The 47204-nt window shown below is 60.9% G+C and carries 50 protein-coding genes; 29 read left to right on the top strand and 21 right to left on the bottom strand.

The genetic code is table 11. The features are described from left to right. Positions 1-428: 428 nt before the first annotated feature. The 4 genes from G5V65_RS18195 (at position 429) to G5V65_RS18210 (ending at position 4326) form a co-directional block, all read left to right on the top strand. Positions 429-1430, top strand: coding sequence for a taurine ABC transporter substrate-binding protein (locus tag G5V65_RS18195; protein WP_165052992.1), 1002 nt, complete (start codon positions 429-431; stop codon positions 1428-1430). A 79-nt stretch (positions 1431-1509) separates the two neighbouring features. Next, positions 1510-2319, top strand: a complete 810-nt coding sequence (locus G5V65_RS18200; protein WP_165052995.1) for a taurine ABC transporter ATP-binding protein — start codon at positions 1510-1512, stop codon at positions 2317-2319. Further along, entirely contained in the window at positions 2316-3581 is a 1266-nt protein-coding gene (locus G5V65_RS18205) for an ABC transporter permease (protein ID WP_165052999.1), read from the top strand. Before G5V65_RS18200 ends, G5V65_RS18205 begins: the two co-directional genes overlap by 4 nt. Positions 3582-3879: 298 nt before the next feature. Further along, positions 3880-4326 (top strand): methyltransferase family protein, encoded by a 447-nt coding sequence (locus tag G5V65_RS18210; RefSeq protein ID WP_165053002.1) that lies wholly within the window; start codon positions 3880-3882, stop codon positions 4324-4326. 520 nt (positions 4327-4846) lie between these two features. Here G5V65_RS18210 and G5V65_RS18215 read toward each other — a convergent pair. Beyond that, positions 4847-5872, bottom strand: a complete 1026-nt coding sequence (locus G5V65_RS18215; RefSeq protein WP_165053005.1) for an FUSC family protein — start codon at positions 5870-5872, stop codon at positions 4847-4849. A 649-nt stretch (positions 5873-6521) separates the two neighbouring features. Here G5V65_RS18215 and G5V65_RS18220 point away from each other — a divergent pair. From G5V65_RS18220 to G5V65_RS18230, 3 genes are all read left to right on the top strand, one after another. Continuing rightward, the gene (locus G5V65_RS18220; RefSeq protein ID WP_165053008.1) at positions 6522-7445 is read left to right on the top strand and encodes an HNH endonuclease; all 924 of its coding nucleotides are present in this window, start codon (positions 6522-6524) and stop codon (positions 7443-7445) included. 10 nt (positions 7446-7455) lie between these two features. Further along, positions 7456-12708 carry a RecQ family ATP-dependent DNA helicase gene (locus G5V65_RS18225; protein WP_241250638.1) on the top strand — a complete coding sequence of 1751 codons (5253 nt, stop codon included), beginning with the start codon at positions 7456-7458 and terminating at the stop codon, positions 12706-12708. Between the two features lie 80 nt (positions 12709-12788). After that, the gene (locus G5V65_RS18230; RefSeq protein ID WP_165053011.1) at positions 12789-13076 is read left to right on the top strand and encodes a hypothetical protein; all 288 of its coding nucleotides are present in this window, start codon (positions 12789-12791) and stop codon (positions 13074-13076) included. On the opposite strand, the gene G5V65_RS18235 is transcribed toward G5V65_RS18230, so the two are convergent. Further along, on the bottom strand, positions 13060-13965 hold the full coding sequence (locus G5V65_RS18235; RefSeq protein WP_449301105.1) for a LysR family transcriptional regulator ArgP: 906 nt from the start codon (positions 13963-13965) through the stop codon (positions 13060-13062). The two genes, G5V65_RS18230 and G5V65_RS18235, sit on opposite strands and share 17 nt — an antisense overlap. A gap of 95 nt (positions 13966-14060) precedes the next feature. Between G5V65_RS18235 and G5V65_RS18240 the strand changes: the two genes are divergently transcribed. The 5 genes from G5V65_RS18240 to G5V65_RS18260 all read left to right on the top strand — a co-directional run bounded on the left by G5V65_RS18240 (position 14061) and on the right by G5V65_RS18260 (position 18587). After that, complete coding sequence (locus G5V65_RS18240; protein WP_165053017.1) at positions 14061-14672, top strand: LysE/ArgO family amino acid transporter; 612 nt, start codon at positions 14061-14063, stop codon at positions 14670-14672. Between the two features lie 11 nt (positions 14673-14683). After that, positions 14684-15319 (top strand): LysE family translocator, encoded by a 636-nt coding sequence (locus tag G5V65_RS18245; RefSeq protein ID WP_165053020.1) that lies wholly within the window; start codon positions 14684-14686, stop codon positions 15317-15319. Positions 15320-15332: 13 nt separating this feature from the next. After that, positions 15333-16232 (top strand): dihydrodipicolinate synthase family protein, encoded by a 900-nt coding sequence (locus tag G5V65_RS18250; protein ID WP_165053022.1) that lies wholly within the window; start codon positions 15333-15335, stop codon positions 16230-16232. Positions 16233-16352: 120 nt separating this feature from the next. Next, entirely contained in the window at positions 16353-17738 is a 1386-nt protein-coding gene (locus G5V65_RS18255; RefSeq protein ID WP_165053025.1) for an IS1182 family transposase, read from the top strand. A gap of 216 nt (positions 17739-17954) precedes the next feature. Next, on the top strand, positions 17955-18587 hold the full coding sequence (locus tag G5V65_RS18260; RefSeq protein WP_111772732.1) for a tyrosine-type recombinase/integrase: 633 nt from the start codon (positions 17955-17957) through the stop codon (positions 18585-18587). A gap of 148 nt (positions 18588-18735) precedes the next feature. Here G5V65_RS18260 and G5V65_RS18265 read toward each other — a convergent pair whose 3' ends face one another. Next, the gene (locus G5V65_RS18265; protein ID WP_007803328.1) at positions 18736-19587 is read right to left on the bottom strand and encodes a cation diffusion facilitator family transporter; all 852 of its coding nucleotides are present in this window, start codon (positions 19585-19587) and stop codon (positions 18736-18738) included. 63 nt (positions 19588-19650) lie between these two features. Between G5V65_RS18265 and G5V65_RS18270 the strand changes: the two genes are divergently transcribed. Next, positions 19651-20001: an ArsR/SmtB family transcription factor gene (locus tag G5V65_RS18270; protein ID WP_007803330.1), complete on the top strand. Its 351-nt coding sequence runs from the start codon at positions 19651-19653 to the stop codon at positions 19999-20001. Positions 20002-20217: 216 nt separating this feature from the next. Here the strand turns inward: G5V65_RS18270 and G5V65_RS18275 are convergent, their stop codons facing one another. Further along, positions 20218-20901: a UPF0149 family protein gene (locus G5V65_RS18275; RefSeq protein ID WP_165053028.1), complete on the bottom strand. Its 684-nt coding sequence runs from the start codon at positions 20899-20901 to the stop codon at positions 20218-20220. A gap of 304 nt (positions 20902-21205) precedes the next feature. On the opposite strand from G5V65_RS18275, the gene G5V65_RS18280 reads away from it, so the two are divergent. After that, entirely contained in the window at positions 21206-23383 is a 2178-nt protein-coding gene (locus G5V65_RS18280) for a DnaJ domain-containing protein (protein WP_343162862.1), read from the top strand. Positions 23384-23663: 280 nt separating this feature from the next. Here G5V65_RS18280 and G5V65_RS18285 read toward each other — a convergent pair whose 3' ends face one another. Continuing rightward, positions 23664-24398, bottom strand: a complete 735-nt coding sequence (locus G5V65_RS18285; protein ID WP_241250639.1) for a winged helix-turn-helix transcriptional regulator — start codon at positions 24396-24398, stop codon at positions 23664-23666. A 55-nt stretch (positions 24399-24453) separates the two neighbouring features. Between G5V65_RS18285 and G5V65_RS18290 the strand changes: the two genes are divergently transcribed. From G5V65_RS18290 to G5V65_RS18330, 9 genes are all read left to right on the top strand, one after another. After that, on the top strand, positions 24454-24879 hold the full coding sequence (locus G5V65_RS18290) for a VOC family protein (RefSeq protein WP_241250640.1): 426 nt from the start codon (positions 24454-24456) through the stop codon (positions 24877-24879). Then, positions 24869-25588, top strand: a complete 720-nt coding sequence (locus tag G5V65_RS18295; protein WP_164198103.1) for a glutathione S-transferase family protein — start codon at positions 24869-24871, stop codon at positions 25586-25588. The genes G5V65_RS18290 and G5V65_RS18295 overlap by 11 nt, the downstream gene beginning before the upstream one ends. Then, positions 25585-25938 (top strand): DUF1428 domain-containing protein, encoded by a 354-nt coding sequence (locus G5V65_RS18300; RefSeq protein WP_165053034.1) that lies wholly within the window; start codon positions 25585-25587, stop codon positions 25936-25938. The genes G5V65_RS18295 and G5V65_RS18300 overlap by 4 nt, the downstream gene beginning before the upstream one ends. Before the next feature lie 4 nt (positions 25939-25942). Beyond that, positions 25943-26596 (top strand): glutathione S-transferase family protein, encoded by a 654-nt coding sequence (locus tag G5V65_RS18305; RefSeq protein ID WP_165053037.1) that lies wholly within the window; start codon positions 25943-25945, stop codon positions 26594-26596. A gap of 53 nt (positions 26597-26649) precedes the next feature. Next, positions 26650-27570 (top strand): alpha/beta fold hydrolase, encoded by a 921-nt coding sequence (locus G5V65_RS18310; RefSeq protein ID WP_165053040.1) that lies wholly within the window; start codon positions 26650-26652, stop codon positions 27568-27570. Continuing rightward, a complete protein-coding gene (locus G5V65_RS18315) occupies positions 27567-28061 on the top strand; it encodes a VOC family protein (protein WP_165053043.1) in 495 nt (164 codons plus the stop codon). Before G5V65_RS18310 ends, G5V65_RS18315 begins: the two co-directional genes overlap by 4 nt. Next, a complete protein-coding gene (locus G5V65_RS18320; RefSeq protein WP_165053046.1) occupies positions 28058-28426 on the top strand; it encodes a nuclear transport factor 2 family protein in 369 nt (122 codons plus the stop codon). The genes G5V65_RS18315 and G5V65_RS18320 overlap by 4 nt, the downstream gene beginning before the upstream one ends. Positions 28427-28954: 528 nt before the next feature. After that, positions 28955-29497, top strand: coding sequence for a TetR/AcrR family transcriptional regulator (locus tag G5V65_RS18325; RefSeq protein WP_277602966.1), 543 nt, complete (start codon positions 28955-28957; stop codon positions 29495-29497). A gap of 1 nt (position 29498) precedes the next feature. Continuing rightward, a complete protein-coding gene (locus tag G5V65_RS18330) occupies positions 29499-30257 on the top strand; it encodes a DMT family transporter (protein ID WP_165053052.1) in 759 nt (252 codons plus the stop codon). Positions 30258-30427: 170 nt separating this feature from the next. Here the strand turns inward: G5V65_RS18330 and G5V65_RS18335 are convergent, their stop codons facing one another. The 15 genes from G5V65_RS18335 to G5V65_RS18405 are packed head-to-tail and all read right to left on the bottom strand — an operon-like array spanning position 30428 to position 41925. Beyond that, positions 30428-31504 (bottom strand): type IV secretion system protein, encoded by a 1077-nt coding sequence (locus G5V65_RS18335; RefSeq protein ID WP_165053055.1) that lies wholly within the window; start codon positions 31502-31504, stop codon positions 30428-30430. Between the two features lie 12 nt (positions 31505-31516). Next, complete coding sequence (locus G5V65_RS18340) at positions 31517-31927, bottom strand: hypothetical protein (RefSeq protein WP_165053058.1); 411 nt, start codon at positions 31925-31927, stop codon at positions 31517-31519. Further along, positions 31924-32118: a DUF4177 domain-containing protein gene (locus G5V65_RS18345; protein WP_165053061.1), complete on the bottom strand. Its 195-nt coding sequence runs from the start codon at positions 32116-32118 to the stop codon at positions 31924-31926. The genes G5V65_RS18340 and G5V65_RS18345 overlap by 4 nt, the downstream gene beginning before the upstream one ends. After that, positions 32115-33101 carry an ATPase, T2SS/T4P/T4SS family gene (locus G5V65_RS18350; protein WP_165053064.1) on the bottom strand — a complete coding sequence of 329 codons (987 nt, stop codon included), beginning with the start codon at positions 33099-33101 and terminating at the stop codon, positions 32115-32117. Before G5V65_RS18350 ends, G5V65_RS18345 begins: the two co-directional genes overlap by 4 nt. A gap of 4 nt (positions 33102-33105) precedes the next feature. After that, positions 33106-34485: a TrbI/VirB10 family protein gene (locus tag G5V65_RS18355; RefSeq protein WP_165053067.1), complete on the bottom strand. Its 1380-nt coding sequence runs from the start codon at positions 34483-34485 to the stop codon at positions 33106-33108. After that, positions 34482-35177, bottom strand: a complete 696-nt coding sequence (locus G5V65_RS18360) for a TrbG/VirB9 family P-type conjugative transfer protein (protein WP_165053070.1) — start codon at positions 35175-35177, stop codon at positions 34482-34484. The genes G5V65_RS18355 and G5V65_RS18360 overlap by 4 nt, the downstream gene beginning before the upstream one ends. 1 nt (position 35178) lies before the next feature. After that, the gene (locus G5V65_RS18365) at positions 35179-35832 is read right to left on the bottom strand and encodes a virB8 family protein (RefSeq protein ID WP_037275527.1); all 654 of its coding nucleotides are present in this window, start codon (positions 35830-35832) and stop codon (positions 35179-35181) included. Between the two features lie 17 nt (positions 35833-35849). Beyond that, positions 35850-36659: a type IV secretion system protein gene (locus G5V65_RS18370; RefSeq protein WP_165053105.1), complete on the bottom strand. Its 810-nt coding sequence runs from the start codon at positions 36657-36659 to the stop codon at positions 35850-35852. Continuing rightward, entirely contained in the window at positions 36659-37813 is a 1155-nt protein-coding gene (locus tag G5V65_RS18375; protein WP_206526869.1) for a lytic transglycosylase domain-containing protein, read from the bottom strand. The genes G5V65_RS18370 and G5V65_RS18375 overlap by 1 nt, the downstream gene beginning before the upstream one ends. Next, positions 37803-37970, bottom strand: coding sequence for a hypothetical protein (locus G5V65_RS18380; RefSeq protein WP_165053073.1), 168 nt, complete (start codon positions 37968-37970; stop codon positions 37803-37805). The genes G5V65_RS18375 and G5V65_RS18380 overlap by 11 nt, the downstream gene beginning before the upstream one ends. Beyond that, complete coding sequence (locus G5V65_RS18385; protein ID WP_165053075.1) at positions 37967-40342, bottom strand: VirB4 family type IV secretion/conjugal transfer ATPase; 2376 nt, start codon at positions 40340-40342, stop codon at positions 37967-37969. The genes G5V65_RS18380 and G5V65_RS18385 overlap by 4 nt, the downstream gene beginning before the upstream one ends. Next, complete coding sequence (locus tag G5V65_RS18390) at positions 40332-40610, bottom strand: VirB3 family type IV secretion system protein (RefSeq protein ID WP_165053078.1); 279 nt, start codon at positions 40608-40610, stop codon at positions 40332-40334. Before G5V65_RS18390 ends, G5V65_RS18385 begins: the two co-directional genes overlap by 11 nt. Next, positions 40603-40896 (bottom strand): TrbC/VirB2 family protein, encoded by a 294-nt coding sequence (locus G5V65_RS18395; protein WP_165053081.1) that lies wholly within the window; start codon positions 40894-40896, stop codon positions 40603-40605. The genes G5V65_RS18390 and G5V65_RS18395 overlap by 8 nt, the downstream gene beginning before the upstream one ends. Further along, a complete protein-coding gene (locus G5V65_RS18400) occupies positions 40893-41513 on the bottom strand; it encodes a lytic transglycosylase domain-containing protein (RefSeq protein WP_165053084.1) in 621 nt (206 codons plus the stop codon). Before G5V65_RS18400 ends, G5V65_RS18395 begins: the two co-directional genes overlap by 4 nt. A 43-nt stretch (positions 41514-41556) precedes the next feature. Next, on the bottom strand, positions 41557-41925 hold the full coding sequence (locus G5V65_RS18405) for a hypothetical protein (RefSeq protein WP_165053087.1): 369 nt from the start codon (positions 41923-41925) through the stop codon (positions 41557-41559). Positions 41926-42135: 210 nt separating this feature from the next. On the opposite strand from G5V65_RS18405, the gene G5V65_RS18410 reads away from it, so the two are divergent. The 3 genes from G5V65_RS18410 (at position 42136) to G5V65_RS18420 (ending at position 43164) form a co-directional block, all read left to right on the top strand. Beyond that, positions 42136-42387 (top strand): hypothetical protein, encoded by a 252-nt coding sequence (locus G5V65_RS18410; RefSeq protein ID WP_343162863.1) that lies wholly within the window; start codon positions 42136-42138, stop codon positions 42385-42387. A gap of 124 nt (positions 42388-42511) precedes the next feature. Next, complete coding sequence (locus tag G5V65_RS18415) at positions 42512-42769, top strand: helix-turn-helix domain-containing protein (protein WP_165053090.1); 258 nt, start codon at positions 42512-42514, stop codon at positions 42767-42769. A gap of 170 nt (positions 42770-42939) precedes the next feature. Continuing rightward, positions 42940-43164 (top strand): hypothetical protein, encoded by a 225-nt coding sequence (locus tag G5V65_RS18420; RefSeq protein ID WP_165053093.1) that lies wholly within the window; start codon positions 42940-42942, stop codon positions 43162-43164. A gap of 102 nt (positions 43165-43266) precedes the next feature. On the opposite strand, the gene G5V65_RS18425 is transcribed toward G5V65_RS18420, so the two are convergent. Further along, positions 43267-44022, bottom strand: coding sequence for a hypothetical protein (locus G5V65_RS18425; RefSeq protein WP_165053096.1), 756 nt, complete (start codon positions 44020-44022; stop codon positions 43267-43269). Between the two features lie 203 nt (positions 44023-44225). Between G5V65_RS18425 and G5V65_RS18430 the strand changes: the two genes are divergently transcribed. From G5V65_RS18430 to G5V65_RS18440, 3 genes are read left to right on the top strand one after another with little or no spacing between them, the layout of a single operon-like run. Then, positions 44226-44474, top strand: coding sequence for a FitA-like ribbon-helix-helix domain-containing protein (locus G5V65_RS18430; protein WP_073038005.1), 249 nt, complete (start codon positions 44226-44228; stop codon positions 44472-44474). Positions 44475-44477: 3 nt separating this feature from the next. Then, complete coding sequence (locus G5V65_RS18435; protein WP_073038006.1) at positions 44478-44900, top strand: type II toxin-antitoxin system VapC family toxin; 423 nt, start codon at positions 44478-44480, stop codon at positions 44898-44900. After that, positions 44897-47167, top strand: a complete 2271-nt coding sequence (locus tag G5V65_RS18440) for a DNA methyltransferase (protein ID WP_241250642.1) — start codon at positions 44897-44899, stop codon at positions 47165-47167. Before G5V65_RS18435 ends, G5V65_RS18440 begins: the two co-directional genes overlap by 4 nt. Positions 47168-47204 lie beyond the last annotated feature (37 nt).

Raw genomic sequence — 47204 nt, forward strand, 5'->3', positions numbered from 1 at the left:
GCCGTCAACGCCATGATTTATATGCGAAATATCACGATTACGACAGCGAAATCAGCGACTTACTTGGAGAATGTGGGGTTAAGATCCTTGGATGTAGCGCGGCGGGACATCGCAAGACCTCCTGAGGTGGGTGACGGTTTAGTTCTAAAATAGCCAAGTATAACTTTCAAATTATTTCATCTACCGGATTTTCGTCGATCGTCCCGGGTATTTCATGGAAGCCTTGGGCACGATACGCGGCGGCCGTTCAAATCATATCCGGTAGACGAGCAATGAAACAAATGACTGAGCCTTGTAGTCACGTTCCGCCAGTCTCGGGAAGGTCAGGCCGACCCAGGTCCTGACCGAACTCCAGTCAAGGCGCCAAGTGATACACTGCCTTGGCGATGACGCAACCTCAGCACCAGGATCAAACAAGGAGGATCACGATGAAAAACAGAACCAAACGGATGTCAATTCTGGCGAGCGTCGTCGCCGCGCTTGCCGCGCAGGGCGCGGCGGCCCAGCAGCAGATCACGGTAGGCTATTTTCAGGAATGGCCGATGCCGTTCCAATACGCCAAGGTCGAAGGCATGTATGACGAAGCCCTGGGCATGGAAGTTCAGTGGCGTGCATTCGATACCGGCACTGCAATGAGCGCAGCGATGGCATCGGGCGATGTGCAACTGTCCGTCAGCCAAGGCGTGCAGACTTTTGTGGTGGCGACAAGCGCGGGCCAGGACTTGCAGATCGTGGATGTCGCGTTGACCTACGCCGAAAACGAGAATTGCGTGGTGCGCGAAGCGCTCGAGATCGACAAGGACAATGCCGCTGAGCTTGCCGGCAAGAAGGTCGCCGTGCCTATGGGCACTCCTGCGCATTTCAGCTTCATCAAGCAGATGGAACATTTCGGCGTCGACATCGGCTCGATGCAGGTCATCAACATGTCCCCGCCGGAAGGTGCGGCTGCGCTGTCGCAGGGTTCGGTAGACATGGCCTGCGGCTGGGGCGGAAGCTTCCGGCGCATGTTGGAACACGGGAACACCCTGATGACCGGCGCGGAAAAAGAGGATATTGGTATCCTGATCTTTGACGTCACCACCGGACCCAGCGACTTTATCGCCAAAAACCCTGACGTCGTGGCGACCTTCCTCAGCGTGACAGCCGAGGCGAACAAGATGTGGAACAGCGGCGAGAACACCGACAAGATGCTGCCCGTCATCGCCAAGGATGCCGGGATGGACGAAGATGCCGCCGCTGCTTCGATGGAAACTTTCGAATTTCCTACGATTGAAGAACAACTTGGCGAGAAATGGCTTGGCGGCGGCGCACAATCCTTCATGAAGGACGTGGCCGATGTGTTCGTGGCGTCCGGGAGTATCGACGCCGCCAAGGATGATTACTCCGGCAACGTCAACACCGGCCCGCTGGAGCAGGCCGGAAACATGTGACGACCCGAATTGAGCGGGTGCGTATCAATGCGCACCGGTTCTTTCTGACATTGATGCAATCAAGGGTGCGTGGTGCCTTATGTCGACACTTTCAATCAATAACCTGTCCATGCGGTTCGATCTTCCCGGTGGCAGTTACGTGCAGGCGCTCAAGGACGTGTCGTTGGACATCAACAGCGGTGAGTTGATGAGCGTTCTGGGGCCGTCGGGCTGTGGCAAGACAACACTGCTCAATATCCTTGCCGGGTTCCTCGCCACGACCCAGGGCAGCGTGACGCTCGACGGCCATGCCGTGACCGGCCCAGGTGCCGAGCGCGGGATGGTTTTCCAGCAAGGCGCGCTGTTCGAATGGATGAGCGTGCGTGACAATGTCAGCTTTGGGCCGCGCATGGCGGGCCGCAAAAAGAAAGACTACACGGATAATGTGAACCACCTGCTCGACGTGGTTGGCCTCAGAGATTTCAAGGACAAGTCGGTATACGAGCTTTCGGGCGGCATGCAGCAGCGCGTCGCCCTCGCGCGGTGCCTGGCGAACGAGCCGGATGTGATCCTGATGGACGAGCCATTGGGAGCGCTGGACGCGCTGACCCGCGAGAAAATGCAGGGGCTGGTCCTGCGGCTGTGGAAAGAGACCGGCAAGACGATCATCCTGATCACCCATTCGGTCGAGGAGGCGCTGCTCTTGGGTGAGCGGCTCTTGGTGATGGCGCCGCGACCGGGACGCATCCACAAGGAATACCGCCTGCCATTCGCAGCAGAGGGCGTGGGCAAGGACCTGCGCACCGTCAAGCGCGATCCGGAATTCGGCCAAAAGCGCGAGGAGATTCTGTCTATGATCTGGGACATGGAAGAAGAGATCATGGGCCGCACCGAGGAGGCAACGGCATGATCGTTCTCATCATCTACATCGCCGCCTTCAGCGCGGCATTTGTCACGGTGCGTCTGGTCATGAGCAGGATCAATGTCCGAAGCGATTTCACCTCGCTCAAGACAGTGACCTTCGGTGACGAAAGCGCGGTGCGGCCTGACAGGTGGGCCAGTATCCTGTCAGTCCTGACGCTCTTTCTGCTCTGGGGGGCCTTTACCGGCTCGAATTGGGTGCCATTCCACGCGCCGGGACCGTTCACCGGCGACACGAAATTCACTTACACGGTGGAATCCGCGGATGGCACACGCGACGATGCCACAGTCTATGCCCGCGTCTTTCCTGCCGGGCAAAAGGGCGAACCGCAAGAAGTGGAGCCGGGCACTGGTTTCGCCAGGAATGATTCCATCGCGGTTGCTGCCTGGCGTTCGGGCCTGATCCTGGTCGACAAGAATGACGAGATCACCCGCAGCGACGGTGCCCGGGTCGTCGGGATCGACGGCCAGCCCGTATCGCCCGGAAGCCGGGTCGAGGTTGCGCACGGGACAGTGGCCGTCACGTCCAAGGGATCGCTGAACTTCGTTCCCTATGCCGGCATGCAGATGGAGCCGATCTGGTTGCCAGCACCCGAGGCCGTGGTGGCCCGGATCAAGGAGATCTTGACCCAAGGTTACCAGAACTTCACCCTGTGGGAGCATCTTTACTGGTCGCTGTTCCGCGTGATCGTCGGCTTCCTTTGCGGCACGCTCATCGGCATCCCGCTGGGCTATGCCATGGGACTCAGCGGCTGGTTCCGCGGCTGGTTCGATCCGATCGTGGAATTCATGCGCCCGGTGCCTCCATTGGCGCTGATCCCGCTGGTCATTATCTGGGCGGGTATCGGAGAAAGCGGCAAGATCATCCTGCTGTTTCTCGCGGCACTGTGGATCATGGCGATCTCGGCCCGTGCGGGCGTGTCTGGCGTGGCGATCGCCAAGGTACATGCTGCCTATTCTTTGGGTGCAAGCCGCTGGCAGGTTCTGCGACACGTGATCGTTCCGAACTCCCTGCCAGAGATATTCACCGGTGCGCGTGTCGCCATGGGTGTGTGCTGGGGAACGGTGGTCGCGGCAGAACTGGTCGCAGCCGAGAAGGGGGCGGGCATGATGATCATGGTCGCCAGTCGCTTCCAACTGACCGATATCGTCCTCATGGGGATCATCATGATCGGTGTGATCGGCTTCAGCATCGACATCCTGATGCGCAAGGCAGAGGATTGGCTGGTGCCATGGAAGGGCCGGACGTAGGCTGTATCAAGCGTCAGTAATTCAAGGCTCGGAGCCGAGCGACAGCCGCTCGACTGGCAGATGCTGCGCAAACCAATGTCTGTTCTCAGGCAGCTGCACTGCGACGCAGGCAACCCTGATGAGCGGCGGCTCCGCGCCGTTCGTGTTGAGTGACATCGCTCCTCTGGGTACAGTATTGCTGCACCGAGGCATGTCGGCTTAGTCCCTATCAGTCACGAATGTCTTTGACAGGCAAAGCTGTTATAGTTGATCTTTAGTTGGCTGTAGAGTGCCGAAGCGCTTCGGAGGGTCGTTGAACATGCTGAAGCTTCCGCCACCGATATGGGCCCTCCTTATCTTGATCCTCACGGCGGGCGCGAGCTACATGGCCCGGTGGCCCATCGTGCCTTGGGCTCATAGCCTCTCCGTTGGCATCGGGCTCATCGCGATCAGTTTCATTGCTCCGGTTTGGGCCTTGATATTGTTCCGTCGCGCAGGCACCCAGATCAATTCCACTTCGGCTACCAACAACAAGCTGGTCACCGACGGACCATTTCGGTTCACCCGCAATCCTATGTATCTGGGACTCGTTCTCCTCAGCCTCGGAGTAGCTGTGGCGACAGGCGCTATACTTATGTTCGTCGCCCCAATCTTGGTATTCGCTATTGCGAATTGGGTCCACGTCCCTTTCGAGGAAGCCAAGATGCGCCGCCAGTTTGGCCCGGCTTTCGACGCCTACGCGCGCAACGTGAGACGGTGGCTTTAGCACCTCGCTCCGTATAGCTGCATAGCTGCGCGGAAAAATCGGCTCCGCGATCCGGCGTCCGGACTGCCCGAGGGGCAGTCCTTCGCTTCTGGAAAATCCTGCGCAATCCATGAACGGCTGTTCTGGTGAAGCTGCAATCTGGCGTAGACAAGCCCGGTGAATGTCTCCTGTGGGCCGTTCAAGTCAATCAGAGGGGCGGGGCACTTAGGAAAGCATGCCGCACTGCCGCAAGGCGGCTCTAAGCCCCTTTTTACCGTTATTTGGCATTGCAGCGACTGATGATATCAAAAGTACGAAACCCACCTCGGATCAAAATGCGACCTGCACCTTGAAAGAGGGTGTAGTGTTGTCAGGCGCTTAGGTTTCTTGGTCAGGCCTGCTCTTTTGCGGCGGTCCTTTGGCTCGCAGATTGCTGCTCGGCAAGATCGCTCATCAGTCCGCCACTTGGTCTGGTGTCATCATAAGACAAAACGCCTCAATTATTGAGAATGGATGGTTTGGTTATCATGTGGTGGGCAACTTACGGCACCACACCGATGCGGCGGAACAACGCCGTGCACAAGACCGCGCTCAGAACCAGCGCGATGCCGCCTTGGAAATGCGCGCTGAACCCATGTCCCGCAGCGCCTGCCTCGGCGGCGAGTAGGAAACACATGTTTGCATCAAGTCCGATCGCGGCGGTGCGCGGATGGCTGCGCAGCGCGGCGCCAATAGCTATGAAGGGCACAGCCAGTAGTGCCGCCATACCGACCGGGTCGTGCAGGATCATGTCGAGCGCGCGATAAGCCAACGCGGCTGCAACCCCGATCGTGGCGCCCACTGGCATGTGCCGCAGGATCGGCGCCGGGTTGCGGCTACCCGCAATAAGCATGCTGAAGATGCACAGCGCCATCGCCGCCGAGATCCCTGCAGGCCCGCTGATCAGCTTCAACAGCCCCAATCCAAGCAGAGCGGCACCTGCGGCAATGGCGCCGTGCCTCAGGGTTACCCACGGCGGCGGGGCGACGCGCTTGGGCGGCGGCTCGGGACGACGCGGGGTGAAGGCAAAGGTAATCGCGGTGACCATGACAACGCCGATAAGCGTGCACCAGATCCGATCGGCGGCGAGCTGTGTGGTATCGACCGAATGATCCAGCGCCGGGATTAGCACCACCGCCACCGTGATCGCGGCCAGCAACACGCCATAGCTGTAGACCGTTCCGATCCAGAAAGTCGCGGCAGCACCGGCGCCGACCGAGACAACCAACACGAGGATGCTGACCGCCGAATCTCCGATCATGGTCAGGGTGAACCAACCGATGGCCGCGCCAAATATCGTTCCGGCAATTCGCAATGCTGCCCGCAGCATAAGGTCTTCACGATAAGGTTGCGCCACTACCCAGACTGGCATCGCTGCCCAGAACGGGTATTGCAAGCCAAGCTGCGCCGCAAGGATCAAGGCGATCGAGGCAGCTGTAAAAAGTTGAAGTGCTTGGTAAAACCAAGGCGCAGCACGTATCATGACGGGATAAACTGACCATTCCATGTGGATTGTCTTATCCAGCATCTTGTCGCTGTAATCTTCGCAAATCAAGCTGATCGGTCCCACTGTATCGTTATACAGGCATCAGATTTGCCTCCTGATCGCGTTTCTCGGCGCTTGAGGCATCATGGCGATATATTCAAATGCATATGGTGCAAGCGGTCACCAGATGGATTTCGACTCAATGATCGAATTTGGGCCGAAAGAGGGTCCGTGTATTCCAAGCGGAAAGGCAGAATTGTCCGCACACCGACGATCAAGCCGCCAAAATGCTGCGCGATGCACGAAGGGCTGCAATGACGGGCCGCATTGCGGCATTGTGACAGCGAGTGAGCGTCCGGTCTGGGCCGTTAGGACCAATGTCACGATTGCATCGGCAAGCATGGCACCGGTGGCATGCGCCGAACCTGCGGCGCTTGTGAGCGGGAGGCTGGTAGCATACGGTCGTTGGGGGGATGCGCCAAGCGTTACTCTTTTTTCGGCTGCTGCGAACGAATGTGTGTGAAAGTATTCATTCTGTATTCGGCTGAGTTTTGATAGGAGGTTTCTTCAAACTTGGTGTATTTAACAGCGCGAAACATTAATAGCTTGGCGGGTATGCGGTAAGCCGATTTGTGGTGGTTTACAGCGATTGGCCGCTTGTTTTCTGTCCAGGATAGTATTCCATAAGAGCATGACAAAGCTCGTGCTGCTACATAAAGCGGACTCTATTTACGATGACGAACCTGACGTCGTCTACGACTTTCCGCGCAGCTATCTCAGGGCTGTCCAAGAAGCCGTGGGCGACTGGGTCATTTACTATGAGCCAGTGAAAGCTGGGCCACGTGGGTATTTCGCGGTTGCGAAGATCGAGCATGTGATCCCGAAGCCCGGATTTGAGGGTCGGTTCCTCGCCATGATCGAACCGGGCAGCTTCCTGCCGCTTGATACTGAAGTTCCAAGGCTGATCAACGGCAGTCCATTGGAACAGGCTCTCACGGAGCCAGATGGAACGCCGAAGAAAGGTGGGGCCGTGCAGCTCGCGGTGCGGCGTCTCCCGGATGAGGATTTCGCTCGGATTGTGCGACTAGGGCTTCCTGAAGACCTCGAGAGGCAAGAGGCATCACGATACGATCCAAAGGGGGCGGAGGTGGCCGAGAAGGCGGCGATCTTCGAGCGCCCGGTCTTGGAACGCCTCACACGGCGCCCATACCGGGACGTCGCGTTCCGCCGGAAGGTGCGCGAGGCTTACGACTACCGCTGTGCCATGTCCGGGCTAATGCTCAGAAACGGCGGAGGGCGCCCGGAGGTGCAAGCAGCCCATATCCGCCCCGTCGAACATAACGGCAGCGACTCCGTAAGGAACGGGCTGGCTCTGTCAGGCACATTGCATTGGATGTTCGATCGTGGGCTGATCTCGGTCGCCGATGACGACGAGACAATCCTCGTTTCGCGCAACAAAGTTCCGGGCGACGTCGTTGACCGGCTTTTACGTCCGGATGGAAAAATCCGGATGCCCGAAGACGAGAGAAACTGGCCGCACCCTGCAAATCTGGCATGGCATCGAGAGAACATCTTTGGTCAAATGTCGTCTGAAGATCTCGTTCCTTGGGAATAAACCTGCCAGTATGAAAAAAATGATTTCCCGAGGCATATCGAAAGCCCTTGCCCGCGGTCGACCACAGCAGCCCGAAAAACCAAAGGCTGATGCGCCGATCAATAAGGGTATTCAAAGGACGCGGGACCAATATGAAATCCTTTCGCGCTGCCTGTCGGTTGATTTGGAGGTCAATCCCAAAGAAGCCCGGATATTCGCCTTCGCCGCCGTGCCCGAAGGTGAAGGAGAGGGGATCGTTCATCGGAAAGGGGATCCGAGGGCGTCGCTTGGAAAACTCGACCTGTTCTGCGCAGGCTTCGCGCATGTCATCGGGCACAATATCCTACGCCACGACTTGCCGCATCTCATGGCGGTGTCGCCGCGCTTCGCAAAGCTCGCGGATGGACCGATCGACACGCTGTGGCTTAACCCCTTGGCTTTTCCGCGCAATCCCTATCACCGTCTGGTCAAACACTACCACGATGGGCGGCTTCAAAGTGGTCACGTCAACGATCCCGAGTTCGACGCGCGTCTTGTGTTCGAGGTTCTTCGCAAACAGATCGACGCCTTGGTATCGCTGAACACGTTGTCGCCCGAGACGATGTTGGCCTATCACTGGCTCTGCTGCCGAGGGCCCAGTAGCGATGGATTTGATCGGTTGTTCAGCGACATGCGTGGGGCGTCCATTCCGACGGAAGAGGAAGCTCACAGGGCTATTCGGGCGCTGCTAAAAGAGGCAGCCTGCGGCGCCCAGGTGGAGGCTGTGCTCGAGCGGCTCTCGGACACTGGGCTGGGCTGGCCGATGGCATATGCTCTTGCCTGGATTTCGGTGGCTGGCGGGGATTCTGTCATGCCGCCCTGGGTGCGGGCGCAATTTCGGGACGCCGCACGGCTCGTCAAAGACTTGCGGGACACGAATTGCCGTGATCCGTACTGTGCTTATTGCGCAGAGCACAACGATCCCACCCGTGCCCTCAAACGCTGGTTCGGCTTCCCGAGTTTCCGCCCGGAACCGGTCGACGAGGACGGACGCCCGCTTCAGGAAAAGATAGTTGCGGCGGCCATGGACGGCGAGAACCTGCTGGGCATCCTGCCGACGGGCACGGGCAAATCCATCTGCTATCAAATCCCCGCGCTGTCTCGGTTCGACAAGACCGGGGCCTTGACCGTCGTTATATCGCCGCTCGTGGCGCTGATGGCAGACCAGGTTCAGGGCTTGGCGCGGGCCGGAATTTCCTCGGCGGTTACGATTAACGGGCTATTGTCCTTGCCCGAGCGTCAGGATGCGCTCGACAAGGTGCGGCTTGGGGATGCCGCGATCCTTTTGATCTCGCCCGAGCAACTGCGCAGCACAACAGTCCGGTCCGCTCTGGCACAGCGCGAGGTGGGGCTGTGGGTGCTGGACGAGGCGCACTGCGTGTCCAAATGGGGGCACGATTTCCGACCCGACTATCGCTACGTTTCGCGGTTTATCAAGGAAAGCTCAGACGACGAACCGGCTCCGGTGCTTTGCTTGACCGCAACGGCGAAACCGGACGTGGTGCAGGACATTCGCAGCCACTTCAGAGAGCGATTGGGGGCCGAGCTGGCCTTAATCGACGGTGGCGCATCGCGGTCGAACCTGAGCTTCCAAGTATTGCCAACGCAGCGGGCAACCAAGATGACGGATATCCTCGACACGATCGAAGCGCAGCTTCCGCGCGAGGGTGTCTCTGGGGCGGTCGTCTATTGCGCGACCCGAAACGCTACCGAGCGCGTGGCGGAGTTCTTGAAACAACAGGGCATCGCTGCCGAACGGTATCATGCCGGCCTCAGCGCCGATGACAAACGTGAGATCCAGGAGGATTTCCGTGTCGGCAATCTGCGCGTTATCGCGGCCACCAACGCTTTTGGTATGGGGGTCGACAAGCCGGACATCCGTCTGGTGGTTCACGGGGACGTGCCGGGGTCGCTGGAAAACTACCTGCAGGAGGCAGGGCGCGCCGGACGGGACCGCGATCCAGCAAATTGCGTCCTTCTCTATAACACTGAAGACGTCGATCGTCAGTTCAGCCTCAGCGCGCGGTCACGGCTTGCGCGGCACGAAATCGGTGCGATCCTGAAAGCGCTTCGGCGCCTTGATGCAAGGACCGGAAAAGGTGGTGAGATCGTTGCTACGCCGGGTGAGATTGTCCACGAGGAAAAAGACCGGGATTTCCAGCGAGACAGCAACACCGACGATACGCGGGTAAAAACGGCCGTTGCCTGGCTGGAAGAGGCGCATCTTCTCAATCGCGAGGAAAACCGGGTGCAGGTGTTTCCCGCCTCGCTTCGGATAAAGAGCATGCAGGAGGTCCGCGAAATCCTTGCCTCCGCCGAAATCACCGAGCGGCGCCGCCAGGATCTGGCCGCCATCGTGCAGCATATCATCAACGCGCCGCAGGAAGAGGGCATCACCACCGACGAGCTTTGCGGGGTCAGTGGGCTCGCGGTGTCGGGCGTGCGCAAGGCCCTGGCGGATCTCGAGGCACTGGGGATCGCAAAGGATGATACAAACATCACAATCTTCGTGCATGTGCGTATCAAGAATGCCTCCCCGAAACGGTTCGAGGCTGCATCCCGCCTTGAAGCCGACCTGATCGCGACCCTGAGAGAGCAAGCGCCAGACGCGGAGATCGGCGAGGCTTGGCCGTGTCATCTGGCCTCGGTGGCGCAGGCTCTGCGAGAGCAGGGACACGCCTCCGTGCGACCCGATATTGTCGAGGGGCTGCTCCGCGGAATTTCGCAGGATGGCCGGGACATGGATGGCGGCAAAGGCAATATCGGCCTGCGCAAGGCCTCCAAAGGCAGTCTCATGGTGCGACTGCAAAGATCTTGGGCGGTCATCGAGCAGACCGCTCAGCTGCGCCGCCAGGCGGCGGAACGTCTGGTGTCATACTTGATCGACAAGGTTCAGGCCGGCCTGCAGGGGAAAGACATTCCTGTCGAGACCACGCTTGGCGACCTTCTTGCTGCAATCAACAGCGACGCGCTCTTGCGGGCGTCCGTGAATGATCCGTCGAAGCTGATGGATCGCGCGCTTTTGTGGCTGCATGAACAGCAGGTCGTAACCCTGGGTAAGGGATTGTCCATATTCCGCTCGGCCATGACGTTGCACATCAATCCAAAAGGGGGCAACTTTACCGCCCAGCATTTTGCGCCGTTGGAAGACCACTACAGCGAACAGACCGTCCAGACCCACGTGATGGCTGCCTATGCGACCAAAGGCATCGACGATATCGATCAGGCGCAGCGGTTCGCATATGACTATTTCGTATTGGAACAGTCCGACTTCATGAAAGCCTGGATGTCGGGGAAGATGTCGGAGTTCAGACGGCAGGCGACGCCCCGGTCCTATGCCGAGATCGTCGACAATCTGGGGAATTCGACACAAGAGCAGATCGTGCGTGACGACCGCGAACAGACCAATGTGCTTGTGCTTGCGGGGCCGGGATCGGGCAAGACACGGGTGCTCGTCCATCGTGTCGCCTATCTGGTCAGGATCAAGCGCGAAGATCCAAACGGTATATTGGTGCTCGCCTACAATCGTCATGCGGCCGCCGAGATTCGGGAGCGCTTGCGTCTACTGATTGGCGAGGATGCTCGCTTCGTGACGGTCCTGACCATCCATGCCCTGGCCATGCGGCTGGTTGGCGCGAGCTTCGCCGGACAGGCAGGAGCGGATGAGCCTGATTTCAAGACGCTTCTGACCGATGCGGCACGTCTCTTGCGTGGCGACGGTCTGGACAAGGTCGAGGCCGAAGCCTTGCGAGAGACCTTGATTCAGGGGTTTCGCTGGATTCTCGTGGATGAATATCAGGACGTGGGGCCCGAGGAATACGCCTTGATCGCGGCTGTGGCGGGGCGCAGCATCGACGATCCGGATCAACGGATCAGCCTCTTCGCCGTCGGTGATGACGACCAGAACATCTATGCCTTTGCCGGTGCATCGGTGCGACACATCCGGCAATTTGAACAGGATTATTCAGCCAGGCCGATCTTTCTGACCGACAATTACCGCTCGTCGAAGCACATCATCAGCGCAGCGAACGCGGTGATCGAAGGATCTCGGGAACGTATGAAAACAGGGCATGGTATTACCGTCGATCAATCGCGGCAAAGGGGCCCGGCCGGGGGGCTCATGGAAAGCCTCGATCCGGTTGCGCAGGGGCGGGTCCAGATTTTGGGTTGCCCGGCAGGGAATGACGCTCAGGCGCTTGCGGCGGTTGGCGAGATGCTCCGCCTGTCCAAACTGATCCCGGATTGGAGCTGGAAGGGTGCGGCCATCATTTCTCGTGATTGGCGCAAGCTTTTGCCGGTCCGCGACTTTGCCGAGGCGCATGGAATTCCTGTCGAAATGGCGAACGAGAACTTGCCCAGCTTGTGGCGCACTCGTGAGATGCAGGGGTTTATCGGCGGCCTTCGCGAAATGCGCGGGGCCATGGTCAGCTTGGACGATCTGACCGAAATCCTGAACGCGATACCCGCCAGCCGTTGGACTGACCGGATCGGCGAGGGACTTGGCCAGCTTGCGCGCGAAGTTGACGGAAAGGCGCTCCCGACCCCTGACGTGATTGAATGGTTTGCCGAATGGTCGAAGGATTCATGGGGCGAGCAGCGCGGCCTCAAACTGTTGACGGCGCACCGCGCCAAGGGCCTCGAATTCGACGATGTCGTGATCATGGATGGCGGCTGGGAGCGGCCCTCGCGAAACGAAGATCAGGACGCACCGAGGCGATTGTTCTATGTCGCCATGACACGTGCGCGGCGCAATTTGATCGTCATGAGCAACGACAATCACGAATACCTTCCCAACGAGTCGCCCTCCGTGATCACGCGGCATGTGGTGCCCGACCTGGCGACAGTCCCCGGCCCGCGCCGGTTCTTTCAATCGCCCGAAATGAAGATGGTCGACCTGTCATTCGCAGGACGCCAAGGTGATCGGCACATTGTTCATGCTGCGATCTCCGAAGCAGAGGTCGGCGCGCCGGTCAGGCTCTCCCAGGTCGGGGATCGCTGGCAGATCGAGGATGCCCGGGGGCGGGCCCTCGGGCGGATGTCAAAAGCGTTCGCGCCACCCGCCCGCACGAAATTCGTCACCGGCGAGATCGCGGCCATCATATATTGGCGCAAAGAGGATGCCGATGAGCGTTTTCATCATTTGCTGAAACGCGATGATTGGGAAGTTGTTGTGCCTGAGATCGTTTTCGAAGAGGTCAAGGGAGCTTCCGAAATGGTTATTGGGAGAGATCAGAACGGTAAATAGCTCGCTCGTTGGGCAGTTGGGATCGTATAGATTGTGCGGATGCAGCGAATGTCCGGTCTGACGGCCGCACCGCAACATCCGTGGTAATTAACGAACGGCAGCAATGGGCCGGGAGCGACGGCCAAAGTCCAACCCGAACGAGCGTTCCCGCCGCGCTGCCGCAGGTCCGCTTCGAGCCCATTACGGAAGAGCCAATTTTGCGCTGCGCGCGCACGCAGCGAAATGTTTGCTTCGGCGCAGCAAACATTCATGCCGCATCGCAGCTGTGGATCCTGTCGTTCGTGCGTAATGTAGAAAATTTCTCAGAAGCAGTGGCTGCACAGCGGACCAAGCTGTCGTTTCCAATGAGCGTCATGCTTGCGAGCTGAGCTCCCGCCGCGCTACCGTGAGTATTAACCGGGACAGCTCGTAAAGCTGGTCGGCGGCCAGCCGATTGATCTGCCAGAACAGGTGCCGCTCCAGCATCTGTCCGGGGGCGAGCTCGACCAGATCTCCGCGCTCGAGATGGCGTCTGGCGAGCTGTACCGGATTGAGCGCCCACCCCATGCCGGCGAGGCTTCCCTCAAGGAAGCTCTGCGTCGAAGGAAGCCAGTGCGTGGGGAATGACATGTCTTGCCCGAAAACCTCGCGCGCCCAGACGTTCTGGAGCCGGTCCTTCTGGTCGAAGGTGAGAGCGGGCGCGCGTTGGAACGCCTCCTTCGTGAGGCCGTCAGGGAAGTATCGGGCAACGAAGTCGGGGCTCGCCGTCGCCTGGTAGCGCAGCGCACCGAGCGGCGTGACACGACACCCCTGCACAGGACGTTCCAGCGAGGTAACGGCGGCAAGCACGCGACCGCGCCGCAGCCAGTCGGCGGTATGGTCCTCGTCGTCGATCGCCACATTCACGAGATAGTCGGTGGCCCTGGTGAAGGAGGCGATGGCCTCGAGAAACCAGGTCCCGAGGCTGTCGGCGTTCGTCGCCACGTTGAGGGTTACCTGTCCGGCACCTTCCGCCCCGGAAAGTTCAGGCAGATGTTCCATGAGATCCTTTTCGAGCATCCCCACGCGGTCCATGTGCCGGCAAAGCGCAAGGCCTTTGTCCGTGGCGGTGCATGGCGTTCCACGCTCGATGAGCACCGCGCCGAGGCGTTCCTCGAGATGCTTGATGCGCTGCGAGACAGCCGACGGGGTCACGTTGAGAGAAGCGGCGGCTCTTTCGAAGCTGCCGGTCCTGACGACCGCGGCGACGGCGCGAAGAGCTGGATAGTCCACAGCTATTTAGTTTTCCTTTATTGGCATCAGCGTCTTTAATTTGTCTAATCTACTGCGACCGAATAGTCCAAGGGCAGTTTTTTTGAACCAGAGGCCCACATATGGATGTCGCAGTTTTTTTCACCGGCATGATGATGAGCCTCAGCCTCATCGTGGCGATCGGCGCGCAGAACGCCTTCGTGCTGCGACAGGGGTTGCGCGGCGAGCACGTCCTGGCTGTCTGTCTCACTTGCGCGGTCTCGGACGCGATCCTGATCACCGTCGGGGTGACCAGCTTCCACACCGTCTCGGAGTGGTTGCCCTGGCTCGAGCCGGTGATGCGCTACGGCGGCGCGGCCTTTCTGATCTGGTATGGCGTGAAGAGTCTTCTGTCCGCGTTGCGCTCGAATGAGGCGTTGGCCGCGGATTCCTCGCTGCCGATGACCGATCTCTTCCGCACGCTGATCGCCTGCCTCGCGATCACTTGGCTGAACCCCCATGTGTATCTTGACACGGTCGTCCTGCTGGGGACCATTTCCACGCAGTTCACCGACAGCCAAGGGTCTTTCGCGATCGGCGCGATTTTGGGGTCGTTCGTGTTCTTCTTCGCTCTCGGCTACGGTGCCACCAAGTTGAGACCGGTGTTCGAGCGGCCAGCGGCCTGGCGCGTCCTGGAGACGCTCATCGCGCTGGTAATGTGGCTCATCGCCTTCAAGCTGCTGGCCGGAACCTGAGAGGACACGTCATGGAGAATTTCAACCACCTGCTCGTCGTCTTCACCGCCTATGTGATCGCGGCCGGGAGCCCCGGTCCGAGCACCCTTCGGATCATGGGCGTGGCGATGAACCATGGTCGCCGGGCCGGGCTGGCCCTGGCGGCGGGCGTCATCTCCGGATCGCTGTTCTGGGGGCTGTCTGCGGCCACCGGTGTTTCCGCGCTGCTCGCGCGCTATGCCGAGGCCCTGATCCTCCTGAAGATCTGCGGCGGCCTATACCTGCTCTACCTCGCGGGGCGCGCAGCCCAGAATGCGCTGTCTTCCAACCCGGCAACCTCAACCGGACCGGCACGATCCGATACTCCTCCGTCCTCGGCCGCGCTCTACCGTCATGGATTGATCATGCATCTGGCGAACCCGAAAGCCGTGTTGGCCTGGATCGCCCTCGTCACGCTTGGCCTCGGTGCTGAGCCATCCTGGCATGATGTGGCCACCATTCTGGCAGGTTGCGCAATCCTGAGCGTGATGATCTTCACCGGCTACGCGGTCGTGTTTTCCACGGAACCGATGATCCGCCTCTACCGGCGGGCCCGACGCGGAATCGAGGGCGTTCTGGCCGCCTTCTTCGGGTTCGCCGGCCTGCGCCTGCTCATGTCACGCTTTTGAAGGAGATGTTCACATGACCTTGTTCACCGGCCTCTCGGCCTTCCCGCTCACGCCCATTGATGACGAGGGGCAGCTGAAATCCGAGCTTCTGCAACGGTTCCTCGAGCGGATCGTGGCTGCGGGAGCGGATTCCATCGGACTGCTCGGCAGCACCGGTGGATACGCCTACCTGACACCGGAAGAGCGCAAGCGGACCCTCCGGGCCGCCGTAGATTGCGTGGCGGGACGGACACCGCTTGTCGTCGGTGTCGGCGCTCTCACGACCGATGTTGCCGAGGACCTCGCGCGAGACGCCCGGAAAGCCGGGGCGGACGGCCTGCTTCTTGCGCCCATGTCCTATCAGCCGTTGACCGATGATGAGGTCTTTCGCCATTTCGAGGCCGTCGCCGCGGCCGGCGAGCTGCCCCTGTGCATCTACAACAACCCGGGCACCACCAAATTCACCTTCAGCCCGGACCTGATCGCGCGTCTGGCCGAAATCTCGAACGTGGCCGCGGTCAAGATGCCTTTGCCGGCGGACAGCGATTACGCGGGCGAGATGCGGAGCCAGCGGGCCGTGACGCCGGATGGCTTCGCCGTGGGCTATAGCGGCGACTGGGGGGCGAAGGACGCGCTGCTCGCCGGCGGTGCCTGCTGGTATAGCGTCGTGGCCGGCCTCTTGCCGGAACCCGCTCTCGCGCTCACCCGCGCGTCTCAGGCCGGGAATGCGGCCGAAGCCGAGCGCATCGATCACGCTTTCGCTCCCCTTTGGGCGCTGTTCCGCGAGTTCGGCAGCTTCCGCGTGATGTTTACCATCGCGGAGATCCTCGGTCTCGGGCGCATCACCCCGCCGCGTCCGATCCTGCCGCTCGAGCCTGCCTCCCGCGAAAGGGTCGAGGTGGCGCTGCGTCCGCTGCTCCAGGACGCCGTCTGATCAGGGGACTGTGCTTACGCCGGGAATGTCTTGAAAGGGCTTATTCTGTTGAAAAACGCAGCTTGCGTGAAGCCTTGGTCGCTGATTCAATTTCCACGTGGCAGGTGGAGATGAACGGCGATGATGGGATCGCGACAGCAAGCGCAGGGCGCTCTTTTCTACGAGTTCTCGATCGAGACACATGTCCCGGCCGACCATATGCTCCGGGCGGTGGACCGGTTTGTCGATCTGGCCGATATCCGGCAGCATCTGGCCCCGTTCTACAGCTCCACCGGGCGACCGTCGGTTGATCCCGAACTGATGATCCGGATGCTACTTGTTGGCTACATCATGGGTATCCGTTCGGAACGTCGGCTGTGCGAAGAGGTCCATCTCAACCTCGCCTACCGCTGGTTCTGCCGCCTCGATCTGACCGCCCCGGTGCCGGACCACTCGACCTTCTCCAAGAACCGACATGGCCGTTTCAGAGACAGCAATCTGCTGCGCCATCTGTTCGAAACGGTGGTTGCCCGCTGCATCGCGGAGGGATTGGCAAGCGGCCAGCGCTTTGCGGCAGACGCCAGCATCATTAAAGCGGACGCGAACCGGCAGAACTCAACGCCCAAGGCGGATTGGCAGCCTGACAAGATCGATCCCGAGGAGGTGCCCAAGGCGGTCAGGGAATACCTGGCTACGCTCGATGATGCGGCGTTCGGCGCGGCAAGCCCGGTCGAGCCGAAGTTCACCTCGCATTCCGATCCCGCGTCACAATGGACCGGGGCACGGGGTGGACCAGCCTATTTTGCATATTCCACCAACTACTTGATCGATACCGACAATGGCGTGATCCTTGACGTAGAGGCCTCCCGTTCGATCCGCCAGGCTGAAGTCGGGTCGGTGCGCACCATGATTGATCGTGTGAGCGATACCTTCGCTCTACAACCAGAATGCCTGATCGCCGACACTGCCTACGGCACGGGCGAGATGCTGGACTGGCTGGATCGCCAGCGCGGGATCGCGCCTCATATCCCGGTGTTTGACAATTCGACTCGCCGGGATGGAACATTTGAACGCACCGACTTCACCTATGACGCCGAGCAGGACACCTACACCTGTCCGGGCGGCAAGGAGTTGAAACAGAACCGTCGGGCCTTCACGACGGCCAGAGAGCAGAAGCCGGACGAGCATGGGATGCTGCGCTACCGGGCCAGCAAAGCCGACTGCGATGTCTGCGAACTGAAAGCACGCTGCTGCCCGAAGGCGCCTGCGCGCAAGGTGCTCCGGTCGATCTACGAGCCATCCCGCGATCGGGCCCGTGAGATCGCTCAGACCACGGAATACGCGATCTCCTGCAAACTGAGGAAGAAGGTCGAGATGCTGTTCGCCCATCTGAAGCGGATCCTGGGGCTGAACCGTCTTCGATTGCGGGGCCCTCTCGGCGCGCGCGACGAATTCCACCTCGCAGCCACCGCCCAGAACCTCCGGAAGCTCGCAAAGCTCCTACCCCCACCACAAATCGCCTGCTGAATAGAGGCCGGCCAACACGCGCTCAATTTCGGGACACACCCACAGAGGCTACTGGGGCGAGTTTTTCAACGGAATAGGCTCGGTGCGGCCTTGCGGCAGCGCGGCGGCGGCGGCCCGGAGCCAATCTTCTTCACCGGTCCTTCGCGACATCGCTTAATATCTCGGGGTCACGCGATGTTGACGCCTGGGCCGGGAGGGACGGATGGAGAAAGTCTCATGTCCAAAATCCAACTCCCCGCCATCAAGCCGAAGCGACGCCCTTGGAACCGTGGCAGGCTCGTTGGCCAGAAACGGCCTCTGCTGCCGAAACAGGTCTGGGCGATCCGTGCGCGCCTCGAACTCGCGAGCAACCTTCGCGATCTCGCTCTGTTCAATCTCGCCATCGACAGCAAGTTGCGGGGCTGCGACCTCGTCGGTCTGAGGGTCGCCCAGCTCGTTGTCGGCGATCGTGTCCGCGAACGCGTATCGGTCATCCAGAGCAAGACGCGCCGCCCCGTTCAGTTCGAAGTCACGGAAAACACCCGAGCTTCGATCTCGGAGTGGGTGAAGCGGCCGGAGATGATCGGCTGCGCCTTCCTGTTCCCGAGCCGGTTTCACGCCAGGCCGCACATTTCGACGCGACAATACGCGCGGCTCGTCCGAGAGTGGGTGACGGCGATCGGTCTCGAGCCGAGCGGCTACGGTACGCACTCGTTGAGGCGCACCAAGGCTGCACAAATCTACCGCAAAACAGGCAATCTTCGCGCGGTCCAGCTCCTGCTCGGTCACACCAAGGTGGACAGTACGGTCCGGTACCTGGGCGTTGAACTTGAGGATGCTCTGAGCATCGCGGAGTCGGTCGACATTTGATACCTTCGGCGAACGGCGTACGCCGTTCGCCAGCCGAGACCGGACGTGCGAAGACCTACCTGCCGACGTGGGCTTCGAGCCCAGACTCACCGATGCTGCGGGGCGCGCGAATGTCGGCTTTCGTCCGGCGCGTCGCACCATGATGGAGTTAGTCAGCTTCCACCAAGTCACTCCGGGCATCGCGGATGATCATCCACGACGAATGCAGGAAAAGCCCCGCGATCGCGAACGCGACGATCAGGTCGGGCCATGCACTGCCAAGCCACGCGACCAGCCCGGCGGCGATGACCACGGCGAGGTTGCCGATGGCGTCGTTGCGAGAGAACAGCCAGACGGCTCGCATATTGGCATCACCCTTGCGGTGCTTTAGCAGCGGCAGCACCGCGAGGATGTTTACGATCAGCGCACCTACCGCGAAGGCTCCCATCAACCCGGCTTCTGGCGTGGTCTGGTTGAGGACACGCCAGAGCGTGCTGCCGACAACGCCAAGGCCCAGAAGGCCCAGAAACACGCCTTGGATCATCGCCGACCGCGCCCGCCATGTCAGGCTCCAGCCGATGGCGAGCAGGCCCAGAAACGTGATCGCACCATCGCCCAGAAAATCGAGCGCGTCTGCCTTCAGCGCCTGCGAACCGGACAGGAACCCGCCGAACATTTCGACCACGCCGTATCCGAGATTGAGCGCGACCACGATCCAGAGCGCGCGGCGATAGCTCGGGTCCTTGTAGGCCGGATCGGACGATGTATCGCCGTCCTCGATCTTCTCGAAACCGTAGCCGGTCGCGTCGAGCGCGGGCCGCACTTTCGGCAGATCGCCGTCCGCGATCCGCAATGTCATGATGTGGGTGGCGGCGGACACTTTCACGTCGCCTTCGGCCACGCCCGCAGACCGGGCCGCGCGCTCGATCTCGGCGGCATCTTTCGCGCAGTCCATGCCTTGCACCCGCATTCGGATCGGGGAGGAGGCTGTCGCCAACTTGCTGTTATCGGGCTGGCTCATGTGCGATCCTTTTTGTGGTGGCGGGCGAAAAGGTACGCTGCTAACGTATCAGTGGATAATGATATGACAGCGCAAAACATTCAAGACGATCTTTCGGCACCCGATACACTGGAACTGCGGGCAAAGCTCTTCCGGGGCCTAAGCGATCCCAGCCGTCTGACGATCCTCGATGCGCTGGTGTCGGACGAACGCAACGTGCAGGAAATCGTCGGGCATACGGGTTTGGGTCAGCCCAACGTCTCGAACCATCTGCGCTGTCTGCTGGAATGCGGGCTGGTCAGTCGCCGCAGCAAAGGCCGCTTCGTTCGGTATCGTCTGGCGGACAGGCGGGTCGCCGATCTCATCCGTGATGCAGATCAGCTACTTGCCTCGACAGCCAACGGAGTTGATGCCTGCCAAAGCTATACGGACTAACCGGCGCGACCTGCTGCAATGTCCTATCGGTGCGCCAAACCTGAAGCAGCCATCTGCGCATCCGCAGCGAATGCACCCTTTGTCCCGCATTGCCGACCTCCGCCTGCCTGCCCGTGCAGCGCGGGGCCTTGAATGAACGGTTTGGGGAAGCCGCGCTGCGGCGTTGGTGCTCCTGGCGAACGGAGGCTATGGGCCGTGAGAGACTTGGGCGATCGGTCAGTTCCGACCGCAACATTGCTTGTATTTGCGGCCCGACCCACAGGAGCATGGGTCGTTCCGCCCGGGCCGGGGACCGGCGTTGAACGGCATCTCGGAACGATTTGCGGGCTCCATGCGGGAAAGCTCGGGACGAGACTGATAGAGTATCGTCGCAACGCAGTTCGGGATCAGATTGGGTGCTTCAAGGTCGATTTCGTCGATCTCCTCATCCGTGAACTTGCTGTGGCCAGTGTATATTTCCTGAAGCGCCATCAAGAAGATCATCGTCGTCCGCGTCTCTTCGTCGGCCTGAGCGAGCAGTCGATCCCAAGCATCCGGTCTTAGCCCCAAAGCGCGAGTGAAGCCATCGATCCAAGGCTCCCACATCACCTCATCACTGTTGGGGTCAACCTCGTAGATGGGTTCGATCCAAGGTGAGAGGGTCATCGCCTCCGCAACCGAGTTGTAGTGAGCCATGACCGCACCGACCGTGGCTTCGGCGGTTTTCTGATCGGGAAAATTTGCCTCACCTGTCTCTCCCCAGACATGGGACATCCATTCCGAGGGCGGGATCATATCCGGGCAGGCAAGAACACCGACTACGTAGCCATCAAGTTCACTGAGCGTCATGGGCATGTTCTCGATGGGCAGCGCATGCAACAGCGCGCTGAGACGCTCGAGTTCCTGATCGGACTGGTCCATAAATACCTCCCGGTGTTGCTCGGAGTTTTTTACTCTGCGCGACGCCAACCCGCAATCCGCGCGAAGCCTGCTTCAAGCTCGGACAGGAAGATTGCTGCAGGCACCCCGAATGTCCGCAGTGGTGAAGCCGCGACGTAGCATCAGATCGTCGCGCCAACGTCTGCAAAGGGCCGTTCGTTGGTCTGGCTGCCTCACTTTGGCCTCGAGCGCGTCGCAGTGCCCCAGTTCGGCATGGAACTCAAAGCGATCTGTCGCAACGAAGCTTGAGCCTTCGTTTAATTGAAGCGGGAGATTGACAGGCCGAGTGAAGGACGCCCCTATCACCATATTTAAACAAGGCAGGTGGGGCATGGTGTTTGGCGTTTTCAGGAAGATGTTCGGGGGAAAGAACGCTGCAGGGCGGAACAAGGATCTTCCTGTGATTAGCGAGGCGGCCGGCTCAGGCGATGATGGCGTGGACAGTGAGCGCCGCAGCCGTTTTGAGGACTTTGAACGGGAAACGAGGGAGCGCCTTGAGGCACAATCCCATGAAATGCCAGGGCAGGCTTACTTCAGCCAATTACAGGCCCTGCAAGAAAGTATATCGGATCGCAGGTACATGGACGCAGCAACCGCGGCGCGCAAGAGCCTGCCACTCATTCGCAAGTGGCTCGAGGATCCCAGAGGCAACGGCAAGAGGCTCAGCCTGAGCATGCCCGCGCTCACTCAAGGCGGCACCATGCTGGCCATCACCGGTGACCGGAAGGGACTGGCGATGCTGCATGATCTGGTATCAGAATTCGATCATCTCGAGGAATACCGCGCCGATGCCGAAAAGCATCTTGCCGCCATCGACCTCTTCAACGCTATTCGCAAGGCTGTCGCAGCGAAGCCTGGCATCTTGCAGAACAAGATGAAGTCGGAGGTGGGCGCCGAGGATGGCCGCCTTGTCAGCAACCTGATCTCGTGGCTGGAGAAGGCTGGCGAGATCACCCGCGCCAAGAACGGAAAGACCTACGCGCTCTACGTAGATGGCGTCGAGATGAGTGCCAAGGACGCTTCGGCAATCTACACCGAGCCGCCGCGTCCTGGGTCTCATCAGGCCAGATCCAAGCCGGGCAAACTCATCGAACTCAACCTCGACAAGCTGACCTTGTTGCCGCTGCCACCATCCCCGGAGGCCTGGAGCAGCCAGTTTACGCTGCCTGCGACCTCTGAGACATTCGAGGATGCCGAAGGCGTTTGGCGTGAACTTACTGTAGAGGCGATCGCACCCGCGGATCGCCCGGACCCTGCCTTCCGGAAACACTTCACCACGCGCGGCGGTGTCCTTTCCTTTGATGATCTTGCAAAGTCCGAGGCAAGTCTCGGTGCGCCGGGTGCAGTGATGTTCACCTCCGAGCAGGACGGCACCCCGATGATCGAACGACTGGAGCGTCCGATCTATGCGCTTGATGTTCATCCCGAGGGCCAAGGCTTCGCGACACGGTCGAAAACGAATATTCTGACCGTCTATGGTGAGGACCTGAAGGTCGATTTCGAGACCGACCTTTCCGCCACGCCCGAAGTCGCAGCAGGGCGCCGCCGTCTCGATCTTGACGGGGAAGGTGGTATCCTTTGGGGCGAACCCCACTTGGCGCTCAACTGCATCGCGCTTAGCCCTAACCGAGACCGCTACCTTTACACACATGTGGATGAAGCGTGGTGCATCGACCGGGACGGAAAGCCCCTCTGGGGTGTCCGCATGCCCGAGCGTCCGGTAGAGGCCTATCATCAGACCTTTGAATTGGGCGGCATAGGCGGACATACGGGAACCGCCGTGGAAATCGAGGAGGCCCTCGGAGAGTTTGGGCTTGCGCTGCCGGTAACGCCGGATGAGATCCGGCGGCAATACCGCGGTCTAGTGCGTAAGCTGCACCCGGACCTCAGCCCAGGCAACGAGGAGCGGATGAAGGCGGTCAACGCGGCTTACGAGACGCTGACTGGGGCCAGCCACGATGATCTGCAGGGTAAGGGAAGTGCCAAGGACTTGCTGACGTTCTCCGCCACCGTGACGTTCATGACCGGCGGCGGTCCTGACCGCCTTCAGGCTGCGGCCTTCTCGGGGCGTGGCGACTCGGTGTTGCTGGGAACCTCCCAGGGACGGGTCCTGCGCATTGATGCTTCCGGCAAGCCGATCGCTCTATACGATGTGGGCAGCGCGCCGATCCGGGTCCTGGAGACGGATCGCTACCTCTACATCCAGACATTCACCCGGCTTTACGTGCTTGAAGGAGACCGCCTAGTGGGGCTGCAGGACTGCACGACCAAGTGCGACTTGCTGGTCGACGAAGGCTTGGTCTTGCTAGTCGAGAATAAGGGCGTGCGGGTGCTAACGGAGGCGGGCCGACTGCTGGGCGTTGCGCTAACCAAGGCACCGATCCGCCGGGCTGGGATCGAGGATGGCGTGCTTGTCGTCGAAACGCGAACTCATCGCGGCCGGTTCAGCGGTCTCGTTGCGTAGCACGTGAGCGATGCAGCTGTTCCGCTTGCACCGCATCGCCGCCGGTCGACCCACAGCGAGCAGCACCTTTAGGGACCGGCAGGAACGTCCTGCATTGTTGAGGTTGGCTTGCCGGACCACGCTACACAGTGTCACCAATGACCGGTCTAGGGACGTCGCAGCGCAGCATTGGCCAACCCGGTGAACGGCACCAACGGGCCGAAGTCAACAGATGACACCGGCGCTTTGGGGAGCCGAGGCAGATCTGACAGAGGCCAGTTTAATCAAGCCACAGGCTTTGTCAGTCTTCTCCCGGTCGAGGGCGGGCCACGTTCGCCTGGGCCTTCGGGAGGTTGAAGAGCGCGACGAAGTCTCGGCACAGCGCGGCATCGCCGTAAACCTGTACGCCAACAGTCTCTGGCGCCACGTCCCCGTAGAAGACAGCCGCGAGGGGTGGCGCGGCTTGCGCTTTGAAGCGGAGGCCAGCCCGTTCCGCCGCGCCGCGTTCCACTGGCATGGCGCCGTCATCCAATCGTGCGGTGAACTGCGCCGTCCCGATTTCAAAGACTATGACCAGGGAGGTGCCGCGTGCGGCTGCCGTATCCAGCATGGTGCGCAATGACAGCATGAAGGAGACAGGGGAGAGTGGCAGCGTCGGGTCGTGCAATGGCGATGCGGCGGCCCAGCGACCGATCGCCTGCAGGATCGGCTCGGCCGCGTATCCCCATTCCGTCAGGCCATAAAGCTGCGCCGGAGTTGGCTGGGGGGCGGTGGACCGAACAACGACACCATTGGCCTCCAGGCCGGCAAGGCGTTCTGTCAGCACCTTGGCGCTGATCCCAGGCAGATCTGCGCGGATGCCACTGAAACGGCGTGGCCCGAACATGAGTTCCCGCACGATCAGCATCGCCCAGCGTTCACCGAGAAGTTCAAGCCCGAAGGCAGTGCCGCAGGCATCTGCATACCACCGTCCGTGGGGGGATTTCGCCGACATGGTTACTTTTTGTTTCTTCATAGTTGCTTTTTGTAATCTCATGCCGCTACGCTGTCCATAATTACGATACGGCAAGGGAGGAATGGCAATGTCGCAAATGATCTTCGTGAACCTGCCGGTCGCGGACCTGAGGCGATCTGTCGAATTTTACGAGGCCATCGGCTTTTCCCTGGACCCGCGGTTCAGCAACGACCAGGCGGCCAGCATGGTCCTGTCGGACACCATTTGCGTGATGCTGCTGACCCATGAGTTCTGGGCAACTTTTACGGATCGTCGCCGCGTCGATCCGGCGCAGGAGGCGCAGGTGCTGCTTTGCATCAGCCGTGAAGACAGGGCAGCCGTTGATGCCATTACTGAAGCGGCGGTTTCTGCCGGAGGCATGGCCGACCCATGCCCGGCGCAGGACCACGGCTTCATGTATGGACGCAGTTTTGCGGATCCCGATGGCCATATCTGGGAGCCCATGTGGATGAGCGCCGAGGCCGTCGAGAATGGTCCGGCGGAGGTGTCCAATGCCGGTTGATCCCGAAGCCGCCATCACCATCACCGCCTACGACTGGGTGCCGGACTTTGCCCAAGGACAGGTCCGTGACCTGCGGGTTCGATGGGCACTTGAGGAAACGGGCCAGAACTACGCCGTTCGCTATCTCTCACAAGGGCAACAGAAGGAAGCCGCGCACCGCGCGCTGCAACCGTTCGGCCAGGTTCCGACCTACGAGGAAGGTGATCTCACGCTGTTCGAAAGCGGGGCGATCGTCTGGCATATCGCAGAGCGGTTCCCGGGTCTGCGGCCGACGGAGCCAGCGGGTCAGAGCTTGTCGCTGGAATGGCTGTTTGCCGCGCTGAACACTCTGGAGCCGCCGATCATGGATCGGGCACAGATGACGATTTTTGAAGTGGCCGAGCCCTGGGCCAAGCCGCGACTTCCCGGCGTCGATGAGCGGATCAACGAACGCCTGCAGGAAGCGTCCGATCGCCTCGGCACAGCTGAATGGTTCGGCGGCGGTTTCTCCGCCGGCGACTTGATGATGGTCAGCGTTCTGAGAATCATCGAGGGCGCGGGCCTCGTCGAAGCCTTCCCCAATCTTGCCGACTATGTCGCGCGTGCCACCGAACGGCCGGCCTTCCAACAGGCCCTGACCGATCAGCTTGCCGGCTTCACGGGCAATCCGCCGCCCGGCTTCGATGAATGGATGGCGGAGCTTAAAAGGAAACAAGGAGAACTCGCATGACCTACGTTGCCGGATTTCTGACTCCCGTGCCGAACGGGAACAAGCAGGCCTACATCGAAAGCGCCCGCAAGGCCTGGCCGCTCTTCAAGGAATATGGGGCCCTGCAAATCATGGAGACCTGGGGCGATCAAGTTCCCGCGGGCGAGCACACCGATTTCAGGCAGGCCGTCGCGTTAGAAGACGGCGAGACGGTCTGTTTCTCGTGGATGATCTGGCCCGACAAGGAAAGCCACGACAGGTGCGGCGCCAGCATGGCAACCGATCCGCGCTGGCAGGAGATGGACATGCCCTTCGATGGCAAGCGCATGATGTGGGGCAGCTTCACGCCGATCTTCGAAGACAAGGCCTGACGCCATGAACCAGACGGCACCAGAGCAGCTGACGATCTGGACCTTCGACTGGGTGCCGGAGGGGCCGCGGGGCTATGTGCGTGACCTGCGGCTCCGCTGGGCCTGTGAAGAAGCCGGACTGAGCTATCGCGTCGGCTCCGTCCCCTTCGAGGATCGCGGGGCCGAGCATCGTGCCATGCAGCCCTTCGGGCAGGTGCCTTACTTGACGGACGGGGATGTCAGCCTGTTCGAAAGCGGCGCCTGCCTGCTGCACCTCTCGGAGAAGAGCGAAACGCTCATGCCGCGGGAGAGGGCACTGCGGGCGGAAACCTTGTCCTGGGTCCTCGCGGCCCTGAACTCGGTCGAGATGGTCAGCGTGCCCTGGTGGTTCGTCGGACTGTCGTCCCCGCCGGAGAACCCCTTGGAGGGCTGGCTGCGGGCCCGTCTTACCGTGCTGGAAGACGTCCTGACAGCGCGCGACTGGCTGGTGGACGATCGCTTTACTGCGGCGGATCTGATCATGGCCGATGTCCTGCGTCCGCCTTGGATTCGCGCGATCGGCGACTATCCCGCAACCGAGGCCTACATCAATCGGATTTGCGCGCGGCCGGCCTTTGCCAAGGCGCATGCGGATCAGATCGCGCATTTCTCCAGGGCCGACGAGACCCGCGAGGCATGAATGGCGGCTTGCCGTTCCCGGGGAATGACCACAACGCATGGGAGGAGGAAATGATGACACTGACCTCGACTTCACGGTCCTGCATGGGGGCCCTGCAGGCCTCGGTTCTTGTCGGCGCGATGGCCGCCCCCGCGCTGGCGCAGGACAGGGAGGGCCGGGCCATGTCCGGGGACCTCGGGATCTATTATCAGGTTCACGGCGATCTTGGTTCGGGCATGGTGCCATTTCTCGTGCTCCATGGGGGCATGGGCACCATCGAAGGGGACTTCGGTGCCCTCTTGCCGTCCCTCGCCGCAAGGCGCCCGGTGATCGGGGTGGAACAGCAGGGCCATGGGCGGACGGGCGGACGTGACACGCCGGTCTCCCTGGCGGCAATGCGGGCAGACACCCTGGCCGTGCTGGATGCGCTCGATGTCGAGCGGGTGCACGCGGTGGGCTTTTCCATGGGCGGCATGCTGGCGCTGGACCTGGCATTGTCCGCACCCGAGCGGCTGGCCACGCTCACGGCGATCTCGGTCAGCCAGAACCTCGACGGAATGCATCCGGCCATCGCGGAGATGAACCGGAATCCGACGGCCGAGCCCTCGCCGGACGCGCTGGAGCAGCTGCCGAGCGAAGAGGATTTCGCACGCATGCAGGCAGGTTTCGCGGACAACCCGGATGGCCCGGAGCAGTTCGGGCGCACCTTTGCGCAGCTGCAGGCCTTCATGGTCAGCGGCTGGGGCTGGAGCGATCAGGAGCTTGCCACGCTCCCTGTGCCGACCCTGCTTGTCCTTGGCGACAGTGACTTCACCCCGGTCGACCATGGCGCGCATATGGCAGCGCGCACCGGGGCACAGCTGGCGGTTTTGCCGGACACCACACATCTCTCGATCACGAGCCGCTCGGATTGGCTGTTGCCCCTTGTCGACCACCGGATCACCACATCCGGAACCGGCGATGAAACATTTGACCGGAAAGGGGATAGGCCATGACAGGGCGCAAGGCCGCCGTATTCCTCTGGTTCGACACCGAGGCCGAAGCGGCCGCCGAATTCTATGCGGCCACCTTTCCGGACAGCCATGTGGACCGGATCGTGCGATTGCGGGGCGAGACGCCGAGCGGGCCCGCAGGCAGCGTTCAGGTGGTTGAGATGACTCTGCTGGGCTTGCCCTATGCGTTGCTGAATGCCGGCTCGCATGTGCGGCCCAACGATGCCTACTCGCTCCAGGTCTATACCGAGGATCAGGCCGAGACGGACAGGCTGTGGGATGCGATCGTCGACAATGGCGGTGAAGAGATCATGTGCGGCTGGTGCAAGGACCGCTGGGGCTTTCGCTGGCAGATCACACCCCGTGTCCTGATGGAGGCGCTGTCGCACCCGGACGCTGCAGCCTCGGCCCGCGCACAAGCAGCCATGATGGAAATGCGCAGGATCGACATCGCGGTGATCGAGGCTGCCTTGCGTGGCAAGGCGGCACCATGACCACGGGCCCGACGGAGATCATCGGGAGCGCGGATTGCGGAAACTCCCCCAAGAATGCATTCGTGCAGGACATCGCAATTGCCCTGGAGACCGGCGTCGCCTCGGTCGAAATCTTCGATCCGGAGATCACGTGGGCCCGGACTTCGACAAAGACGCTCGAGGGGCAGGCCGGGGTCCTTCAGGCGTTGTCTTCCACCCCTCAGGTGATCAGGGTCGTTGTCCAGCACGCAATCTCCCACGGCAAGATCGGCGCAGCCAACGGAGATACACTCCTGGCCAATGGGGTGAAGCGCCCATTCTGCCATGTCTTCGAATTCACCAACGGCAAGGCCAGAAGTGTGGTGTCGATCACGACCTACAGGTGAAGTTGCCCATGCCCAGTTGCCAACGGCTCAGGGCGAAGTCTGCGACCGGGCCTGTCCCGACCATGAGCACGATTATCAGCAGAGGATGAGGCGATAGTTGAACGGCTGCAGTGCGAAGCACACCAGCCTTTCGTCGCGCTTGTCTCGAATGTCAGCTCCGGGCCGAGAGCGTCATGGCGTCCTGCTTGGGAGGCCACGATTTCTGCCGCTGTGCCGCATGACCGATTCGCGCCCGGACTGACCACGCCGATCTCAGGTGGGTTTGCAGTGGCAGGCATGGGCGCGCCCGTCGGTACCGGCCCTCACCGGACATTCGAGCCAAGCGCGGCGAACGGCACGAAAGAGCCCATTCTTCCGGATGCTGCGGTCGCGGCCAATGGCCGCTGAGTGGAACTTTGAAGACGGTTGCCAGCGTTGCACTGCTTCTTGCGCCTCCTCAAATATAGGTATACCGATCTACCTACATTCAGGAGATTCGATATGGCCGCGCCAAGTAAGACACCAAAAGGATCTGCACATGATCGTCTCATGCAAGCGGCCATGATCCTGTTCTACAACCACGGCATCAGCGGAACCGGCATTGATGCCATTGTGGAACGCGCAGGCGTGGCGAAAAAGAGCCTCTACAACAATTTTGCTTCCAAGGCGGATCTGGTTAACCAGTATCTTGAAGCACGGCATGCAGAATGGTTGGCGCTCTATGATAACCGTGTGGCGACGGCAAGGGAGCCCTGTCAGCGTATCCTTGCGGTGTTCGATGCCTATCAGGATCACGCTGAATTTGCATATGAGCGGGGGTTTCGCGGTTGCGGATTATTGAACGCGGCGGCTGAACTTGAGGCCGGCGATGTTGGGCGGGCCGCTGTCAGGCGACACAAAGAACAAGTCGAAAGCATTCTTGCGCAGCATCTCTCGGAACTGTTGCCCGAAAAACCCGATCGTGTGGTGGCTTTGGCGGCGCAGATTGCCTTTCTGCTGGAAGGTTCGATGGCACGGGCGGGACTGGAGGGCAGCAGCGCGCGGGTGATCACAGCACGGGCGATGGTCGACGACATGTTGAAGGCGCTTTGAAATGATGCAGGGACAAGCTTGGGGAGTGGTCGCAATCCTGTTTTCGGCCGTCGTCTGGGGCACGACTGGAACGGCAGCAACATTTGCGCCCGATGTCAGTGCTGCCGCGATTGGTGCTGCTGCAATGGGCGTTGGGTCTGCTCCATTACTCTCGGCGCTTATCGAATACCTGCTGGACCGAAGAAATCTGACTTTACGGTGGTCCGCTGGGGCGCTTGTCGGGCTGATCGGAATGGGGCTGATCTGCGTCGCAGAAAATCTCTCCCACGGCGAAGTGGTTGGTGGAGACTCCGTCCCTTTAGGGGTTTTTCTGGGGCTGATTGGCGGGCTAACCTATGCTCTCTATTCTTGGAGCGCGCGGAAAATGATGCTGCAAGGCACGCGGTCATCGGTCGCAATGGGTGCTACATTCGGTCTCGGTGGCCTGTTGCTGATGCCGGTCCTGATCCTGACGGGGGGCACGTTTCTTGCATCTTGGACGAATGTGGCCGTTGGGATTTACATGGCCGCCGTGCCCATGTTTCTTGGCTACCTTGCTTTTGGGTTCGGGCTTGCCCGTGTGCAGGCGAGCATGGCGACAGTCATCACGCTGCTTGAGCCCGTCGTGGCAGCTGTTTTGGCTGTTCTAATTGTAGGGGAGCGGCTTCCCAACCTTGGATGGATTGGTGTGGCTATGGTTGTTGGGTGCCTTGTAATCATTGCGATGCCTATTTCGCTGGGCGGACGGTTCCGTGCAGGGCCTCAATTCGAGCAGCCCTGAACAATTGCTTAGGACTGGTAAGCGGTCACTGTGAGCTGGACTATGAACGGCAGAAAGGTCCCGCTCTGCCGACCTTCACCCTCCGAAAATGCTGCGCGATGGACGAATGACCGGTTCGACGAAGCTGCGCCGCAGCGCCCGGCTAAGAAGCGAACGGCAGCAACGGGCCGTCACCGTCGCCCAAGCCGTCCCAGTCTCGCCAGCTGCGCCAGCATTTTTGATCCCGAGTCTGCGGATCCTGTGCCGCCTCCGGAACCCGTCTGTCCCATGCCTTGCCGTACTGGCATTTGCTGTACGCCAAAGAACTGCCGCGCCCTGAGGGCTGCGTATTCTGCTCCACTGGCCCCGCCGATGAGGTAGCGATTGTAGGCCTGCTGGCTTCCCATGGCGGCGCGAGCGAAGCTGTAGCCGCCGCCGAGGCCACCGGAGAGGGCGGGCATCATGATGTTGCCGGAGATCGCGCGGACGATGAAGGGTGTTGCGATTATGAACCCTTTGGCCATGAGCACCATCATAAAGAAGGGTATGAGCGCGCCGATGTTGGAAGCTCCTTCCGGATCACCCAACTCGCCTATGAGAGCCGAGGCCACCCCGGTGATGGTCGCGAAGACCCCTGCGACCACGATAGGGTAGATCGCGAAGGAGATAAGCGCGGATAACCAGCGCGCGAAATAATCCTTGGTGACCTCGAAGAGGGTCAGGAAAATCATCACCGGGGCGATCCCGATCAGAAGCGCGATCATCAGTCGGGAGGCCACGAGGATGAAGGCGGCCAGTCCGCCGAGGATCGAGAGCAGAAGCACACCGACGATGTCGAGCATGGCGCCAGCCATCCAGTTCAGCTCGGACCCGGCAGCGTTCAGATAGTCGCCCAGCTCCGCGATCAGCCGGTCGAATTCTTCGGCGAAGGTGCCTGAGGGGCCAGGGCTGCCGCCGCCGACGGAGGCTACCAGCGCACCCGCGATACTGTCGATCCCATAGAGAATGGCAGACGAGAACGCGTTGAACTGCATCCAATTGGTCGCGAATATCCCGATGAGCCCGATCTTGGCCGCGAGCCAGAAGGCTGTGTGCCCATCCATGGCCCGGTATTGATAGATCATGTTGATTCCGACGAGGATCACCACCAACGTTGTCCCCAAAACCAGGAGCGTGCCGACCGTTGCCGCAACCGCACCAAACTGGGTCTCAGCGGCGGTGTCGAGATAGGCCTGGGAGGTTTCAACGAAGTAGGTGACGACGCTCATCGCGGGGCTGCCTTACCAATTACCTGCGGCGTCGCAGATGGCCCGGGCTTCCGGACGGGCGGCGTTGGCGCGGCGGTTGTAGCCTTCCGAGGCTTCGAGCATTTCCCATCGTTCGTCGCTCGCGTAGCTCTCCCGAAACACGGCCTCGGCCGCGTCCCAGGACGGGAACCGGGTCGCGCAGTCGCAGTTGCCGATCTCGACGACCCGCTCGAGATTCTGGGCGCGATAGATGTCCTGAACCAGAACCCGCTGATAGGCTTGGCGCAGGGGGATCTCCTGCATCCAGACGGGCTCGGCGGGCCGGTCCAGACAGACGTCAAAGCTGCGATCGAGGGTTGGCACTAGGTTGCGCTCGGCAACGGCGAAGGCAGGCGTCAGGCTTAGGGCCAGTGCGGCCAAGGCGAGGTGCTGCGCCTGCCTCATGCCGTGGCTCCAGCGGGTGTGGTTTCGCGTTTCAGGAAAACGGTGTGCCCGATATTGGCGAATTCTGAAGTGCTGATCGACACCACCTCCCAGCCTTCTGCACCTTTGGCATTCAGGCTGGCCTGCATGTCGGCAAGGCTGGTCTTACGAGTCATGGGAAAGGACAGGATATCGTATTCAAAGGTCTTCATGGGGAAATTCCAATCTCAGTTGCGCCGGGCAGGTAGAATTCGGTGATGCCGCGTTTGCCGTCATGGCGACCGGCCTGGATGATCACATCGATGGAATTTTCGATGTACTGGATCATGTCGGCATAGGTCATCGGGATCTCGGTCTTGAGTGCTGCGATCGCGAGGCGCTGCACGGCCAATTGCGGGGTTTCGGCATGCAGTGTGGTCATGGACCCGCCATGGCCGGTGTTGATGGCTTCCAGAAAGGTCATGGCCTCCTTGCCGCGCACCTCGCCCAGGATGATCCGGTCGGGGCGCATGCGCAGCGTGGCGGTGAGAAGCACATCGGCGGTCTGGAATTCCGCGTCACGATTGGCGATGAGGGTCACGGCATTTGGCTGGGTCGGTAAAAGCTCGGCGGCTTCTTCGATGGTCACGATGCGTTCCTCGGCCGGTACGTGAGAGAGGATCTTGCGCGCGGCGACGGTCTTGCCAGTGGAGGTGCCACCCGAGACGATCATGTTGAGTTTGTTCTCGACGCAGAAGGCCAGCGCATCATCGATCAAACCCGCGGCCACCACTGCGCGCAAGGCGCGCTTTTTTTCGACGCGCAGGTCTTCGAGCTTGCGCTCTTTTCCGTAGAGGAAATCGAGCGCAATGCCCTCGAGTGGCAGGCTTGAGAAGAACCGCAGGCTGATCGACATGGCCGAGAGCACGGCGGGCGGGGTGATGACCTGTGCGCGGATCGGGCGCCCCTTGTAGGTGATCGAAACCGAGACGATGGGGCGGTCCTTGCTCATCGTGGTATTGGCCGATGAGGCGATCTGGTTGCCGAGGTCCCTGACCTGAACGCCGGTCAGCCTCTGGTCCAGCGCGCGCATGAAGTGATCGCCCTGGAATTCGCCCCAGCAGGTGCCATCAGGGTTGATGCAGATCTCGATGACATCGTCGCGAGCGGCGGCGTCGATCCGGTCGAGCGAGGTTTCGAGATAGCTCAGCGACATGGGCTCAGAATATCTCCAGATCGCGGTCGACCATGACCGTGACGCGGGCGCCCTGGTCGACATAGATGACGGGGCCGATGGAGAGGTAATCGCCGATGACGCTGTCCGTCGCATCTGCCAGATCATCGCCCACGTCTTCGAGAACGTCGACGGCAGTCTCATCCTGGACCTCGGAGGCGGCGGCACCAGGTGCTGCCGAAATAAGCGAGATCAGGGCGGCCGACCCGAAACGCTCGGCGAAGCGTGTGTCTATGAGGCCGGTGACGCCAGAACGGCCCAGTTCGTCACCTCCGAATGAGCTGATCTGGACGGTCTGGCCCGCGGGCAGGATTATCCGGTCCCAGGCGATCGTGACGCGGCGCTGCGCGATATCGACGCCAGCGCGGTAGCGCCCGATGAGACGGGATCCGCGGGGGATCAATAGGCGCGCGCCATCGACGCTGTAGACATCCTCGGACACCACGGCACGGGTCTGGCCGGGCAGCGAGCTGTCGAGGGCAGTTTCCATGACGGCCTGGATCATGGTGCCCTGTAGAATCGTGTTGGAGGGATTGGCGATCACCTCGGCCTGCGTCACGGTGGAGGGCAACGCACCGTTCAGCACGAAATCCGTCACCTCGCCAAAAGTGCGTTCAGTCAGAGCCGTTTCATTCGCTCCGGATGCACCGCCAAAAGCGATGGTGGGCGAGGTGATGCGCCGCTCCTGGAAGGCGCGTTCCTCCGCGGCGCGGCGCTCCAGCTCGGCCATGCGCCGGGCTTCTTCCTCGCGGCGCAGTCGCTCTTGCTCGCGTGCGCGCAGCTCATCTTCCGTGGGGCCCGCTGGGGCGTGTTGGGGTCGGCTGGCCTCGAGTTGGGCCAGTTCCAGATCCATGCGGAGTTGCTCAAGGCTGCGATCCCGCGCCGTCAGTTCGTCCTGAAATCGTTGCTGTGCGGCTTCCGAGGCGGCTTGTAGCGCCGCGATCTGAGCGGTCAGCGCGTCGATCGCCTCTGCGGCGGCGGTGTCTTCCTCGACGACCGGTTCGGGGGCGTTGCGCAACTCCTCGATCTGAGCCTGCAGGGCGGTGATCTGCGCCAGAAGCTCCGCGTTGGGCTCGACGGGGTCTGGTCCGACAAACACAACCTCGGGCTCGGGCGGGGGCAAGGTCTCGATAGCGCCAAAGCCGTCCCCCTCGTTTTGGAAGACGTCCGGGGTGGCCGTCGGCAAGGCTTCCTCTTCGTCGGGCTGTGAGAGGAGATAGAGCAGGGCACCACCTGCGCCGATGACGAGGACCACGATCAGCGCGAGAAAGGGCGACCGGCGCTGCGCCGCTATGGGCGCGCGGGCACTGCCTTTCTCAAGGGCGGCGAGGCGTTTTTCCAGCTCGGTGTTCTCAGTATCGCTCATGAGGCGGCCTCCGCGGGCGGGATCGCCTCGATGCAGACCACCTCTTCGCCAAGTCGCAGGACCCATTGGCGGTTTACGCCGCTGACGCGGATCACGCCGTCTTCAGGGGTTTGCGTGTTGACCGTGCGCTCGCGGCCGCCCGCGTAGCGGAAGATCGCTGGCACAGGTGCGTTTCGCGGAAACGCGAAATATGTAAACGTCCCGTCATCCCAGATGCGGGTTGGCGTGAACTCGGTCCGCGCGCTGGCACCGTAATTGTAGTTCGGCGCTTGGGCGGCGATGGCCCGGGTCGGGCGCGCAGCGTCGTCAGGATAGCGGAACTGCACCACGTAGAAGGTCGGGCTGCGGACCTCCTGGACGTTGAAATAGTAGCTGCGCCTGTTCGTGTAGACGGTCACATTGGTATGGACGCCGCGCGCCACAGGCTTGATCGCGAAGGCCTGACCGCCCGGCACGCCATCGATCTCAAACCCTTCCGTGTCGCCCGCGATGATCGAGCGGATGCTTTCACCCTCACCGAATTCGACCGTGGTCACATGGGTAAGCGAGACGCTGAGGCGGTAGACCTGACCTTCTTGATATGTTGCCAGCCGCACGCGGCTGTCATTTGGACCACCGCGCGGGATCGCTTCGGCAAAGGCAAGGGCAGGCAGCAAAACAAATATGGCAGCAACAAAGACCTTATTGATCAAACTAATTCTCCAATCTGTCGGAGCGGATGGAATATTCGAGGACGGTGAAGCCGAATGGATTGGTCCAGACCTCATCGATGGAGCGGCGGGTCTCCGGGCGGAACTCGAAGAGAAGCGTCGCAGTGAAGAGGCCGGTCTGGGTGCCGTTAATAGACGTCAGGCGCTTGCGCAGGCGGACCGTCGCGCGGTTGGTTCCGATCCGGTTGATGCTAAGGATTTCCACGTCGAGCCGAGCATTGGGGCCATAGACCGTCGGCGGGTAATTCTCGTTGGCGCTGTTCCAGATCTGGCGCAGACCGCTCTCGGCGGCCCCATCCGAGCGGCGCAGGACGCTGCGGATGCGCAGATCGTTGTCGAGCTGGTTATAGACCTCCCGGTCGGTCACATAGCGGAACACCTCCGCCTCGATGATCGCCTGGTTGGCGGTCACCGAGGAGGCGCCCACCGAGGCTTCGGGGAGTGCAAAGCCGGTGGCGGGATCATAGGGGACAACGACGGGGGGCGGGTCGACATCGAGGATCGAGACAGCCGCGGCACTCAGACAGCCGATGATACCGAAGACAAGGCCCATCAGGCCAAGGCGTTGCCAGAGCCGTTCGCGGCGTAAGGCACCATAGACCAGTTCTTCCTCGATGATTTCTTGTTCAGTCGCCACCCGTCATGCCCCCACGATCAGTCTGCCCGGAGGTCCGGTAGCGTGAAATCCATGAAGCGCTGCTCTTCGGCGATGGTGGCGGCATCGATCACGCCGCCCGTGCCATCGCCCACGGTTTGAATCGCTTCCAGCTGCCACATTGCCACGAGGGCGATGGCCAATTCAGCTGTCACGCGCGTGTTGAGATCGACGCTTTGCTTGAGCTCTTCCATGTCGTCGATGAGCCCGACAAGGCGGTCTACCCGCTCGAGCGACTGGCCGGCATCTTCATAGCTGTTCTGGGCGGCGGCTGAGACGAGTGCGCCGGTTGTTGCCTGCGTGGCCACACGGTTGGCCCCGGGATTGCCGCTGGTGGCCATTTCCGAGAGCGTGTCTTCATCGAAGCCGAGATCGGCCAGCACCCGGTCCATCTGGGTTTCGATCTCCCCCGCGCCGGAGCCCGAGAGGCCCGAGAAATCCCCAGTCTTGATCGCCTCAATCGTGGCTAGGATGTCCCCGAACTCCTGGTCGAGCAGACCGTTCAATTCATCTTCCATTTCCGTCCGGATGATTTCGGGAAGCTCGGCAAGTCGGGTGAGGGCCTCGTAGGTTCGTTGCAGCTCCGCGAGTTGGTCCGTGAGAAGGCCGAGCTGTTCGCGGAGCTGCGTCAGCTGCTCGTTTTGCAGGATCTCGTCTTCGATCATCTGTCGCAGCTGCTGGATATTTTGCGCGATGTTCTGGGTGTCGACGACCGGTACACCTTGTGCTGCGGCAGGGGGTAGGGCGCTGAACTGCAAGCCAACGCCAAGTGCCGTGGCCAAAGCTGTCCTCAAGAGCAGATGTCCCATCATTCAATCTCCCTGATCGTAAAATCCATGAACGCGCCTTCGGCCATGCGGGCGCTGGCCTGGGCCAGCTCTTCGGCAGAGAGGACGCGGGTGCGTGCCGCCTGAAGCCGGATGCGGGCGGCCACGAGACGCACCAGTTCGGCGCGGGCATAGGTGTTGAGTGCGACGCTCTCCTGCACGTCCTCGGTTTCGGAAATCCGTTCGACGATATCGCGGATGCGCATGGCGGCTTGCCTGATCGTGGCTGGTGAGTTGCTGCCATAAAAGGCCGCGCCGTGCCCAGTGAGCGAGAGGTTGGCATTGGCCAGAAGCGCGGGGTCGATCGTGCCAAGCGCTTCGATTCCGCCGATACGAGTCAAATAGAGGTTATAGCGTTCGGGGATCACCTGGACGTAGTGCTGGGTCTCGCGGAAGGGTGGCACGCCGCCATACTCGAAGACCCGGCCGGGTCCGGCGTTATAGGCCGCAAGGGCGTTGATGATGTTGCCATCGAAGGTGTTGAGTTGTGTCGCGAGATAGCGTGCACCGCCATGCACCTGCAGGTAGGGGCTGTCATAGTATTCCGGATTGATGCCCAGATCGCTGGCGGTACCGGGCATGATCTGGGTGAGACCATAGGCGCCGACGGGAGACCGTGCCCCAATCGTAAACCGGCTTTCCTGCCAGATCAGCGCTTGCAGCAACGCGCGCCACTGGACGGGCGAGAGCCCTGCGCGGCCAACACCCGCAAAGCCGCTGGTCTCCTGGGCGACCCGGATGATGAGCTGCTCGATGGTCTCAGACGCATCCCCGAACATCTGCGCACCGCCGCGATTGGGATCGATCTCGCCCGTTCCATAGACGGCTTCCACGGCGCGGTCGGGATCGCCGCTGCCGCTTTCCAGCCCCGAGACCATAGCCGGCAATCCCTGACCGCCGAAGCTGGTCTGGGCATCGAGGATGCGTCGGAGGGTTTCCAGCTGCTCCCGTTCGATCTCGGCGATGAGTTCGCGCACTGCAAGCTTGTCGGCCTGAAGGGCCAAGTCTGCTTCGCGATCGCCGGTCTCGACGATGTCACGCGCGGTCAGCCCACTGTCATTGGTCGGCACACCTTGGGACAAGGCGAGACCGGGCAGCAGGCAAAACGCCAGGATATGAGGCAGGCTAGACTTCAATGTCGCCCTCCGGGGTGCCAAGGGGCGTGAAGTCACAATCAGGCGCGACGGTTGCCGTGGACGCAAGGAATGTGAAGCAGTTCGCCTGCGGCTCCCGGTACTGGGTGCAGGAGGCCAGTGCGCCGAGCGCAGCCAAAGCGATAAGAATACGGATCATGAAAGCCTCCAGAAGTCTGGGCGGTCGCGGTAATCGGGGCCGACGAGCGCTTCGCCCTTTTCCATACCGCCAAGGATGGTGAGATTGGGTCCAAGCGCGCTCAGATCGGCATCGACGACGATCGAGCCCTGATCGTCGCGGATCAGCGCCAAGCGGCTGTTGCTGCCCGTGTTGAGAAGGACGTCGAGCTCCTTCTCCGTGAGGTTCAGCATGGCGTAATCCGCAGGCTGCGCGCGGATATTGGGCAGCAGGATCTGCGTCGGAACGGCTTCGACGATGGTCTTGCCGGTCCGGGTGCGCTCAAGCTGGCTGGCATATTGCGTCATCATCACCGCGACGGTGTTCTGCTTGCGCGCAGTCACGAGCCAGTTCGACAGCCGTTCGGCGAAATATGCGTTGTCGAGCGCCTTCCAGGCCTCGTCGATCACGATGATGGTGGGGCGGCGATCCTCGATCTCGCGCTCGACCCTGCGGAAAAGATAGGAAAGGACCGCCATCCGCTCCTTGTCGGCCTCGCTGTCGAGAATGCCGGTCAGATCGAAGCCCACGACATCGCCTTTGAGCGAGAACGTGTCCTCGAGGCTCTGCCCGAAGATCCAGCCGTAGCGGCCGTCTTCGGTCCATTCGATCAGGCGCTGATGCAGATCGCCGTCATCGTCGGTGGAGACAAAGAGCGATGCGAAATCCCGCCAGTTCCGCAGGGCCGGATTGGTGGCCTGTGCATTCTGGCGCACCACTTCCTGGATGCGATTGGTCTGTGCCGGTGTGAGCGGCTTGTCAGCGCGGTAAAGAAGCGTAGCAAGCCAGTCCGAGAGCCAGGCGGTGCCCCGCGCATCGGTCTCGGTCCAGAGCGGATTGAGACCCGTGGGCTGACCGGCGTTCAGGGAGGCGTAGCGCCCGCCATTGGCGCGCACCGCCATCTCCATGCCTAGGCGGTAGTCGAAGACGAAGATCCGAGCGCCTGCACGACGGGCTTGGGTCATCAGGAAGGCCGACAGCACCGATTTGCCCGACCCGGGCCGCCCCATGATCAAGGTATGACCGCTGGTCGGTTCTTTGTCGGGTGAGCCTTGTTCGTGATAGGAAAACCGGTAGGCGCTCTGCTCCGGCGTGGGGAGATATGTGACGACCCGACCCCAGGGGGTTGTCGCGGCAGGTTTGCCAAGCTGTGTCCGGTGGAAGGCCGCGAAATCCGCGAAGTTGCGATTGGTGACGGCGCTGGCGCGGACGCGCTTGGGCTGGTTGCCGGGATGCTGGCTGAGGTAATGCGCCTTGGCCGCGACCCGCTCGCCGATCATCTTCACGCCTTCGGTCGCGGCGGCATTCACGATCTCGGCGCTGAGCGTTTGCAGCTCTTCGAGCGTTTCGCAGAAGAGCGTCACGACCATGTGGTGCTCGCCAAAGCTCTGGCGCTTGGCCTCGAGATCATCGGCGGCGATGTCGAGCGCTTCCAGGAGCGAGAGGGCCGCATCCTGGCTGGCCTGCATCTGGCGCTTTTGCCGCTTGATGCGGCCCGCCATGAGGTTCGAATTGATCGGTGTAAAGGAATGGGTGACGATCATGTCGACCGGCAGGTTCAGCATGTCGAACATGGTGCAGGAGGTGGCCTCAGCATATTCCCCGATGGTGAAACTCTTGCCGTAGCGATGGCCCACGACGCCTTCGGAAAGCTCGAAATGGTCGCCGTGGAACGTCACGCGGGTATTGGCGACGTTGAAGGACAAAAAGCCATAGGTATTGGCAGGGTAAAGCGGCAGCTCTTGCCCCGTGTTAAGCGCGCCCAGAAACCCCACCAACTCCCCTGATGCGGCTGACAGCAGGCGCGGTTTGAGTTCTGCGAGGCCGGACAGGAAGACGTTCACGGCCTCGCCCAGGCGCTGCAGGCGTTTGCGGGTCTCCTCTCTCAGCCGGTCCGGCGCGCTGCGGCTGAGGAACGGGAGGAGGCTTTTCGGAGGCGGGCGGTGAATGACGGTGAGCGTCAGCGTCTTGTCGCGCAGCCCGCTGGTCTCGAGTTTCGCGCGCCAGCGCCGGTCGACCTCGCCTGCGAAGCTGTCCTCACGAATTGGGTCCAGATCCGGTCTGATGGCCTTGGAGACCTTGTGGACGTAATAGCTGAATTCCGGCCCGAGCTGCGCGACGATGCGGGCAAAAAGTGCCGTCAACTTATCGAGATAGGCATCGTCGGTCGTGTAGCTGTTGATCCCCTCGAGCCGGATGCACCGGAAGAGCTCGTTCACCCGTGTCCGCACGGTCTGGTCGTCAACGAGGCTCACATAGGGCAGCATATGCGCGAGGCGGGTCTCGCGCGCATACCAGTCCGGCGTCATTGTGCGGGGGTCGAGCGCAGCATCCCGAGCTTTATCAGGGCGCATAGCTGTCCCCGCCATGGATGCTGCGGTTTCGCGTGGGTGGCGTCTCCTGCAGCGCGGTCATCATCAGGTCGATGAAACGCGGGTCCCAATCGGCGGCCTTCCAAAGCACCGGGTAGAGCAGGGCGGCCACGCCCAGCACCGCGATGTGCTGGACCCAGACGAACAAGAGTACCGAGCCGAAGAGCCAGACCATCGCGTACATGATGGGCAGGCCCAGAAGCTTGGGCGGGCGCACGAGGCCGAGGAAGAGAGGCGCGCGCTCAGCCACCGGCAAAGACTGCGGCAACGATGGTGGGGGCGGCCGCGACACCAGCGATGCCCACGAGGACCCAGAGCGCCTGACGCAGGTCGATGATGTTGAAGAACCAGCTCAAGAAAATGCCGAGGACCGCGAGTGTGGCGATGACCACACCAAGAGGTCCGGTCAGCGCATCGACAATGCCTTGCAACAAGCTTTGGATCGGGGAGAGATCGATGCTTTGTGCAAGGGCGGGCTCGGCAATGAGCAGGAATAGCGCCAGCGAGGCGACAAAGAGGTTTGAAATCTGTCTCATGAATTTGTTCCTTCCAATCGGGCCGCGACGGCCATGACGCGGGTCACGTGGTTCTGGGTTCCTCGGTAGGGGGGAATGCCGCGGTACTGGCGCACCGCGTCGGGTCCGGCGTTGTAGGCCGCCAGCGCCAGGCGCGGATCGCCGAAGCGCTCCAGCATCATCGCGAGGTAGCGGGCGGAACCGTCAAGGTTCTGCAGCGGTTCATGTGGATCGACGTCGAGATCACGCGCGGTTTCTGGCATCAATTGACCCAGACCAATGGCACCTGCACTTGAAATCGCATCCTGCCGGTAGGCGCTTTCCACCTCGATATTGGCCCGGTAGAGAGCCAGCCAATCCGTGACGGACAGTCCCGCGCGGCGCAAACCGGGATGGCTGGCATAACGCAGGGCCGTTGCCTCGATGCCCAAGAGAACGTCTGCGCGGGGCAAGGGCGCTGGCTGGGCGAACGCCGCAAACCTCAGCGCGTCAGGCTCGTAACCTTCTTCAGTCTCACCAAGAATGGCCAAACCATCGGACGCCGATCCCTGACCAACGCCGTCATTGTAGTTCCGGGCAAAACCGCTCTGAGACCGGGACGGGGTCAGAGAGCCGTCGCTCTCCATGACCAGAACCATTTGCGCTGAGGCTGGCGCGGCGACCAGCCAGAGACAGACGAGATTAGTTGCCAGTGCCCTTGTCTGATGGGGCTTTGTCTGACGGCGCAAGTTTGTGCGTACGGCTTGTACCCGCCTCAAGCGGCAGGTCGACATGTGCAAAGCCAAGGCCAATGAAGAAAGACACCACGCCGGAGATCGTCTTGAACTCGCGGATCTTGATATCGTTGTAGGTCGTCCGCGTGCGGGCGGTGACGAGGAGCTTTTCCACCCCGTCATCAGAGACAACGCGCATGATCCAGACCCCGTAATAGCTGGGGCCTTTTTTGTGTGCCGCCTCCTGGCACAGGATTTCTGCGCTATAGCCGCTTTCCACGAGCTCGCGGAACCTGGCTTCCGTAACCACATTTGGTGCTTCGATGTCCCAGTTCATGGCCCGGCTCACGCTATCTCCAATGGCGTAACCCCGGGCATTCCCACTTGAAGCCCAGAGTTACGATAGTATATTAACAACCGCAAGATGTAATATCGTGCTTTGGCTGTAGTTTAGTCACGCAGACACTAGTCACGGGCAGTGTCCGCGATCAAGGAGATAACAGGTTTGAGAAACCCAAGGTTGACATGCATGCCCCCATTGCAAGCTGTGGCCGTCCTGATCTGCGTTCCCGGGCCGGTTTTGGCGGAATCCTGCGTCGCGCCACCCCGTCCATTCCTGCCAAGCGATTCGCAGGCGGCGCGGGACTATGCGGACATCATCCGCGGTGACTTCGAAGATTACATCCAGGATATCCAGAGCTACTTCCGTTGCCTCGACGGCGAACGGGCCCGCGCCTTCGAGGAAGCGCGCGAAGTCAGCGAGGACTATGGCCGATTTCTGCAATTGGTTGGGGATTGATGGGCTACCTCGGGAGCATCAGACTTGCAGCCCATGGAAACCAGACGCCGATAACACCCTCAACTATCTATTTTTTAGATAACAGATTTCATCCGCTAGCGACGTCACAAAAGGTATGTGACGCGTGGCAAAGACAATCAGAAGCACGGGACAGGTGGCACTCTGCCAGGCTTTGGTCGACGCCCGCATTAAAGCGGGCCTCGGTCAGGAAGACTTGGCGATCAGGCTCAAGTGCCATCAATCCCTCGTGGCGCGCATTGAAAGCGGCCAGCGCCGCGTGGACGTCGTTGAACTGGTCGTTCTCGCCCGCGCCATCGGCTTTGACCCTTTCGAGGTTCTGGCGATCGTTGAAGCCGCCACGGAGCCCGACCACCGAATTTGAGCTATTTCATCTATCGAGATCACGGGGGCTGACTTCTCCCAGTTTGAATATCGGAACCATGAGGAAGAACAGTTAACCGATATTAACGAAAACCGGCATGGCGCTGCAGCAAACGCTTTTGAAGCCTAAACTGCGATCCGCAAAGCCCATTTGCAGGAAGTTAATAAACAGTGAATGAAGAAAAGGTCGAAGGCGTCGCAATTGCCAATTTGATTGCAGCCGATGAAGAAACCATTGTCGGCTGGGTTTATTGCTGGAACACAGGTGCTCTGGCAATCCGGTGGGACATGCATGGCCCACAGCGCGTCTCAAAGATATACCCGGATCTCTGCGATGCCGATAAAGCTGAAATCGACTTCGCGTCTCTCACGCAGCTGCCCTGTCGCAAAGGCTGACATGATAGAATATGGCCTTTATGGCCCTCGATTGTGTGGTTTTTCCTGCATTCCAGGTTTGATTTCATACAGGCTCTGCGCGACGTCGCTGCGCCTCAACAGTCAGTAATTGACCTGCTCGAAGCCGTAATTTCCGCTATAGTCACGCCACTCCACGAAGACGGATCTGTGATAAATGCTCGGGCAGTGCTCGCCCCACCGCTCGAGACCGGCATGCGCAGCAGGCAGCGCTGCGGGTGACGACGTATTCCAAGAAAAATCGCCCTGGATCCCGTAGGTGCCGAGGACAACGACGGCACTGCGGTTGCAGTCGCCATCTCGCCCGGATTCGTGCTGTCGGGCATAACGAACGTCAAAAACGCGAATGGAGCGCACGAAATTGAATTCCGGCCCGCTGATATCGATGTCGGCGCGGTCTTCTACGAGCTGGAGGGCGTAATCAGCCCGCACGAGGTTCCCCCAGACAGCGTCGGAGCCTTTCAGCCCGAGCATTCCGCCTGCCTCGGCTGCCTGATCGAAGAGCGGGGCTGAAGAGTTTGGTGGGGTTCCTGAACCACCATATAGGGCATCGAAGATCCGGTCCGTGGGGCGCGACCTGGCAGGCCCATCGTAAGACGCACCCATGGGGCAGCGCCAAATCTGCAGCGGCGGCTCCACCGGCCAAGGTGTGATGCGCCGGATGAACTCGGCCCGCGCGCGTGCGCATGGCACGGAAGCCGGCCACCCACCGGACAAACACAGCAGGATGGCGCAATCGATCTGATAGGTTTGAGCGCGGGCTTGCGTCGGAACTGTTGGCCCGGTCAAGGCGAGAGCTAAAAAGGCCGCCAGAGGGAGGTTTTTGAATTCGAAACGCATCGCAAGGACCCTTGACAATCTTCACCCAGCATACATACGAAAATATACTATTGCAACATTGATGATGCGTGTTGCGGTTGCGGCGGTCAGCAAGATCGCGAGGTGACAACGTCGCCCAGCAAACCTTGGGAAAATCCATGCGTTCCAGCGATTAGCCTTGATCGCATTGATTGCGATGATTACACTCCTTTCAGGAGGAGATCATGGCAAGCATTACCATCCGGAACCTTGACGATGACGTGAAGCGGCGCCTTCGCATCCGCGCGGCCGAACATGGCCGTTCGATGGAAGAGGAGGCGCGCGAGATCTTGCGCCACGTCGTCGGCGAAGCGAAGCCCTCCCACGATCTTGCCGCGGCCATCCGCGCACGGGTCGCGCCTCTGGGCGGCATTGATCTGGACCTTCCGCAGCGAGAGGCCATGCGTGAGCCACCCGCATTCGACCGGGCCTGACGCATGATCATCCTCGACACGAACGTCATCTCCGAGCTGTTGCGCCCGGCCCCGGAGCCCAGGGTCGAGCAATGGCTGTCGGCCCAGGACGGGTTCAACGTCTATCTGACCTCGATATCGGAGGCGGAGTTGCGCTACGGTCTCGCGATCATGGGGAACGGCAAGCGCCGCGCCGCGCTGGTTGACGCCGTGGACCGGATCTTGCGCGAGGACCTGGCCGGTCGGATCCTGCCCTTCGACAGCGCCGCCGCGCTGTCCTACGCCTCCATCGCCGCTGCACGACGGTCCGCCGGGCGACCGATCGCCCAGGCCGATTGCCAGATCGCATCCATTGCCCACGCCTGCGGCGCCACGGTCGCCACACGCAATACGCCTGACTTCGAGGGTTGCGATATCGACCTCATCAACCCCTGGACTGCCGCATGAACGCCGTTGAAATCGAACAAGCCATTTCCGAACTTGCCGAGCAGCCCTTCGACGCGGCAGAGTTCCCCTATGCCTTCCTCATGGCCTTCGGCAACAAGGACACGACCATCAAGCGGCTGCGTACCGGCGCTTCGAACAAGTCCGACCTTGGCGGCGTCCTGCAGACCAACAACATCCATCTTGCGACCTGTGCCACGGGTGACATCGCGGCGACGCTCACCGCCCTTCGCGACAGCCCCGCCACCACCCGCGCCAAGGCGAAGTTTATCCTCGCCACCGATGGCATCGACCTCGAGGCTGAGGACATCACCACCGGCGAAACCATCGCCTGCCGCTACTCCGATTTCCCCGACCATTTCGGCTTCTTCCTGCCGCTCGCCGGTATCTCCACCGTCAAACAAATCCGCGAAAGCGCCTTTGACATCCGCGCGACCAGCCGCCTCAACCGGCTCTATGTCGAGCTGATCAAGGACAACCCCGACTGGGGCAGCGCCGAAAAACGCCACGACATGAATCATTTCATGGCGCGGCTGATCTTCTGCTTCTTTGCCGAAGACACCGACATCTTCGTCAGCGACAACCTGTTCACCGCCACCATCGACCAGATGGCGAACCGCGACGGGTCGAACACGCACGAAGTCATCGGCGAGATCTTCCGTGCGATGAACACCGCCATCCCCAAACGGGCCGAGGCCAAGCTGCCCCGCTGGGCCGACACCTTTCCCTATGTGAACGGTGGCCTCTTCTCGGGCAGCACCGATGTGCCGCGCTTTTCCAAGATCGCGCAGCGCTACCTGTCCCATATCGGCAGCCTCGACTGGACGCAGATCAACCCCGACATTTTCGGGTCGATGATCCAGGCCGTCGCGGATGAGGAGGAACGCAGCGTCCTCGGGATGCACTACACGTCCGTGCCGAACATTCTGAAGGTGCTGAACCCGCTCTTCCTTGATGATCTGCGGGCAGAGCTGGAGGCGGCGGGCGACAACGCGCGCAAGCTGGCCAATCTGCGCGCCCGCATGGCCAAGATCCGCGTGTTCGATCCCGCCTGCGGGTCGGGCAACTTCCTTGTCATCGCCTATAAGGAAATGCGCGCACTGGAGTATGAGATCAACAAGCGGCGAGGAGAGCCGTTGCGGCGCACCGACATTCCCCTGACAAACTATCGCGGGATCGAACTGCGGGATTTTTCGGCCGAGATTGCGCGACTGGCGCTGATCATTGCGGAATACCAGTGCGACGTGACCTATCGCGGCCAGAAAGAGGCGCTGGCCGAGTTCCTGCCGCTGGACGCGCAGAACTGGATCACCTGCGGCAACGCCCTGCGGCTGGACTGGCTGTCGGTCTGCCCGCCCACGGGGACGGGGGTGAAGTTTCAGGCCGACGACCTTTTCATGTCGCCGCTGGATCAGGCGCAGATCGACTTCGCGAATGAGGGGGGCGAAACGTATGTTTGTGGAAACCCCCCTTATGTCGGCGACAAATATCAGACCAAGGAGCAAAAGGACGATCTGAACGCGCTGCTACCAGGAAACAAAAAAGTACGTGCAATTGACTACATCGCGGGTTGGTTCTGGAAGGCATCGGACTTCATCAAGTATGGCGGCTGTTTCGCGTTTGTTTCTACAAACTCGATTTGCCAAGGTGTCCAAGTTCCGTTGATCTGGCCCCGAATTTTTCAGAACGGACAAGAAATATTTTTCGGACATCAGAACTTTCTTTGGGGCAATAATGCGAGCAAGAATGCTCAGGTCACCTGTGTGATCGTTGGGATCGCCGCTGTTGGTGAACGGTCCAAAGCTATTTATGGAGCTGACTTCATGAAGTCAGTCGAAGCCATAAATGCATACCTCACCGAAGGGGCCAATATTATTGTTGAACGTGCCTCTGAACCAATTGCAGAGATAGCGACAATGTTCGGCGGCAACATACCGCGGGATCAGGGCAACCTGTTACTGTCGCCTGACGAAGCGAACGATCTCTTGGAAGCCTTCCCTCAGGCATCTCCTCTCGTGAAGCCAATTGTAGGATCGAGCGAGTTCATCAATGGGCAACAAAGATATTGTCTTTGGATTGAAGATCACCAAGCAGAACTTGCATTCTCAATACCTCCGATTGCGGAACGTTTGGAGCGCATTCGAATCTACCGACAGGGTGGGAGCGAGCGCGGCAAAGCGGGCTTGCTGACGCCGTACAAGTTCGAGCGAACAATCATTGGAGAAGTAAACCCACATTCTCCAAGTAAGTCGCTGATTTCGCTGTCGTAATCGTGATATTTCGCATATAAATCATGGCGTTGACGGC

This window comes from Paragemmobacter kunshanensis (assembly GCF_011059185.1).
Classification (GTDB): domain Bacteria; phylum Pseudomonadota; class Alphaproteobacteria; order Rhodobacterales; family Rhodobacteraceae; genus Paragemmobacter; species Paragemmobacter kunshanensis.

Excerpts from the sequence above, each read along its gene's own strand:
- G5V65_RS18195 (WP_165052992.1), top strand. The coding sequence starts at position 429 with ATGAAAAACAGAACCAAACGGATGTCAATTCTGGCGAGCGTCGTCGCC.
- G5V65_RS18200 (WP_165052995.1), top strand. The coding sequence starts at position 1,510 with ATGTCGACACTTTCAATCAATAACCTGTCCATGCGGTTCGATCTTCCC.
- G5V65_RS18205 (WP_165052999.1), top strand. The coding sequence starts at position 2,316 with ATGATCGTTCTCATCATCTACATCGCCGCCTTCAGCGCGGCATTTGTC.
- G5V65_RS18210 (WP_165053002.1), top strand. The coding sequence starts at position 3,880 with ATGCTGAAGCTTCCGCCACCGATATGGGCCCTCCTTATCTTGATCCTC.
- G5V65_RS18215 (WP_165053005.1), bottom strand. The coding sequence starts at position 5,872 with ATGCTGGATAAGACAATCCACATGGAATGGTCAGTTTATCCCGTCATG.
- G5V65_RS18220 (WP_165053008.1), top strand. The coding sequence starts at position 6,522 with ATGACAAAGCTCGTGCTGCTACATAAAGCGGACTCTATTTACGATGAC.
- G5V65_RS18225 (WP_241250638.1), top strand. The coding sequence starts at position 7,456 with ATGAAAAAAATGATTTCCCGAGGCATATCGAAAGCCCTTGCCCGCGGT.
- G5V65_RS18240 (WP_165053017.1), top strand. The coding sequence starts at position 14,061 with ATGGATGTCGCAGTTTTTTTCACCGGCATGATGATGAGCCTCAGCCTC.
- G5V65_RS18245 (WP_165053020.1), top strand. The coding sequence starts at position 14,684 with ATGGAGAATTTCAACCACCTGCTCGTCGTCTTCACCGCCTATGTGATC.
- G5V65_RS18250 (WP_165053022.1), top strand. The coding sequence starts at position 15,333 with ATGACCTTGTTCACCGGCCTCTCGGCCTTCCCGCTCACGCCCATTGAT.
- G5V65_RS18255 (WP_165053025.1), top strand. The coding sequence starts at position 16,353 with ATGATGGGATCGCGACAGCAAGCGCAGGGCGCTCTTTTCTACGAGTTC.
- G5V65_RS18260 (WP_111772732.1), top strand. The coding sequence starts at position 17,955 with ATGTCCAAAATCCAACTCCCCGCCATCAAGCCGAAGCGACGCCCTTGG.
- G5V65_RS18265 (WP_007803328.1), bottom strand. The coding sequence starts at position 19,587 with ATGAGCCAGCCCGATAACAGCAAGTTGGCGACAGCCTCCTCCCCGATC.
- G5V65_RS18270 (WP_007803330.1), top strand. The coding sequence starts at position 19,651 with ATGACAGCGCAAAACATTCAAGACGATCTTTCGGCACCCGATACACTG.
- G5V65_RS18275 (WP_165053028.1), bottom strand. The coding sequence starts at position 20,901 with ATGGACCAGTCCGATCAGGAACTCGAGCGTCTCAGCGCGCTGTTGCAT.
- G5V65_RS18285 (WP_241250639.1), bottom strand. The coding sequence starts at position 24,398 with ATGAGATTACAAAAAGCAACTATGAAGAAACAAAAAGTAACCATGTCG.
- G5V65_RS18290 (WP_241250640.1), top strand. The coding sequence starts at position 24,454 with ATGATCTTCGTGAACCTGCCGGTCGCGGACCTGAGGCGATCTGTCGAA.
- G5V65_RS18295 (WP_164198103.1), top strand. The coding sequence starts at position 24,869 with ATGCCGGTTGATCCCGAAGCCGCCATCACCATCACCGCCTACGACTGG.
- G5V65_RS18300 (WP_165053034.1), top strand. The coding sequence starts at position 25,585 with ATGACCTACGTTGCCGGATTTCTGACTCCCGTGCCGAACGGGAACAAG.
- G5V65_RS18305 (WP_165053037.1), top strand. The coding sequence starts at position 25,943 with ATGAACCAGACGGCACCAGAGCAGCTGACGATCTGGACCTTCGACTGG.
- G5V65_RS18310 (WP_165053040.1), top strand. The coding sequence starts at position 26,650 with ATGACACTGACCTCGACTTCACGGTCCTGCATGGGGGCCCTGCAGGCC.
- G5V65_RS18315 (WP_165053043.1), top strand. The coding sequence starts at position 27,567 with ATGACAGGGCGCAAGGCCGCCGTATTCCTCTGGTTCGACACCGAGGCC.
- G5V65_RS18320 (WP_165053046.1), top strand. The coding sequence starts at position 28,058 with ATGACCACGGGCCCGACGGAGATCATCGGGAGCGCGGATTGCGGAAAC.
- G5V65_RS18325 (WP_277602966.1), top strand. The coding sequence starts at position 28,955 with ATGCAAGCGGCCATGATCCTGTTCTACAACCACGGCATCAGCGGAACC.
- G5V65_RS18330 (WP_165053052.1), top strand. The coding sequence starts at position 29,499 with ATGATGCAGGGACAAGCTTGGGGAGTGGTCGCAATCCTGTTTTCGGCC.
- G5V65_RS18335 (WP_165053055.1), bottom strand. The coding sequence starts at position 31,504 with ATGAGCGTCGTCACCTACTTCGTTGAAACCTCCCAGGCCTATCTCGAC.
- G5V65_RS18340 (WP_165053058.1), bottom strand. The coding sequence starts at position 31,927 with ATGAGGCAGGCGCAGCACCTCGCCTTGGCCGCACTGGCCCTAAGCCTG.
- G5V65_RS18345 (WP_165053061.1), bottom strand. The coding sequence starts at position 32,118 with ATGAAGACCTTTGAATACGATATCCTGTCCTTTCCCATGACTCGTAAG.
- G5V65_RS18350 (WP_165053064.1), bottom strand. The coding sequence starts at position 33,101 with ATGTCGCTGAGCTATCTCGAAACCTCGCTCGACCGGATCGACGCCGCC.
- G5V65_RS18355 (WP_165053067.1), bottom strand. The coding sequence starts at position 34,485 with ATGAGCGATACTGAGAACACCGAGCTGGAAAAACGCCTCGCCGCCCTT.
- G5V65_RS18370 (WP_165053105.1), bottom strand. The coding sequence starts at position 36,659 with ATGGGACATCTGCTCTTGAGGACAGCTTTGGCCACGGCACTTGGCGTT.
- G5V65_RS18380 (WP_165053073.1), bottom strand. The coding sequence starts at position 37,970 with ATGATCCGTATTCTTATCGCTTTGGCTGCGCTCGGCGCACTGGCCTCC.
- G5V65_RS18385 (WP_165053075.1), bottom strand. The coding sequence starts at position 40,342 with ATGCGCCCTGATAAAGCTCGGGATGCTGCGCTCGACCCCCGCACAATG.
- G5V65_RS18395 (WP_165053081.1), bottom strand. The coding sequence starts at position 40,896 with ATGAGACAGATTTCAAACCTCTTTGTCGCCTCGCTGGCGCTATTCCTG.
- G5V65_RS18400 (WP_165053084.1), bottom strand. The coding sequence starts at position 41,513 with ATGGTTCTGGTCATGGAGAGCGACGGCTCTCTGACCCCGTCCCGGTCT.
- G5V65_RS18405 (WP_165053087.1), bottom strand. The coding sequence starts at position 41,925 with ATGAACTGGGACATCGAAGCACCAAATGTGGTTACGGAAGCCAGGTTC.
- G5V65_RS18425 (WP_165053096.1), bottom strand. The coding sequence starts at position 44,022 with ATGCGTTTCGAATTCAAAAACCTCCCTCTGGCGGCCTTTTTAGCTCTC.
- G5V65_RS18430 (WP_073038005.1), top strand. The coding sequence starts at position 44,226 with ATGGCAAGCATTACCATCCGGAACCTTGACGATGACGTGAAGCGGCGC.
- G5V65_RS18435 (WP_073038006.1), top strand. The coding sequence starts at position 44,478 with ATGATCATCCTCGACACGAACGTCATCTCCGAGCTGTTGCGCCCGGCC.
- G5V65_RS18440 (WP_241250642.1), top strand. The coding sequence starts at position 44,897 with ATGAACGCCGTTGAAATCGAACAAGCCATTTCCGAACTTGCCGAGCAG.